This window comes from Nonomuraea sp. KM90, assembly GCF_052246675.1.
In the GTDB taxonomy this organism is placed as follows: domain Bacteria; phylum Actinomycetota; class Actinomycetes; order Streptosporangiales; family Streptosporangiaceae; genus Nonomuraea.
In genome coordinates this window covers 1-47900 of the sequence record NZ_JBQQCB010000086.1, presented here as the reverse complement: position 1 = coordinate 47900, position 47900 = coordinate 1, and the positions used below count along the sequence as shown (strand labels likewise).

Genomic DNA, 47900 nt, shown 5'->3' with positions numbered 1-47900 from the left:
TCATGGCCTTACTTCTTCTTCTCGTCCATGTCGAAGACCTCCGCGGGCGAGGAGGTGAGTTGCTTGGCGGCGGCCTCGTCGATGCCGAGGTCGATCTGCGCCTCCGGCGGCAACGGCTCGCTGTAGAGGGCGGCGACCGGCAGCTCGAACACGGCCTGCGCGCCCGGCAGCGCCGAGGCCGGCACCTCGAACACGAACCTGCCGGTGGTCCACCACCCCGGCTGGATCCACGGATACGCGAGCGTCTTCTCGCTGTCGACCTTGTCGGTCGCGGTGAACTTCTTGCCGTCGGCGGTCAGCAGGGTCGGCTTGCCCAGGTGCAGCGGCTTCTTCGGCACCGTGGCCGCGGCCTCGACCACCAGGAAGAGCTGCTCCGTCGGTATGGTGTCGTCGCCCGCCTTGATCGTCTTCGCCGTGGAGACGTTCTGGACCCGTACGGAGAAGCGGCCCGCGTCGACGTTCTCCCCCTTGGCCCCGGTGTACGTGAGCGGCATGCCCCGATCGTCACCGGAGAGATAGATCGACTGGACGGCGACGGCTCCGGCGGCCAGCACCAGTCCCGCGATGACGTGCAGCGCCCTCGCCCCGCCCCCGCCGCGGGTCGCCTGCCTGCGGGACCGGGCGCCGCGTGGCGCGACGGAGCGTTGCTCGGTAGCGGTCATCACGCCCCCTGCGTCCGGACCGGCAGGGTGATCTTGGCGACCACCTTGTCCCCTTCCTTGTCCTCGAGCACGTCGGTGGGCTCGCTCTCCAGGAACCACGCGGACGTGTCGGTGAGGCCGTTGCGCAGCAGCTCGAACTTGCCGATGTCATAGCTGACCTGCTTGGGCGGCGGTGTCGTGCCCGGCAGCTCGTAGCGCGCCACCACGGTGGCCGCGATCCCCGGGTGCAGCTGGGAGGACTCGACGCCCTTGGAGAGCACGAAGAGCTGGCCCCCCCACTTCGACTTGATCTCCGGGTTCATCCTCAGCAGCGTGCTGCCGAAGCTGAAGCCGCCGCTCTTGTCCCTGGGCAGGCCGCCCACGTGGATGGTTTCGTCGGTCTTGTTCGTCACTTTGAACACCACGTCGAGGTAGCGCTTGTCCTCGGCGAACTCGTTCTCGGCAGGCTGTAACGTGATCTTCGACTCGATGACCTGCGTGTCGAACTGCCCCTGGTCCAGGACCTGCCCGGGCTTCAGTTGCGGCGGCGCCGGGTCGGGCCGCTCCTCCAGACCGCCCAGCAGGGCGGTGATACCGATGGCTGTGACCGCCACCAATGCCACGGCGGGCACCACTACCGGGCGTCTGGGCTTGTCAGTGCTCCCGCCGGAGGGTTCCGTCATGGGTAAGGATGGTAATAGGTCTCGCTTGTCCCATCTGCCGCAATGCTCCCATCGGACTGGTCGAATTGCCGAGAAACCCTGCCGCTACCGGGCTTGTAGCTCATACGCTGTCACGGAGCGGAAAGGGCTGACCCCTACTCCTAATGACATATCGGCGGCCGGAGGGTCACGTGACGGACGTGCATCCCGAGCATGCCCAGCTCCAGGCGGACCGCATCTACCTGGGCTGGCAGTACATCCTGCTGCATCCCGACCCCGGTCCCCCGCCCAGACGCCCCTCTCCCGCCGAGGAGCCGTCCGCGGCGGCCGAGCAGGACCCCGCGCAGCTGGAGATGTTGCGCCGCGAGCGGCTCCAGGAGGACATGCTCAACCGGCCGGTGCGGCTCGTCCGCCTGTTCATGCTGGTCCTGACCGTCCTGATCCTCGCGGCCGCCCTGTCCGGCTACCTCGCCTGGTCCTTCGCGCTGGTCGGGCTCGTGGCCGCCGGCGGCGTGGCGGGCATCTGCAGCTACGCGCTGCTGCAGGGGGACCGGGCGGTCAAATACCGGGTGCTGGAGCAGCAGGCCAGGAATGAGCGGCAGCGCCAGGAACGTGACAAGGAGCTGTTCCGGGCCCAGGAGGAGCACGCCCAGCGCTACCGGGAGTGGCAGGAGTCGAAGGAGCGGCACGACCGGCAGCTCACCTGGTACGCCGTCGCGGTGCCCGACGAGATCGACCGCATCGACGTGGCGGGCGGCACCTTACCCGGATGGTCCGCACTGGTCACGCTGCTCGGGGCGACGCGGCTCTACAGCGGTGGCCACCTGACCGTGCTGGACCTGTCCGAGGGCGCGATCGCCAAGGACCTCATCGAGCTGGCCCGCAAGGGCGGCGACGACCCGCTGGTCTGGGTGCTGCCCGTCGACCTGCCCAAGCTCGACCTGGGCGCCACGCTGAAGCCCGAGGCGTTCGCGGACGTGCTGGCGCACGTGGTGAGCGTGAGCGAGGAGCACCGCACCACCCGCGACCTCAGCTTCGACAACGCGATCCTGGAGCGGGTGCTGGAGGTGCTCGGGGAGAACGCCACGATCAGCCAGGTCACCGCGGCGCTGCGGGCGCTGGCGCAGGTGGGCGACCCGCGCGACGACCTGAGGTTCGGGCTGATCACCGCGACCCAGCTGGAGCGCATCGGCACGCTGTTCGGGCGGGGGGTCAGCGACCGCGTGGTGATCGAGCGGGCCTGGGCGCTGGAGTCGCAGCTGCGCAAGCTGGAGACGCTCGGCACCGAGGCCGTACGCCTGCCGCCGGCCCGGCTCCGGGTGGTGAGCATGGACCGGCAGGCGGGCGTGTTCGGCAACCGGGTGCTCGGCACGTACGTGGCCACCGCCCTGACCCACATCCTGCGCCAGTCCGCCGCCTCCGACCGGCCCTGGTACCACACGATCATCGTGGCCGGGGCGGACAAGCTCAGGGGCGACGTGCTCGACCGGCTGATGGACGCCTGCGAGACCTCCCGTACCGGCCTTGTGCTGACTTATCGGTCTTTGACGCCGACCGTGCGCGAGCGGCTCGGCAGAGGGCACGCCGCGGTCGCGTTCATGCGCCTCGGCAACGCCGAGGACGCCCGCGTCGCCAGCGAGCACGTCGGCACCGAGCACCGCCTGGAGCTGGCCCAGCTCACCGAGACGATCAGCGACTCGCTGCCGGGCCTCGACGGCGGCTACACCTCCACGATCGCCCAGTTCGACGACGAGCGGGAGGATCGCGACGAGAACCACGCGGACCTGGCGGGGGACATCACCGAGTCCACCGAGTGGGGCAGGACCGCCGACAAGATCTCGGAGAAGGAGCGGGTGCTGCAGCGCTCGCGCGAGTTCCTCGTCGAGCCGCACCAGCTCCAGCAGCTCCCCACGACGTCCGTGATCGTCACGGACGCCACCGCCCAGGGCCGCCGCGTACGCCTCGCCGACGCGAACCCGGCCATCCTCACCTTCCCCAAGACCACCCTCGGCGAACTGGAGGACGTGCGCGAGGCCGTGCTGGCCCTCGATCCCAGGGACGGCGACGGCGACGCGGAGCCGCCACCGAACCTCGGGCCACCACCGCCACGCCTGGACTGGCGCAAGGGCAGGCAATGACATGGTCAATGTCAAGGTGACGAGCTGACGGTTGGCGGAATTTAACAAAGAACCGTCTGTGGGGGATTGAAATGCAGCCGAGTGTCTCGCTGAGCGGGCCCTGGTATCGAATTCAGTCGATCGCAGCACCCTCGCGAAGCTCGTCGGCGGAATGGGATTTCGTCACTGTGCTTCCCGCGGTGCTGTCGGCGGCGCAGCGCGATCGTCCGTTCGTCATCGGCTGGCTGTCGCGCGGCTCCGGGGCGCCGCTGGAGCTCATCACCAACGCCGGGCCGCTGTCGCCGCCGCGCCAGCCGCGCCGGTCGACCGACATGCCCGACCATCCGAGCGGGCCGCAGCCGTTGCTGTTCCCCGGTGGCGCCCGGGGGGTGCAGCTCGACGAGGAGTATCTGGCCGACCTGGCCGACCTGGTGTGGACGCCGTGCCCGGGCCGGCAGGCGCCGCCGCTGGGGAGCAAGGGGCGCGAGTTCGACCCGGACGAGCTGCGGCGGCCGACGTTGTTCGAGTCGACGCTGATGACGCTCATGTCGCGGCCGTTCGCGTGGCTCGTCGTCGCCGAGCCGACGGACCTGCTGGACGCCGAGGTGGCGCACCTGCGTACGCAGCTCAACGTGCTGCGGCAGTACGGCGACGCCTCCGAGCGCTCCCGCTTCGACGCCGAGCGCGCCGAGCGCCGCATGCAGGAGCTGGACGCCTTCCGCGAGGCGGGGCTCTGGAACGTGCGTGTGCTGGCCGGAGGCGCCACGGCCGAGGAGCTGCGGCAGATCGCACCCGTGCTCGTCGGGTCCGTCGAGATGAGCCACCACCCGTACCGGCTGCGCAGCTCGCACGGCGCCGTCTACGCCCTGTCGGAGGCCCTGGCCATCACCATGCAGGACCCGGCCGACGGCGCCGCCGCGCCGTTCGCCGCCACCGCGGGGGCGCTGGCCGCGCTGGCCGGGCTGCCCCGGCGGGAGGTGCCCGGCGTGCGCGTGCTCGACTCGGGCTTCTTCGACGTGACCGCGGAGTCCGACGAGGTGGCCGACGGGGGCGAGCTGGAGCTCGGCGAGATCCTCGACGGGCAGGACCGGGGCGTCGGCACCTTCCGGGTGCCGCTGGCCACGCTCAACCGGCACGCGTTCGTCACGGGGGCGACCGGCTCGGGCAAGTCCCAGACGGTACGCCACCTGCTGGAGCAGCTCAGCCGGGCGCGCATCCCGTGGCTGGCCATCGAGCCGGCCAAGTCCGAGTACGCCGCCATGGCCGGCCGCATCGAGGACCCCGTCACCGTGATCAACCCGTCGGCGCCCGACGGCGTGCCGTTCAGCGTCAACCCCCTCGAACCCGAGCCCGGCTACCCCGTCCAGGCCCACATCGACATGGTGCGGGCGCTGTTCATGGCCGCGTTCGACGCCGAGGAGCCGTTCCCGCAGATCATGTCGCTGGCCCTGCAGCGCGTCTACGAGGCCACCGGCTGGGACGTGGTCACCGGCGGCGCCGTGCCCGGCTCGAACGTCCCGCCCAGCATCCCCACCCTCGAACAGCTCCAGCAGCACGCCATGGACGTCATCCAGGAGATCGGCTACGGCCGCGAGGTCCAGGCGGACGTCGAGGGCTTCATCTCGCTGCGGCTGCGCTCGCTGCGCGTCGGCTCGGCGGGCCGCTTCTTCGAGGGCGGCCACCCCGCCGACATCGGCGGCCTGCTGGAGCGCGACGTGGTGCTGGCCATCGAGGACGTGGCCAACGACGAGGACAAGGCGTTCCTCATGGGCACGCTGATCATCCGGATCGTCGAGCACCTGCGCATGCGCGCCAGGAAGGAGCGCTCCGCCGGGCTGCGCCACGTCATCGTGATCGAGGAGGCGCACCGGCTGCTGCGCGACCGGGGGCACGGCCGGGCCTCCACCCACGCGGTGGAGCTGCTGGCCGGGCTGCTCGCCGAGATCAGGGCGTACGGCGAGGGCATCGTGGTGGCCGAGCAGATCCCGACCAAGCTCGTCTCCGACGTGGTGAAGAACACGGCGCTGAAGGTCGTGCACCGGCTGCCCGCCGAGGACGACAGGAAGCTCGTCGGCGCCGCCATGAACCTGAGCGACGAGCAGTCCCGCCACGTGGTCTCGCTCCAGCCGGGCTCGGCCGCCGTGTTCGCGGACGGCATGGACCGGCCGCTGCGGGTCCGCGTACCGCTGGGGGAGTCCAGGGAGAAGGTGCTGCCCGGCCCGCCGCCGCCCATCCGCGGGCGCCGGTCGGCGGCGTGCGGCAAGCAGTGCCGCACCGGGCAGGCGTGCACGCTGGTGGAGCTGCGCGAGGCGGACGTGCTGGCCGGCGCGCCGGACTGGGCGTGGCTGCGCATCTGGTGCGACACGGTGGTGCTGGCCTTCGTCAGCAACCGGCCGCTGCCCGGCGTGCCGCGCGCCCTGTCGGCCGCCTGGGCCGACTTGCCGGCGCGGCGCAGGGAGTGCCTGCTCGCCACGCTCGTCGAGCGCTCGGTGCAGCGGCGCGCCTGGTCGCTGCGCAGCTGGTTCGACCCGGCGCTGCTGACGGAGAAGGCGGCGGAGACCGCCACGCGGCTGCTCTCGGCGGTCGACAGCGGCGGCGAGCGGCCGGGGGCGTCGTGGGTCATCCCGCAGGTGCGCTGGCTGCACGAGGTGGACCGGCTCTTCCCGTACGGGCAGCCGGCCCCGAACCTGCGCAGCCCCGCGCCGCCCATGGAGTACGCCCTGTTCCGCCAGCCGAACGGCAACGGCGCGGGCGACCTCGTACACACCGAGCTGCTCGGCCACCGGGCCAAGGCGCTGCGCCACCACCCGCTGTCGATGGAGGTCGACCACAACCGGGCGCTGGCCTGGCGGGTGATCCTCGGGGACGACGAGAACGAGAGCGTGCAGCGGGACATCGTGACGGTGGCGATCGGCGTCGAGTCGTCGGCCCGGATCAGGCACGTGGGTCAGACGATGGGGGCCGGGTGGCTGGAGGGCGTGCTGTCGTGGCCGCGCCGCTTCGTGCTCCCCTTCGAGCACGGCGGCGCTCCGGAGATCGCCTTCGCCGAGCCGGCGGCCGCTCCGTGACGGGCCGCGTTTTCGCGAGCGTCACCTGAGTATGGGCCAATGCCGACTAGGATCCATGCACATGACCCAGCTTCCTCTGCGGGCCCAACTCGCCAGCGCTCTGGGACGCAGTGCCGCAACGCTGTCCAGGATGACCGGGCGGGGTGACGGCTCGGTGATCGGCGGGCGGGTCGGCCTGCTGCTAGAGCCGGACCTCCTGCGCAAGCTGGCCCGCGATCGCAAGCTGGCGCTCGTCAGTGCGACCAACGGCAAGACCACCACGACCAGGCTGATCACCTCGGCGCTGCTGGAGCTCGGCGAGGTGGCCACCAACGCCTTCGGCGCCAACATGCCCGCCGGCCACGTCTCGGCGCTCTCCCAGCACAAGGCCGCCCCCTACGGCGTGCTGGAGGTGGACGAGAAATACCTGCCGGAGGTGCTCGACACGACCGGCGCGGGCGTCGTCTGCCTGATGAACCTCAGCCGCGACCAGATGGACCGCGCGGCCGAGATCTGGCTGCTGGCCCAGAAGTGGCGCAGGGCCCTGTCCGGCAAGCCCACGCATGTCATCGCCAACTGCGACGACCCCCTCGTCACCTGGGGCGCCTCCACGGCCGCCAAGGTCACCTGGGTCGCCGGCGGGCAGCGGTGGAAGGAAGACTCCTGGTGCTGCCCCGAGTGCGGCGGCCCGCTCGACCGCAAGGACGCCGACTGGGCGTGCCGGGAGTGCACGTTCCACCGGCCCGAGCCGCAGTGGGCGGTCGACGACGACGCGGCCGTCGACCCGCGCGGGCAGCGGTGGCTGCTCGACATCCAGCTTCCCGGCCAGGCCAACCGCTCCAACGCGGTGATGGCGCTGGCGGTGGCGGAGGCGTTCGGGGTGCCGGTGGAGCGGGCGCTGCCCCGGCTGCGCGAGGTCACCTCGGTGGCGGGCCGCTACACCACCGTCGAGCGTGACGGCCGGCACGCCCGGCTGCTGCTGGCGAAGAACCCGGCGGGCTGGCTGGAGGCGTTCGACGTCGCCGACCCGCAGTTCCCGATCATCCTCTCGGTCAACGCGCAGGGCCCCGACGGCCGCGACACCTCGTGGTTGTGGGACGTCGACTACCGCATCCTGCGCGGGCGCCCCGTCTTCGTCACGGGTGAGCGCCGCCTCGACCTGGCGCTCCGGCTCGACGTGGCCGACGTGCCGTTCAGCCTGTGCGGCACGTTCACGGAGGCGCTGGCCATGCAGCCCCCCGGCCGGGTCGACGTGATCGCCAACTACACCGCCTTCCAGCAGATCCGATCGGAGTTCGGTCGTGCCGTCTGACAGCGCCCTGCGCATCGTCTGGATCTACCCTGACCTGCTGAGCACCTACGGTGACCAGGGCAACGTCCTCGTCCTGGAGCAGCGCGCGCAGCGCCGGGGGATCGAGACGGAGACCATCCACGTACGCTCGGCCGACCCGGTCCCCGAGACCGGCGACATCTACCTGATCGGCGGCGGCGAGGACCGGCCGCAGATCCTGGCCGCCGAGCGCCTGCGCAGGGACGGCGGCCTGCACCGCGCCATCGCCCGCGGGGCGGCCATGCTCGCGGTGTGCGCCGGATACCAGATCATGGGCAGCACGTTCGGCGGCGAGGAGGGCCAGCCGGTCGACGGCATCGGCCTGCTCGACATCGCCAGCTCGCGCGGGCCCGCGCGAGCGGTCGGCGAGCTGGTGGCCGAGGTGGACGCCGCGCTCAACCTGCCCACGCTGACCGGCTTCGAGAACCACATGGGCGTCACCCACCTCGGGCCGGGCGTCAGACCGCTGTCGAAGACGATCACGGGCGTGGGCAACGGCGACGGCTTCGAGGGCTGCTACGCCGGCCACGTGGTGGGCACCTATCTCCACGGGCCCGCCCTGGCGCGCAACCCGGCGCTGGCCGACCTGCTGCTGTCCTGGCGCGCCGGGGAGCTGGCGCCGCTCGACGACTCCCGCTACGAGGCCCTGCGCCAGGAACGCCTGGCGACCGTCCTGCAACACTGACCGCCACCTCCGGTCGGCTGCGACGAGACACTCCACCGCTGCGGCGGGTTTGACATGCAGCCGTCTGGCTGCCTAATGTACCAACAGGCAGCCAACAGGCTGCGTATTGGGATGGCGGTACATGGACGAGGTGTTCAAGGCGCTGGCGGACCCCAGTCGCCGCAGGCTGCTCGACAGCCTCAACGCCCGCAACGGGCAGACCCTGCGCGAGCTGTGCGCCGGGCTGGACATGGCCCGGCAGTCGGTCAGCAAGCACCTGGCCGTGCTGGAGGAGGCCAACCTGGTGACCACCGTGCGGAGCGGGCGCGAGAAGCTGCACTACCTCAACGCCGTCCCGATCAACGCCATCGCCGAGCGCTGGATCAACCAGTACGACCGCCACCGCACCGGCGCCCTGGCCGACCTGAAGACGGCATTGGAGGAGCACCTCATGGACCAGCCGAACAACGACTTCGTCTACACCACCTACATCCGCACCACCCCCGAGCGCCTCTGGCAGGCGCTGACCGATCCCGCCTGGACCAAGCGCTACTGGGGGGTCGAGCTGGAGTCCGACTGGAAGGTGGGCTCCGCGGTGACCTGGAAGCAGCTGGGAGTCACGATGGCGGACCCCGAGCAGGTGGTGCTCGAGTCCGAGCCGCACCGCCGCCTGGCCTACTCCTGGCACACCTTCACGCCGGAGTTCGGCGAGTCCGTCGGCTGGGGCGCCGAGCAGCTCGCCGAGGCGGCGGCGGAGCCCAGGTCCACCGTGACCTTCGAGATCGAGCAGGCCGGGCAGATGGTCAAACTGACCGTCGTGCACAGCGGGTTCGAGCCGGGCAGCGCCGTGCGCAAGGCGGTCAGCGAGGGCTGGCCCGAGCTCCTGTCCAGCCTGAAGACGCTGCTGGAGACCGGCGAGGCGCCGGTCACCGCGGCGTAGGACGACAAAGGCGCGTGACCCGCCGGGCCGGGGTCAGTAGACCAGGGCCTGGGCGCCTTCGGCGACCGCTTCCTCGACGAACGCCGGCGCGCCCGCGATGCGGACGCCGTCGATGAGATCGTCCACGGTGATGTTCCTGCGGGCCGCGCACTGGGTGCAGAGCGTCACCCGGCCCGCGGCCAGCACGGCGTCGAGCAGGTCGGTGAGCGGCGCGGCGTGCGGCAGGCTGAACTCCTTGGCCCGCCCCGGGAGCGCGAACCACGAGGACTCGCCGGTCAGCCAGAGGGAGACGGATACGCCGCTCGCGAGCGCGGCGGCCGCGACCGTGAATGCCTGGTTGCAGCGCTCGGGGGCGTCGGCCCCGGCCGTAACCTTGATCACCAGTGATCGTGCCATGCTCGCCACCCTAACGCTCCCGGCGCCACTACTCTTGAGGACCATGGAAGAACCTGAGGTGCACCCCGACCTGGAGCCGATCGCGTTCCTGCTGGGGCGGTGGGAAGGCGCCGGCGTGGGCGGCTACCCGACGATCGAGAGCTTCAACTTCGGCCAGGAGATCGAGTTCGGGCACAACGGCAAGCCGTTCCTGACCTACGTGAGCCGCACGTGGCTGCTCGACGAGGCCGGCAACCGGGTCAGGCCGCTGGCGACGGAGTCGGGCTACTGGCGCCCGCAGCCCGACCGGCAGGTCGAGGTCGTGCTCTCCCACCCCACGGGGATCGTGGAGATCTACATCGGCGAGGTCGTCTTCCACAAGATCGAGCTGCGTACGGACGTGGTGGCGCGCACCGCCTCGGCCAAGGAGTACACCGCGGGCCACCGCCTCTACGGCCTGGTCAACGGCAACCTCATGTGGGCCTACGAGATGGCGGCCGTCGGGCACCCGCTGACCGACCACATGTCGGCGGAGCTGAAGAAGGTAGCTTGAGCCGTTATGAGCACGCCTTTCACCGCTGACGCCGTCGAGGCGATCAAGCGCCACATGAACGACGACCACTCCGACGACGCGCTGATCATCGTGCGCGGGCTCGGCGGGCGGCCGGAGGCGAAGACCGCCGTGACGACCGACGTCGACGCCGAGGCGATCACGTTCACGATCGACGGCGGGGAGCGGGTGCGGGTGCCCTGGGGCGAGACGATCACCGAGCGGGCGCAGGTGCGCAAGGCCGTGGTGATGCTCTATCGCGAGGCGTGCGGGAAGCTCGGCCTGCCGATCCGCGGCGAGCACTGAGAGGCGCGGACACCGGAAATTGAAGAGGGCCCCGGGCATCACTCCGCCCGCGGCGCGGGCGGGCCGGATGGACCATGGTCGGGATGCACATCCCGCCCTCCGGCTGCCAGGGGCCCCGGTGGTTGCCTCGTTTTCGCTCAACGGCACGAGACAACAGTCCGCGACGTCAGCGGACAACCACCTCGCTAGCCCGACTATGACTAACCATTATTCGGACCACCTCCTTTCCGCGTACCCAAGAAGCTATGCGCTTCTCCGCGAAACGGGCAAGTGAATATCAGCGAGCGGTCCTCCGGCCGCGTTCCGCGGTCCGCCCCAGGCCCGGGGACACCTCGCCTAGACTCAGGGCATGACGGAGACGCAGTGGCATGAGGAACTCCGCGCCAAGGGCTACCGGGTCACCCCGCAGCGCCAGCTCGTCCTGGAGGCGGTCAAGGCGCTGGAGCACGCCACCCCCGAGGAGATCTGCGTCAAGGTCCGCGAGACGGCCCGAGGGGTGAACATCTCGACCGTCTACCGGACGCTGGAGCTGCTCGAAGAGCTCGGCATGGTCACCCACACCCACCTCGGGCACGGGGCGCCGACCTACCACCTGGCCGCCGAGGCCGACCACGTGCACCTGGTGTGCCGGGGTTGCGACGAGGTGTTCGAGGTGCGGCCGGAGCTGGCCGAAGGGCTGGTGCGAGGGCTCGACGAGGAGCTGGGGTTCGTCGCCGACGTCCACCACCTGACCGTCTTCGGCCGGTGCCGCGACTGCCGCTAGTCCCGCCCCCCGCACATGCGGCTTGAGCGCGGGCTCACTCCGCGGACCGCGGGGCCAGCGACCGCGTCCTTCGCGGGGCGGGAGCGGGTGCGGAGAGCCGGGCGGGTGCGGATAGCCTGGATGGCATGCGTAGCCCTCTGCTCGACCTCCCCGGCGCGGTCCAGGCGGACGCCCCGGACTCCGACGTAGCCGCGCACTATGGCGACCTGTTCGCCGAGCAGCGCGCGCTGGCCAAGGGAGAGGCGGTCGTCGACCGAAGCAACCGCGAGGTGGTCCGCATCTCCGGCGCGGACCGGCTGAAATGGCTCAACGACCTCACCTCGCAGAAGCTCGACACGCTGCAACCGGGCGGGTGGACCCAGACCCTCGACCTCGACCTCCAGGGCCGCGTGCAGCACCACCTGACGCTGGTCGACGACGGTGAGAGCGTGCTGGCCCACGTCGAGCCGGGCACCGCGCAGAGCTTGATCGACTATCTCGACCGCATGCGGTTCATGATGCGCGTGGAGGTGTCCCGCATCGACGAGCTGGCCGTGCTCTCCACGGCCACGGAGGACTTCCTGGTGCCGCGCGCCGAGCTGGCCGAGCACCTGGGCAGGCCTCTGGCGGGGCTGTGGGCCTACGAAGCGCTGCGGATCGAGGCGCACCACCCCCGGCTCGGCTTCGAGACCGACCACAAGACGATCCCCCACGAGGTGGGCTGGATCGGCGCGGCCGTGCACCTCAGCAAGGGGTGCTACCGCGGGCAGGAGACGGTGGCCCGGGTGCACAACCTGGGGCATCCGCCGCGCCGCCTGGTGTTCCTGCACCTCGACGGCAGCGTGGACACGCTTCCCGTGCACGGCGATCCGGTGATCTTCGAGAGCCAGGAGGTCGGGGTGGTCGGCTCGGCGGCCCGGCACCACGAGCTCGGGCCGATCGCGCTGGCCGTGATCAAGCGTACGGTGCCGGTGGACGCGCCGCTGCTGGCCGGCGGGGTGGCCGCCGCGCAGGAGGTCGTCGTGCCCCCGGACGCCGGCCGCAACGTCAGCATCGACCCGTCGCTGCGCCGCCGCATCCGCTAGCGAAGCCACCCGCGTCCGTCAGGTGACACCGCGGTGACCGGTCACGCCGTCACACGTCCAGGACGAGCGTGATCGGGCCGTCGTTGACCAGCGACACCTTCATGTCGGCGCCGAAGACGCCCGTCTCGACGTGCGCCCCAAGGGCCCGCAGCTCCGCCACCACGGCCTCCACCAGCGGCTCGGCGACCGGGCCGGGGGCCGCCGCCTGCCAGGTGGGCCGGCGGCCCTTGCGCGCGTCGCCGTACAGGGTGAACTGGCTGATCACCAGGAGCGGCGCCGACACGTCGGAGCAGGACTTCTCGCCGTGCAGGATCCGCAGCCCCCACAGCTTCGCGGCCAGCTTGGCGGCCTCGGCGCGCGTGTCGGTGTGCGTGACCCCCACCAGGACCAGCAGGCCGGGCTCGGTGACGGCCCCGACCGTGCGCCCCTCGACCTCGACCGACGCGGAACTGACTCTCTGTACGACTGCTCGCATGGGATCCCATTCTGGACCAGGTGAAACCGTCCATACACTCGTGTCGAAAGGGGATGTGAAATGTCGATGATTGTGGAAGTTGTCCGATCCGGGTTCGTGGAGTCCACGCATCAGGCTCGCCTGCTGACCGTGGACGCGGAGGGACGCCCGGTGGAGGCCAGGGGGGCGGTGCACGTCCCGGCCTCGCCACGGTCGTCGATGAAGCCGCTGCAGGCGCTCGGCATGCTGCGGGCCGGTCTGCGGCTGGAGGACGAGCTGCTCGCGCTGGCCTGCGCCTCGCACTCCGGCGAGCCCTTCCACGTGGACGGTGTGCGGAAGATCCTGGCGGGCGCGGGGCTGGAGGAGTCGGCGCTGCTGTGCCCCGAGGACTACCCGTTCGACCGCTCGGTGACCGAGCGCGGGCGCGTGTACATGAACTGCTCCGGCAAGCACGCCGCCATGCTGGCCACCTGTGTGCTGAACGACTGGCCGCTGACCACGTACCTGGAGCCGGCGCACCCGCTCCAGCGCGCGATCCGCGAGACGGTGGAGGAGCTGACCGGGGAGCGGGTCGCCGCCTCCGGCGTGGACGGGTGCGGGGCGCCGCTGTTCTTCGTGTCGATGCTGGGGGTGACCAGGGCGTTCCGGGCGTTCCCGATGTCGTCGGAGGACTCGTACGAGCGCAAGATCTTCGACGCCATGCGCGCCTATCCCGAGTGGACCTCCGGCACCGACCGGCCCGAGGCCAAGCTCATGCGGGCGCTGCCCGGCCTGATGCTGAAGGCCGGGGCGGACGGGTTCGACGCGTTCGTGTTCGAGGACGGCCGCGCGGGCACCGTCAAGGTCGAGGACGGCTCCCCGCGCGCCCGCGTGCCCGTCACCGTGGCCGGGCTGCGCTCGCTGGGCCTGGACGCGCCCGAGCTGGCCGAGCTGGGCGCCCCCGCGGTGCTGGGCGGCGGGCGGCCCGTCGGCGAGCTGAGGATCCGCTAGAGGGTACGGAACTGGCGGGTGGCGGAGATGGCGCCGGAGGTCGTCGTGGTGAACGTGCGCATCGACCCGGCGAACTTGGACAGGTCCCACTCCGCCGGCCCGTGATACCAGTACAGGTTGTCGGACTGGTGGCCGTTGCCCGTGACCGAGGCCACCACCCGCGACCAGTGCTCGACCCCGTCGAAGATCACGGCGTAGGGCAGGTAGCGGGAGAACAGCTCCACCCGGTGCTGCTCGGGCACGTCGCCCAGCTCCCCGGAGAACAGGTACTGGCGGAAGCCCATGGTGTGCGCCATCGCCGCCGAGCCCTTGGCGGTCTTGGCCGGCATGTACTGGCCGCCGACGGCCAGCGCGCCGCCCGCGATGACCACGGCCAGGCCGAGCAGCCCGTACGTGGTGAACCAGGCCAGCGCCACCGTGGCCAGCAGCCCCACGCCGATGAGCACCACGCCGATCGTGGTCCACCTGGTGCGCTCGGTGTCGGGCCGGCGGGCGAACCAGCCCTGCCTGACCACGTCGGCGTACAGCGCGTCGCGCACCTTGCCCAGGTGGGCCGCGAACGAGCCGGAGAGCTGGGACAGCAGCACCGCGTCCCGGCCGTCGAAGATGGCGTCGTAGAGGGCGTGCTCGTACGGCAGGAGCGCGTTGACGGGGGCGTTCGGCAGCCGGACGAGCATCCAGTCGGGGGCGTCGTACGTCTGCCGCGACTGCTCGTCGATCCGCAGGTAGCCGCGGACCGCCAGGTCCACGATGGTGGCGGTCACGTCGACCACGTCGGCCTGCTCGTCCACCAGCGTGCCGATCTGCCCCGGCCGCACCCCGTCGGGCGGGGCGAAGTGCCCGTTCTGCACCGGGTCCACCGCGCCGCTCTCGTGGCCGACGACCCTGGCGTCGCGGCCGCGCGTCCAGTAGAGCAGGGCGACCCCGCCGAGCAGCAGCACCAGCAGGCCGGCCAGGGCGCCGCCGGTGACGGTGTCGAGGGTGAACGCGGCGGCCAGGGAGAAGCGCTTCTCCAGGATGGGCTTGCCGCCGCTGGAGCCCTTCGGATATCCGACGACCACGGTCAGGGCCTGGCCGGGGGCGATGTTCTCCTGCTCGAAGTCGGCCTGCGTGGCCGAGTGGTCCATGGAGGCCGAGGTGCAGCCGATGGCCGAGGTGAGCTCGCCGGCGAAGCAGGAGAGGTTCTGCACCTGCCCCGGGCCCTCCACCTTGACCGTGGCCTTGGCCACCTGCTGGTTCCAGCCGTTCACCGCGAACCAGCGCAGCTCCTCGACGCCGCCCGAGGTCGTCACCGCGCCCTTGACGTCGTACTCGACGGTCTGGCCCGTCACGGTGAGCACGTCGCCCGCGAGCGTGCCGCCCTTGACGTTCGCGATCTGGTAGACGCGGTCGGTGGTGTCGTCGTAGCGCGTCCGGGTGATGAACGTCCGCTTGAGCTCTCCCGATGCCCCGCTGATCTTCTCGACCACGTGCAGGGTGCCGTCCTTGCCGAGGGTCATCGTCACCTCGTCGGTGATCCCGGCCTCCGCTGCCAGGGCGGCGGGGGCGGCGGTCAACGTCAGAGCGGTGGCCCCCAGGGCGGCCATCGTGAGCCTGATACCCGTCATGGCGGCAAATCGTAGCGGTTCGTACCTGTCAGTCCAGCGTGATGCTGTTCGCCGCCCGCTCCACGCTCTCCGGGGAGGCGCCCTGGCCCGGGTTCTCGTGGGCGAGCGCCTGGTTCGCGGCGACGAACGGGCGCATGCGCTCCTCGTACCGCTCGAAGGCCGCCGCCGGGTCCCTGTCGAGCTCCTCCGCCAGCACGTACGCCCCCACCATGGCCAGGCTCGTGCCCTGGCCCGACATCGGCGAGGCGCAGTAGCCCGCGTCGCCCACCAGCGCGACCCGCCCCTTCGTCCAGCGCTCCATCCTGACCTGGGCCATGGCGTCGAAGTAGAAGTCGTCGGACTTCCACATCGCCTCCAGCAGCCGCGGCGCCTCGTAGACCGCGGAGCAGTGCTCCTGGACGAGCCGCTTCTGCTGGTCGATGTCGCGATGGTCGTAGTCGATCACGCCGGACCTGAAGCCCAGGTTGACCCGCATCTCGCCGGCGTCGCGGTCGCTGAACAGCGCCCCGCCCGCCTCGCCCTCGTTGAACCAGGTCTGCCAGTGGTCCAGGCCGAGGAAGTTGCCGGCGGTGAAGATGGAGACGTACGTGCCGAGGTGGTGCAGGAACCGCGACTCCGGGTCGAAGGCGAGCCTGCGCACGTTGGAGTGCAGGCCGTCGGCGCCGATGACGTAGTCGTAGCGGCCCTGCCGCCCGCTCTCGAACGTCACCTCCCCGTCCTCGTCCAGGGTGGCGATCGAGTCGCCGTAGAGGTAGCGGGCGCCGCCGGAGACGCGGACGAGGATGGCGTTCAGGTCGTCGCGCATGATCTCGACGTCCGGGCTGTCGAACCGCCCGCCGCTGATCGTCGCCTCCTCGTCGCGCATGAGCTCGTTGCCCGCGCTGTCCACCATGGACATGCCCCGCATGGTCGTCCGCAGCGCCCTGACCTCCTCCAGGATCCCCATCCGCGCCGCCACGGTCAGCGCGACGCCCCTGATGTCGACGGCCTGACCGCCCCTGCGGGGAGCCGGCGCCCGCTCGACCACCGTGACGTCGTGCCCGTTCCGCCCCAGCCAGTACGCCAGCACGGGACCGCCGACGCTCGCTCCGGAGACGAGAACCTTCATGATGTGCTCCTTGCTTGTTGACGTTGTACGCAAAGTGAATGTACGTAGTACATACAGCAGGTCGCAAGGGTATAGTGGAAGTATCTGTACTAGTACAGGAGGTTCGGATCCGGATGGACGGCACCCCGCCCCACGCCCGCATCGTCGCCGACATCAAGCGGCGCGTCGCCGACGGCAAGCTCCGGCCCGGCGAACGGGTGCCCTCGACGCGGCAGCTCGCCAGGGACTGGAACGTCGCCCTGGCCACCGCCGCCAAGGCCCTCACGCTGCTGGCGCGGGAGGGCGTCGTGGTCGCCGAGCCCCGGGTGGGCACCGTCGTGGCCGAGGTCCGCGGCGCGAAGCCCAGGCCCGCGACCTCGGACCATGACCTGACCCGCGCGCGCGTCGTCCGCGCGGCCATCGAGATCGCCGACGCGGAAGGGCTGGCGGAGCTGACCATGCGCGGGCTGGCGGGCCGGCTCGGCGTGGCCACCATGTCCCTCTACCGGCACGTGGGCGGCAAGGACGACCTGGTCATGCTGATGGTGGAGGCGGTGATCGACGAGTTCGCGCTGCCGCCGGAGCCGCCGGAGGGCTGGCGCGCCGGGCTGGAGACCTCCGCCCGCCTGCAGTGGGCCGCCTACCGCGCCCACCCGTGGATGGCGCGGCTCGCCTCGATCACCCGGCCGCTGCCCTCGCCGTCACTGCTCAAGCACACCGAGTGGGTCATGCGGGCCCTGGAGGGCACCGGGCTCGACCCCGTGACGAAGATGCACGTGCACACCCTGCTCTACAGCTACGTGCAGGGCATCGCCGCCAACATCGAGCTGGAGCAGCGGGCCCAGGCCGCCACCGGGATCACCGCCGACGAATGGATGAAGGGGCAGGAGGACGTCATGCGCCAGATCGCCGGGTCCCGCGACTATCCCGCCTTCGCCACGCTCATCGGGGAACTGGGCGACGACTTCGACCTCGACCTGGACCGCCTCTTCGAGTTCGGCCTGAGCCCCCTCCTCGACGGCCTCACCACCCTCATCGACCCCCGCTGAGGCCCCAAGCGGCACGCCCCGCCCCTCCCGGACGCGGGCCGCCCGCGCGGGCTCGCCGCGCTCCCCCTCAAGGGACGCCCACCGCCCTCAGCGCCGCTCCTGGGGTGCGCTGAGACCCGGAAGGACTCCGCCCCCTCCACGCGGACGCGGGCCCCCGCCACAAGCCCTCCTCCGCCCTCGCCGGGAGCGCGGCAGGGACCCCGCCCCCGATCTCCCCCAAAGGGACCTCAGCCGATCTCCTCCCTAAGGCCTCAGCCGGGAGCGCGGCGCGGACTCCCGTGCCGGCCACCCCAAAGGGACCTCAGCCCGGGGGCGCGGGCGGGGACTCCCGTCTCGGCCTCCCCAAAGGACCTCAGCCGGGAGCGCGGCGGGGCCTGTCCCCTCTTCTCTTCCCCAAAGGACCTCAGCCGAAGTGCGGGGGAAAGACCCGGTCGGGCTAGTCGGAGATCTGGATGCGCAGGCGCCGGAAACCGCGCCCCTTGCTCTCGATCTTGGCCACCTTGATGTGCCCGATCTGCTTCGTGGAGGCCACGTGCGTGCCCCCGTCCGCCTGGGTGTCCAGGCCGACGATGTCGACGATCCGCACGTCCTGCACGGTCTCCGGCACCAGGTTCGTGGCCGTACGGATGATGTCGGGGATCGCGAACGCATCGGCCCGGGGCAGCACCCGCACGTCGATGCGCCGGTCGGCGACGATCTCGGCGTTGCAGGCGTCCTCCACGGCCTCCTTGAACCCGGCCGGCACCTCGGGCAGGTTGAAGTCCATGCGCGCGCTGAGCTCGTCCATGTTGCCGCCGGTGACCAGGCAGCCGTAGTCCCTGAACACCACGCCGCACAACACGTGCAGGCCGGAGTGCGTACGCATGAGAGCCGAGCGCCGCTCGTCGGCCACCGCGCCCGTCACCACGGTGCCCACCGGCGGGATCGGGTCGCCCTCGGCCGGGATCAGGTAGAGATCGTCGCCTTTGCGTACCCCCGCGATGCGGGTCTCCACACCCTGCCAGATCAGAACCCCGTGATCCGCCGGCTGGCCGCCCCCGCCCGGATAGAATGCCGACCTGCTCAGCACGATCCCCTCAGGCGTGGCATCGAGGACGACGGCCTCGAAGTCGCGTAGATTCTGGTCCGACAGTTCCAGTCGCTCCGTGCGCCCGTGGAGGTCGTAGGTCATATCGGCAGCCTAGTGCCCGAGGTGGTCATGCGTGATCTGACGCGAGTCGCCCTGGTCATGACGATGCTGGTCGTGCCGGCGTGCAGCGGTGCGGAGGTTCCGCCCGCCCCGCCGCGCCAGGCCGCGAAGCCGAAGCCGGCGGCGCCGGTGATGATGTTCCTGGGTGACAGCTTCACCGTCGGCTCCGGGCCGGTGCCGCGGTGGCAGTCGTACGCGTCCCAGGCGGCCCGTCTCCTGGGCCGGCAGCCGATCATCGCGGGCGCGGGTGGCACGGGTTTCTGCAACGCCGGCCGGGCGGGGCGTACGTTCGAGCGCTCCTTCGAGGTGGAGCTGGCCTGGCGGCCGGCCCCCGACCTGCTGGTCATCTCTGGCGGCCACAACGACCGGCGCTGGAGGCCCGCCCACGTGCGCCGCGCCGCCGCGAACCTGCTGGCCGAGGTGCGCTCGCGCTGGCCGGGCACGAGGACCGTCATGGTCGGCCCGATCTGGCTGGAGGACGCGCCGCGGAAGGCGTACGCGGTGCGCGACGCCCTGGCGCGGGCGGCCAAGGCCGGCGGCGTGCCGTTCCTCGACCCCATGCGCAGGCGCTGGCCGCCGGAGGCGATCCTGCCCGACGGCGTGCATCCCACGCTCGCCGGGCACGAGAGCATCGCCGCCTGGCTGGCGGCCGAGCTGGTGTGATCTACCAGGGGCCGTAAGGCCCGCTGTTGCCCCGGCCGCCCATGCCCTTGACGGCGGGCTTGACGTCGACGATGTAGATGGTGGCCGCGATGACCGCCGCGATCGAGAACAGGCCGAGGCCGATGCCGATGAACTGGACGCCGCCGACCAGCATGAAGGCGTTGAGATAGCTCCACGCCCCGGCGCCGGAGAACAGCGTGGCCAGCCCCAGGATCAGCAGCCACAGGTTCTTCTGCAGCTTGCCCGCCGAGATGAACGCGTTGGCCGGCACCCGGAGCGCGTGCACGAGCGCGTAGATCGACATGCCCAAGATGGCTACGGCGAGCACCAGGAAGAGGAGGTTGAAGACCCCGTTGATCATACTCATGTTGTCGTCTCCGCCCAACGCCGCGATCCAAACGGCTTCAGCCTAATAGGCACCCCCGACATGCGGGCACCCCTGAACGGAAAGGCCCGCCTCCCGATGGGAGACGGGCCTCTGTCGAAGATCAGGCCTTGGCCCGGGGCGTGCGGGTCTTCTTGACGGGCTGGACGGGCTCGGCGACGGGCGGCTCGGCGGCCTCCGACACCTCTTCGAGCTCGAGCGCGGCCTCGCCGCTGGCCTTGCTGACGACCTTGCGGCCGCGCGTGGCGAAGTCCTCGTAGACCTCGGTGGCCTTGTGGGTGAGCTGGTCGGCGTACTCGCGGGCCTTCTCCGGGAAGTCCCTGGCGATGCCCTCGGCCTTGTCGGCGTATTCGCGGGCCTTCACCGGCAGGTCCTTGGCCAGGTCGTAGCGGCGCGACTGCAGCCTCTGCAGCTGCTCGGGCAACTCGCGCAGCTTCTCGACCGCGTAGTCGCCGGCGCCGGCCACGGCGTAGAACGGCTTGGACTCGGTGAGCTTCTTGACCTCGGTGGCGAGCGTCATGGGTTAACCTTCCTTGGTTTCCTGGGTGACGTTGCCGTTGCGTGAGGTCGCCGCAAAGGGCTCAAGAGCGGCGAGAAACTCCTCGGGCAGCGGCTCGTCGTCCGAATCGGAGTCGTGCCGGGGACGAGCGTTCTGGGAGGTCTGCTCGTCTTCGGCACGCTTCTCCTTGCGGAACGACTCATAAATGTCGATCAGCACTTGGCGTTGCCGTTCGCTGAGATGCGTGTCGGCCCTGATCGTGGTGATCACGTCGCTGGGCGGGTCGCGGTCCTCGATGAGGCCCGCCTGCACGTAGAGCGCCTGTGAGGAGATGCGCAGACCTTTGGCGATCTGGTTGAGAATCTCCGCGCTCGGCTTGCGCAGCCCGCGCTCGATCTGGCTCAGGTAGGGGTTGGAGACCCCGGCCGCCGCGGCGAGCTGGCGCAGCGAGATCTTCGCCTGCTGCCGCTGGTCGCGGATGTATTCACCGATCGAGCCGACTTTGGGTAGTGCCATATCTGTAGTCTGCCCCGTGGTGCTTGCAATTGCAAACGGGGTGGTTAACTGCAGCAAGCGTTAGAGCTGGAAAACCCACAGACATGGGGCGGCGGTGACCAACGTCACAGACAGTGCGATGAAGCCGTAACGCACCGACGCGGCCAGCTCGGGACCCGGCTTGATCAGGCGATCGACCCTGGCCATGACGTTGTGGGCGTGCACGCCGAGCATGCCGTGCGGGGTCGGCATGGCGCCCGCCGTACCGAACCTGAGCAGCGCCGTGGCCAGCCTGCGCGGCGAGCAGTAGCGGCGGGCCCGGTCGTCGGCGGCCATCTCGATCAGCAGCTCCACCTGGGCCTGCGCGTCGGCCGCCACCTTGGACCAGGGCAGCGCCCGGCGCAGCGCGGCGAAGGGCAGCAGCACCAGGTCGTGGCGCTCGCGTACGTGGGCGGCCTCGTGCGCCAGCACGGCCGCCAGCTCGTCCTCCGACAGCAGCTTGAGCGCGCCCTCGCTGACCACGACCTGCGAGCGCAGCCCCGGCACGCAGTAGGCCGCGGCGCTGGGGTGGGCCAGCACCCGCACGCCCGGCACGCCCGGGTCGTCGTGGGAGATCAGCGCCAGCAGCATGCGGTGCCGGCGGCGGGCCCGCAGCGCCTGCACGCCCGCGGTGAGCAGCACCGCGATCAGCACGGCCAGCGCGGTGAGACCCGCGATCAGGGCCAGCACGTGCAGCGGGTCCCACGCCTGCGCCGGGGTCTCGCCGTGCGCGAACGCGATCAGCCCGGGCAGCACCCCCACGCCGTACGGCTGCACGGCGTAGGCGAGCATCGCGCCCGTGGTGGCCAGGCCCCAGGACACACCGAGGGACTGCCAGAGAATGATGGCCAGCCGGGGGGCGCGTGAGGTCCACCCGGCTGTGGTGAAACGCCAGGAGCCAACCGCGCACGCCGTGGCGAGCGCTGCCAGCGCCGCTGCCGTGATCACTCTTCCTCCAGCTCCGTAAGGGCTCTGCGCAGGATCTCCGCCTCCGTGCCCGACACGGCCTGGGCGAAGCGGGTCAGGGCGGCCGAGCGGTCGCCCGTCAGGTCCAAGGCTTCCAGCATAAGCTCGGCGATGTATGCGTCGCGGCTTTCCGCCGGCTGATACCTCCACGCGCGACCGTCGCGGGTGCGCTCGAGGAAGCCCTTACGGGTGAGGCGGTCGAGAACGGTCATGACCGTGGTGGGGGCGAGGTCGCGGTCGGCTATCAGCCTGCCGACCTCGCGGGCGGTCAGCGCGCTGCTCTCCGCCCAGAGGATGTCCATGATGCTGCGCTCAAGCTCGCCAAGACCCTTCACGCCCTTCAGGGTAGCTCTACAACGTGTCGAGCTGGCATCCGGGATCGCCGATTTCGTGTCCGCGGGCGTCGCGGGCCGGGTCGGACAAGGGCCGTGGCAGGCTCGGTGAGATGAAGCTCACGCTGGTCCGAGATGACATCACCGAGCAGCGGGTGGACGCCGTCGTCAACGCCGCCAACTCCTCCCTCATGGGTGGCGGCGGCGTCGACGGCGCCATCCACCGCCGCGGTGGCCCCGAGATCCTGGAGGAGTGCCGGAAACTGCGCGCCTCCCGCTACGGCAAGGGCCTGCCGACCGGTCAGGCCGTGGCCACCACGGCCGGGCGGCTGCCCGCCCGGTGGGTCATCCACACGGTGGGGCCGGTCCACTCCAGGTCGGAGGACCGCTCCGCGCTGCTGGCCTCCTGCTATCGGGAGTCGTTGCGGGTGGCCGACTCGCTGGGCGCCACGTCGGTGGCCTTTCCCGCGATCTCGACCGGCATCTTCGGCTGGCCCATGGACGACGCCGCCATGATCGCCCTGGAGACGGTGCGGCAGGCCGACACGACGGTGGAGGACGTCCGGTTCGTGCTGTTCGACGAGGACGCTTACGCCGTCTTCGAGGCGCGCCTCTGACGAGGCACGCCGTCGATGACGGGGTCCGTGGCGCGCCTCTGAGCGGGAGGCGCGCCTCGGGGCGGGTCAGGGGGTCCAGGGCGGCGCGACGGCCCAGGTCACGTCCTGGTCATAGCTCGCGGAGGCGTCGAAGGCGTGCGAGCCGCCCGGCACCGCGATGTAGACCGCCTCGGCGTAGTGGCGGACGGCGTGGTTCGAGATGTTGTACGAGGCCAGCGTGACCCCGGTGCCCCCGGCCCTGGGCGGCTGGGCGCAGAACGTGGCGTCCTGGTCGAACAGGGCGGTCCCGTCGCGGGCGTCCTTGCGTACCCGGAAGTCCGCGTGCCGCAGGTAGTGGCCGGGGAAGTTGCGCGACTCGAAGGAGTAGCAGCTCCCGTCGGCCAGCCCCCGCCGCACGTGGAACGTGGCGTCCGCCTTGAGCGTGGCCGGACCGGCCGCCGTCACCACGTCGGTACGCGCCAGCGAGTCCTGGTGCCGCAGGTACCGGTCGGTGAAGCCCGGCGTGGTCACGCGGAGCGACTGGGCCGCCCCCACGGTCAGGTTCGCACCGCTGCGCCACCACGGGGCGGAGGGCAGCCAGGTGACGTCGGCGGCGAACGAGGTGGCGGTGTCCCAGGCGTTCGGGCCGCCGCTGCGCGCCACGTAGACGGCGTCGGAGTGGTGGCGCAGGAAGTGGCCCGGCAGGTTGAGCGACTCCAGCGACACGCCGGTCCCCGCCTGCGCCGCGCGGGCGCAGAACGTGGCGTCCTGGTCGTACAGGGCGGTCCCGTCGCGGGCGTCCTTGCGTACCCGGAAGTCGGCGTGCCGCAGGTAGTGGCCGGGGAAGTTGCGCGACTCGAAGGAGAAGCACGTGCCGTCGGCCAGCCCCGGGCGCACCCAGAACGTGGCGTCCTGCCGGAGCCCGTCCGCGCTCGCGGCGTTCACCACGTCCGTGCGGGCCAGGCCGTCCTGGTGGCGCAGGAAGCGGTCGGTGTGGCCGGCGGTGGTGACGCGGAGCGAGACGAGGCCGCCCGCCGCGAGCCCGGTGGCGGACTGGATCACGGAGCGGTTCACGGCCCGTACGCGGTCGGCGTTCATCTTGAGCACCCGCCGGTCGTACGTCCACAGGCCGTTGACCTCGTTCTCGACGTCCGTGGGCTGGGTGTAGATGGAGGCCGACAGGCCGTTGTTCACGATGAGGGGCTTGAGCTGCTCGTTGACCGAGACGTACCGGTTGGTCAGGGCCGTGGCGTCGGCGGTCATCTCGTACGCGAAGCCGGTGCCCGGCCACTGGTGCCCGGGGCTGAGCAGGCCGAGGCCGCCGAACTCGCCGAGCACGGCCACCCTGGTCGCGCTGGGCCGCTGCGGCGAGCCGGGGCCGACGTAGATGTGGTCGTCCACCACGTCGCCGTTGCCGCCGTCGAAGCCGCAGCAGTTGGAGCCGGAGTTGTTGTTCACCAGGCGGCTGGGGTCCCAGCTCTTGACCAGGTCGGCGATGCGGGCCGGATCGTACTCGCCCCAGCCCTCGTTGAACGGCACCCACTGCACGATCGAGGTGATCCCGCGCAGGTGGTCCACCATGCGGCGCAGCTCGCTCTCGAAGTTGGCGCGGTCGGCGGTCGAGGGGGTGGCGCCGGTGCGCATCGAGGGCATGTCCTGCCAGACCAGCAGGCCCAGCCGGTCGGCCCAGTAGTACCAGCGGGCGGGCTCGACCTTGACGTGCTTGCGCACGGTGTTGAAGCCGAGCGCCTTCTGCTGCTCCAGGTCGAAGCGCAGGGCGGCGTCGGTGGGGGCGGTGGAGATGCCGTCGGGCCAGTAGCCCTGGTCGAGCGTGCCCATCTGGAAGACGAACCGGTCGTTGAGCGTCGAGCGCAGGACGCCGCCGACGACGGCCTTGCCCACCGACCTCATCCCGAAATATCCGGTCACGACGTCGCCGCCGCCGGTGCCGGTCAGCGTGACCCTGAGGTCGTACAGGAAGGGGTCGTCGGGCGTCCACAGCCGGGCGTTCGGCACCGGCACCCGCAGGTGCGCCCCGATCGCGCCGGTCGCCGTGCCGACGACGCTCCCGCCCGTCATGACCTCGGCCCGCACCTGCTGGCCGGACGCCCCGGCCGCCTGCACGACGAGGTCGAGCTGCCCGGCGGCCACGTCGGGCGTGGTGTCCAGGCGGGTGATGCTCGCGGCGTTGACAGGCTCCATCCACACGGTCTGCCAGATGCCGGAGTGGGCGGTGTAGAAGATCCCGCCGGGAGCGCGGCGCTGCTTGCCGATGGGCGCGCCGGTGGCGTCCACGGGGGCGTACACGCCGACGATGAGCTCGTTCGAGCCGGAGCGCAGGGCTCCGGTGATGTCGAGGCTGAACGGGTCGTACCCGCCGGTGTGGGTGCCGACCGAGGTGCCGTTCACCCACACCCGGGTCTCCCAGCTCACCGCGCCGAAGTTGAGCCGCACCCGGCGGCCCGACCAGCTGCTCGGCACGGTGAACGTCCTGCGGTACCACATGCGGTCCTCGTGCCGCTGGATGCGCGACAGGCCCGACTCGATCGGGTACGGCACCAGCACCTGCTCGGCGAGGTTCTGGCCGACGGGCGGGGTGGTGATGGAGCCGGTCCCGGCGAACTGCCACAGGCCGTTGAGGTTCTGCCATTCGGAGCGTACGAGCTGGGGCCGCGGATACTCCGGCAACGCGTTGTCCGGGGTCACCTCGGCGGTCCATGGGGTGGTGAGCGGGGGCGCGGCCAGCGCCTCCTGCACGGGTAAGGCGACGACTGCTCCTGAGAGGACCAGCACCGCGGTGAGGCGGCGGGCCCAGCCTGAGAATCTGCTCATCTCGGCTCCTTGACGAGGACCGGTGCTGACTCCCCCCGACAGGTTGCGACCGAACTTGAACGAGTTAGACCGCACTGTGACCATATACCGGAGATCACGTGTGCGAAATAGACCATTTGCCGGAGATTTGCGGCCTTCTTACCGGGGAGCCACGGCCGACCACGGGAGCGTCAGCTCGCCCAGCCGCCACCTGGCGTCGCCGCCCAGAGGTGGGCCGGACGGCACGGGCCAGGTCCCGGACAGGACGTCGATCGCGGCCAGCCACCGCTGCCGCCGCCCATGGGCCCCGTAAGGGGCGCTGACCGCCCAGGCCCGGTCGAAGTCACTCAGGAACGCATGAATCCGCTCACCCGGCACGTTCCGGTGGATGAGCGTCTTCGGCAGCCGGTCGGCCAGGTCCGAAGGCCGCTCGAAGGCATCGAACCGGGCGGAGAACGTGACCGTCCGGGGCCCGTCGGGCGAGAGCCCCACCCAGACCGCCCGCCGCCCGTTCTCGGACGACGTGCCCTCGACCAGGACACCGCCCGGGGCCAGCCGGCCCCTGAGCGCGTCCCAGTAGCGCCACGCCTCGTCCTCCCCGTACTGCCGCAGCACGTTGAAGGCCCGCACCAGCGTCGGCGCGCGCGGGACGGGCAACTCGAAGCCGCCCAGCCGGAAGCTCAACCCCTCCCGCTCGTACGGCTTCGCCACCGCCACCCTGGCCGGGTCGATCTCGATCCCCACCACCTCGACGCCCGGGGCCACCCGGCGCAACCGGGTGAACAGCTCCAGCGTCGTGGTGTGCGAGGCGCCGTACCCGAGATCCACCACGAGGGGCCGGCCGGCCGAGCGCAGCAGCGGGCCGTGCACGGCCGCGATCCAGCGATCGCAGCGCCGCAGCCGGTTGTGCCCGGTCGTGCCCCGCGTGATCGTCCCGACCGGCTTAGCCACTTACGCGGTGCACCTTGTGCTGCGCGGCCTGGGCACGGGGGCGGATGACCAGGCGGTCGACGTTCACGTGGGCCGGGCGGGTCACGCACCAGGCGATCGCGTCGGCCACGTCGTCGGCGGTCAGGGGACCCGGCACGCCGTCGTACACGCGGGCCGCGGCCGCCTCGTCGCCCCGGAACCGATTGACCGCGAACCCCTCGGTCTGCACCATCCCGGGCGCGATCTCGACGATCCGCACCGGCTGGCCGACCAGCTCCAGGCGGAGCGTCTCGGCCATCGTGCGCTGGGCGTGCTTGGCCGCGACGTAGCCGCCCCCGCCCTCGTACGCGCCCAGCGCCGCCGTCGAGGTGAGCATCACCAGCACCCCGTCGCCCGACTCGACGAGTTTGGGGACCAGTGCCTGGGTCATGCGAAGGGACCCGAGCACATTCGTGTCGTACATCCGCTGCCAGTCATCCAGCCGTCCCTCCGCCACCGAATCCAGGCCGAGCGCGCCTCCCGCGTTGTTCACCAGCACGTCGCAGCGCTCCAGCGCGGCGGCCAGCGCGTCCACCGACTCCTGAGAGGTCACATCCAACGTCACCGGCCTGATCGAGGGCACCTCCGCGGCCAGCTTCTCCAGGCGGTCGCGGCGCCGGGCGCCCGCCACCACGTCATAACCCTCGGCGGCGAGCCGACGCGCGGTCGCCTCCCCGATCCCGCTGCTCGCACCGGTCACCACAGCCGTTTTCCGCATGCCCTCATCCTGCCAGGAGGTGATTGGGGCGGCCCTGTACCCCCTCTTGTGACTGTCTGTCGGGAATGTCGAAAAAATCTGCATGGTTATAACCCGCTTGGAGGTGGTGTCGAGTGAGGCGACGACGGGTCAGCCGGGTCGCGACCATCAGCATGCACACATCGCCGCTGGACCAGCCCGGAACGGGCGACGCCGGCGGCATGAACGTGTACATCGTCGAGTCCGCCAAGCGGCTGGCTCAGCTCGGTGTGGAGGTGGAGATCTTCACCCGGGCCACCGCCCGCGACCTGCCACCCGTGGCCGAACTGGCCCCAGGGGTCCTCGTACGCCATCTCACCGCGGGCCCGTACGAGGAGATGGACCGCGGGGACCTCCCCGGCCAGCTGTGCGCGTTCCTGTCGGAGGTGCTGCGCACGGAGGCGATGTACGACCCGGGCCGTTACGACGTCATCCACTCCCACTACTGGCTGTCCGGCCAGGTCGGCTGGCTGGCCAAGGAGCGCTGGGGCGTGCCCCTCGTCCACACCATGCACACCATGGCGAAGGTGAAGAACCTGCTGCTCGCCGAGGGCGACAAGCCGGAGCCCCAGGCCCGCGTGGTCGGCGAGGAACAGGTCGTCAACATCGCCGACCGCCTCGTCGCCAACACCGCCGACGAGGCCCGCGAACTCATCGACCTGTACGGCGCCCCCGAGCAACGCGTCGCGGTCGTGAACCCCGGCGTCAACCTCAACCTCTTCCAGCCGGCTTCACAGGGCGCCGCCCGGCACCGCCTCGGTCTCCCGCAGGACGCGCACGTCCTGCTCTTCGTCGGCCGCATCCAGCCGCTCAAGGCCCCGGACGTGCTGCTCCGCGCCGCCTCCAGGATGCTCATCGACGAGCCCTCCCTGCGCGAGCGCCTGGTGGTCGCGTGCGTGGGCGGACCCTCGGGCAACGGCCTGGCCAGGCCCTCCCTCCTCACCGACCTGGCCGGCGAGCTGGGCATCTCCGACGTCGTCCGGCTCGTCCCCCCGGCTCCCCAGGAGGAACTGGCCGACTGGTACCGGGCCGCCTCGATCACGGTCGTCCCCTCGTACAGCGAGTCGTTCGGCCTGGTGGCGCTGGAGTCGCAGGCCTGCGGCACGCCGGTGGCGGCCGCGGCGGTCGGCGGGCTGCGCACGGCCGTCCGCGACGGGGTCTCGGGCCTGCTCGTCAACAGCCACGACCCGGCCGAGTGGGCGCAGGAGCTGTGCCGCTTCATCAAGGCGCCGCTCTGGCGCGACCAGCTCTCGGAGGGCGCCCGCGCGCACGCGGCCGCGTTCGGCTGGCAGGCCACGGCCTCGCGACTGGTGGAGGTGTACGCCGGCGCCGTCGCGAACCTGCACAAGGTCCCCGTGGCCGTACCGACCTTCTGACCGTACTTTGTTCTGGGGGCTTCTATTGTGGACGGCATGCGCGATGTCGTCGAAGCCGCGCTCAAGGCCGCGGACGTCACCTACGACGAGCCGCGGCCCGGAGCGTTCCTGGCCAAACTCCCCGGACAGCACAAGCTCGCCACCATGACCTGGCTGATCGTGGGGGAGCGGGTGCTGCACGTCGAGGCGTTCTTCTGCCGCCAGCCGGACGAGAACCACGCCGAGTTCTACCGCTGGCTGCTGGGCAAGAACGGCTCGATGTACGGGGTGCACTTCTCGCTCGACCCGGTGGGCGACGTCTACCTGGTCGGCCGGATACCGCTCACGGCCGTCACGGGGGAAGAGGTGGACCGGCTGCTCGGGTGCGTGCTGACGTACTCGGACGACTGGTTCGACCGGGCGCTGGAGCTGGGCTTCGCCTCCTCGATCAGGCGTGAATGGGAGTGGCGGGCCAAGCGCGGCGAGTCCCTGGCGAACCTCCAGGCCTTCGCCCGCTTCGCCGACCCGGACAGGTGAGGCCCCGCGTGGCCCGGCCATAGGATTGGCCGCATGGCGACTTTGGTGCTGCTTAGGCACGGCGAGAGTGACTGGAACGCGAAGGGCCTGTTCACCGGTTGGGTGGACGTGAGCCTCTCCGCCAAGGGCGAGCACGAGGCCCGCCGCGGTGGCAAGCTCCTCCAGGAAGCCGGACTGCGCCCGGACGTCCTCCACACCAGCCTCCTGACCAGGGCCATCCAGACGGCCCAGCTGGCGCTGGCGGAGGCCGACCTGCTCTGGCTCCCGGTGAAGCGCAGCTGGCGTCTCAACGAGCGCCACTATGGCGCGCTGCAGGGCAAGAACAAGGCGCAGACCAGGGAGGAGTTCGGCGAGGAGCAGTTCATGCTGTGGCGCCGCTCCTACGACGTGCCCCCGCCCCCCATCGCGGACGACGACGAATACAGCCAGGCCGGCGACCGCCGCTACGCCCTCCTCCCCTCGGAGCTCATGCCCCGCACGGAGTGCCTGAAGGACGTGGTCGACCGCATGCTCCCCTACTGGTACGACGAGATCGTCCCCGACCTGGCAGCCGGCCGCACGGTCCTGGTGGCGGCCCACGGCAACTCCCTGCGGGCCCTGGTGAAGCACCTGGACGGGATCAGCGACGAGGAGATCGCGGGGCTGAACATCCCCACGGGGATTCCGCTGGTGTACGAGCTCGACGCGGACTACCGGCCCACGGTCCGCGGCGGCCGGTACCTGGACCCGGAGGCCGCCAAGTCCGCCATCGAGGCCGTCGCCAACCAGGGCCGCTGACCCGCCCGCCTCCCGACCGCGACGAGCGATCGCGGGGCCGATCATCGCGCAGCCGCTTGAGCTGGGCGAAGGCTTCCCTTCGCCCAGCCCGGTAACCGGTCTGTCCGCAGACGATGCTAGGCCCGCCACGAAGGGCTTCTCGCAAGTTCCGCGATTGCGGGGCCGCTATGCACCGGTTAATTCTTGGTTGGCGGCCAGATTTCCCATTGCGGAGGCGGGTCGCTCTCCGCGGTGAACCGCTTGGCTCTGTCCACGCAATCGGGGCAGACCGGCTCATCGGCGGATCTGGCCACGGATTCGGGCGTGGCCGGACGTAGGGTGCCGAAGAACGTGATCCCCGGCGGGAGGCCGGTCTCGCGATCGATCAGGAAGGTCATGACCTCCTTGGGGTCGTAGCTGAAGGTGCGCTTGCACGCGTAGCACCGGCCCGTCGTCCTCGCGTCGTCGTCCGCCATCAGCCCTCCCGGCAGTCACCGTACGACTCCAGCATCGCCCATCCCCGGTCGATGCCCAAGACGCCGGACATCGTCGCCCGCCAGTCGCCCGTCAGCCCGCCCGCCGCCAGGATCACCGCGCGACGCGGAAGAACTCGCGCAGGTCGCCGACGAGCAGGTCGGGTGCCTCCATCGCCGGGAAGTGGCCACCCCGGTCGAACTCCGACCAGTGGTCGACGGTGTTCGCCGGATCGGCGAGGGCACGGATCGTCAGGTCCGCCGCGAACACCGCGATCCCCTGCGGCGGTGCCGGCGCGGACGGCCACCCGGCCTGCTCGTCGCCGGACCGGCCGGAGGCGATCTCACGGTAGGCGCGCATTCCCTCGTAGACGATGTTGGCCGAGGACGCGCCGGAGCCGGTGAACCAGTACAGGCTCACGTTGGTGAGCAACCGGTCGCGGCCCACCGCGTCCTCGGGCAGTTCGGCGGCGGGATCGGTCCACTCCTTGAACTTCTCCGCGATCCACGCCAACTGTCCGATCGGCGAGTCGGTCAGCGAGTAGGCCAGGGTCTGCGGGCGGGTGGACTGCAGGTGCAGGTAGCCAAGGCCGTCCTGGCGGGCGGCGTTGAACCGCTCGGCGCGCGTCCGGTCCGCGGCGGACAGCCCGTCCAGTTCGACGGGCGGGCCCAACGGGTACGGCGACGGACCGTTGATGTGGGTGGCGACCACGCGGCCGGGGGCGGCCATGGGCAGCAGCATGGTCACGCCACCCCCGACGTCGCCGCCCTGCGCGGCGAATCGCTGGTAGCCGAGCCGGCTCATCAGCTCCCCGAACGCGGCGGCCACCCGGAACAGGTTGCCCCAGCCCGGTTCCCGCACCGGGTTGGAGAACCCGAAGCCGGGCAGCGACGGGATCACGACGTGGAACGCGTCCGCCGGGTCACCGCCGTGCGCGCGGGGGTCGGTCAGCGGCCCGATCACGTCCAGGAAGTCCACGAACGAGCCCGGCCAGCCGTGGCAGAGGATCAGCGGCAGCGCATCCGGCTCGGGTGAGCGGACGTGCAGGAAGTGGATGTCCTGGCCGTCGATCGTGGTCACGAACTGCGGGTGCTCGTTCAGCGCCTTCTCCTGCGCGCGCCAGTCGAAGCCGTTCGCCCAGTAGGACACCAACTCCTTGAGGTAGTCCACGGGAACGCCGCGCTCCCATCCAGTTCCGCGGATCTGCCGGGGCCAGCGGGTGCGGGTGAGGCGATCGCGCAGATCGTCCAGTTCGGCCTGCGGGATGTCGACGCGGAACGGGCGGATGTCGGTGTTGTTGTCCATACCGGCAAACATAGGAGCGATAGAGGAACCTTCCGTTCCTGTATCCGGGCAGACTTGCAGCATGTCGGACACAGCACAACGACTGCTGCGGCTGCTCTCCTTGCTGCAGACGCCGCGGGACTGGAGCGGGCCAGAGCTGGCCGAGCGTCTCGGCGTCACCGCGCGCACCGTCCGCAACGATGTGGAACGCCTGCGCGGTCTCGGCTATCCCGTGCACGGGATCAGGGGCGTCACCGGCGGTTACCGGCTCGGGGCGGGTGCCGAGTTGCCGCCGCTGCTGCTCGACGACGATGAAGCGGTCGCCGTCGCGGTCGGGCTGCGGGTGGGCGCCACACAGGGCGCGGTCACGGGCATCGAGGAGGCAGCGCTGCGTGCCCTGGCCAAGCTGGAACAGATGCTGCCCTCGCGGCTTCGCCGTCGTGTCAACGGCCTGCGCGCCTACCTCGTCCCGCTTCCGCACGCGGGCCCCAGCGTGGACGCCGACACGCTCACCGCGATCGCGGCGGCCTCGCGCGACCACGAGCGGCTCCGGTTCGACTACGTCGGCCATGACGGGTCGGCCGGCCGCCGCGAGGTCGAGCCGCACCGGCTGGCCCACAATCGAGGCCGCTGGTACCTGGTCGGATGGGACGTCGCGAGGTCCGATTGGCGCACGTTCCGGGTGGACCGGATGCGGTTGCGGACGCCGAACGGCCCGCGGTTCACCCCGCGCGAGGACCCTGGCGGTGACCTCGCCGGCCATGTCGCCGCCGGCCTGGCCACCGCGACCTGGCAGTGCCGGGCCCGGGTGACGGTGCGCGCCCCGGCCGAACACGTGCGCGAGCGGCTGCCGTCCGGCATTCCGGTGGAACCCTTGGGCGATGACGCCTGCGTGGCCGAGGTCGGTTCGGACACACCGCGGATGCTGGCCTGCTATCTGGGCATGCTCGATGCCGACTTCGAGGTCACCGAGCCGCCCGAACTCGTCGCGGCGATCCGCACGTTGGCCGACCGCTACCGGCAGGCGGTTCCGGAGGGTGCCTGACGGACACGAGCGATCATCGCCTCGGGAGGGGCCGGTAAGCCCCTCGCGGAGCGCTCCATTCGCGAAGACCGTGCGGTCGGCCCTCGGCCGGCGCGTGTCTCAGGGCGGAGTCCGGGTATTCGGCCCGGTCCCGCACCGTGGGCTGTTAGCTTGGGCGAGCCCCGGTGACCAGGTAAACGACGTCCTGGGCGACCCGCACCGCATGATCCGCGTACCGCTCGTAATACCGCCCGACCAACGTGATGTCGATCGCCGGCTCCACCCCGTGCTGCCAGTCCTTGGCCAAGATGCTCCTGAACAGCCTCCGATGCAACCGGTCCATCGCGTCGTCGTCCTGCTCCAGCTCCAGCGCCGAGTCAACGTCCCGCGACGCCACGCAGCTCCCGGCCTTCGTGACCAGGTTCTCCGCGATCTGGCCCATCTCCAGGATGGTGGAGCGCACCTCCGGCGGGATCGCCGAGTCGGGGTGGCGCAGCCGGGCCACCTTGGCCACGTGCACGGCCAGGTCGCCCATACGCTCGAGGTCGGTGCCCATGCGCAGCGCCGTGATGACCATTCTCAGGTCCACCGCGACCGGCTGCTGCCTGGCCATCAGCTCGAAGATCGAGGTCTCGACCTCCGCGAACGTCGCGTTCACTTCCTCGTCGCGGGAAATGACGCTCTCGGCGAGCTGGAGGTCGGCGTCGAGGAGGGCCGTGGTGGCACGAGAAATGGCCGAGCGGACAAGCCTGGTCATCTCGACCAGCTTGTCGGTCAGCGAATCAAGTTCTTCATGGTACGCGTCGCGCATGTCGTCACCGTACGGCCCGGTCGATGAACGAACCCCTACAGCGAGATGAACTTTCCAGGAAAGGGTCGTTCATCCCCTGATGAGAGGGTCTGTCCCTGCGGAAACGCCACCTACCATCGGAGGCATGAGTGAGATGGCCATGAGCTTCGCGGCCCTGGCCGGGTTCGTGGTGGGCGCCCTGGCGGTCCTGTTCTACCGCAATCAGATCGAGGCCCCCAGCCGTACCGCCGCGACCGACGGCGTGGAGACCGGCGCCGCGCTGCCGCAAGGCGTCGCGTCCGTGCTGGCCGTGCTGCCCTCGTCCGCGGTGGTGCTGGACGCCCACGACCGCGTCCTGCGCGCCAGCTCGGCCGCACGGGCGTTCGGGCTGGTCAAGGGCGACCGCCTGATGGCCGCGGAGCTGCTCGCCCTGGCGAGACAAGTACGCCGCGACGGCGAGATCCGCGAGAGCGAGATCGACGTCGCCGGGCACAAGTTCGGCCAGGAGACCACCAACTTCGCCGTCCGCGTGGCACCCCTCGGCTCCTACGGCCAGGTGCTGGTGCTGGCCGAGGACCAGACCGAGCGGCGCCGGGTCGAGGCCGTGCGCCGCGACTTCGTCGCCAACGTCAGCCACGAGCTGAAGACCCCGGTGGGCGCCATGAGCCTGCTGGCCGAGACCATCCAGGACGCCGCCGACGACCCCGAGGCGGTCAGCCGCTTCGCCGGGCGCATGCAGCACGAGGCGGCCCGGCTCAACTACCTCATCCAGGACCTGATCACGCTCAGCAGGATCCAGGGCGCCGAGCCCATCCCCACCCCGGGCCAGGTCTCGATCGACGAGGCCGTCAACGACGCCATCGACCACTGCAACACCAGGGCCGTCGCCAAGGACATCGCGCTCGTCACCGGCGGCACCGAGGGCCTGCGCATCTGGGGTGACGACGAACTGCTCGTCACCGCCCTGCGCAACCTGATCGACAACGCGGTCGCCTACAGCCCCGAGCACACGAGGGTCGTCGTCAGCGTGCGGCCCGCGGGCGACTCCGTCGAGATCAGCGTCAGCGACCAGGGCATCGGCATTCCCGAGGAGGCGCTGGAGCGCATCTTCGAGCGATTCTTCCGCGTCGACGCGGCCCGGTCGCGCGCCACCGGCGGCACCGGGCTCGGCCTCGCCATCGTCAAGCACGTCGCCGCCGCGCACGCCGGCGAGGTGTCCGTATGGAGCAAGGAAGGGTCCGGCTCCACCTTCACGCTCCGCCTGCCCGCCTTCGGCGGGACGGCGGTGGCCGTACCACCCTCGATTCCCCTGGAGGCAGCCTCGTGACCGAGCGAAGCGAAGGAACCATTGGACGCAGCACCCTCAGGGGCATGAGGCCGACGAAGGAGAGCTCATGACCCGCGTACTCGTGGTGGAGGACGAGGAGTCCTTCTCCGACGCCCTGTCCTACATGCTGCGCAAGGAGGGCTTCGAGGTGTCGGTCGCGGCGACCGGGCCCGAGGCGCTCGACACGTTCGACCGCAACGGCGCCGATCTGGTGCTGCTCGACCTGATGCTGCCCGGTCTGCCCGGTACGGAGGTGTGCCGCTCCCTCAGGCAGCGCTCCAAGGTGCCGGTCATCATGCTGACGGCCAAGGACAGCGAGATCGACAAGGTCGTGGGCCTCGAACTGGGCGCCGACGACTACGTCACCAAGCCGTTCTCCTCGCGCGAGCTGGTGGCCCGCATCCGCGCCGTGCTGCGCCGCCAGGGTGACATGCCGGAGGAGCTGGAGACGGCCGTGCTGGCCGTCGGCCCCGTGCGCATGGACGTCGACAGGCACGTCGTCGCCGTGCGGGGTGAGGCGGTGCAGCTGCCGCTGAAGGAGTTCGAGCTGCTGGAGGTGCTGCTCCGCAACGCGGGGCGGGTGCTGACCCGGGGCCAGCTCATCGACCGCGTCTGGGGCGCCGACTACGTGGGCGACACCAAGACGCTGGACGTCCACGTCAAGCGCCTGCGCGCCAAGATCGAGGCCGACCCGTCCAACCCGCGCTGCATCCTGACCGTGCGCGGCCTGGGCTACAAGTTCGACGCCGTGGAGGAGTGAGGAACCCCGGTACCGCGAACGGCGGTGCCGGGGTTTCGCATGCCCTCAGCGCGTCAGTGGGCCTCTTCCGCGGGGGCGGACGGCGTCGGGGTCGGCGTGGGGGCCGGGGTGGCGCCGGGGGCCGGGGGGTAGTCCTTGAACTCGCGGCTGCGCGTGACCACAGGCACGTTCAGGGACACGACTCCGGCGTTGGCGAACTGGAGGTCCAGCTTGATGGTCTCGCCGCCCCTGAGGCTCTTGGGGATCGCCTCGAGCATGATCTGCGGGGTGGGCTTGCCGGTGTTGACGAGCTGGTTGCTCGGGAGCTGGATCGGCGCCGTGACCTTCACCGTGCCCATGTTGCCCGCGGAGACCGCCTGAAGCGTGTCCGGGGCGCCGGCGGTGTTGAGGATGTTCAGGTAGATCGGGGCGGAGCCGCGCCAGGCCAGCTGCGCTCCGGAGTCGGGGCCGAGGATGAACGCCTGCGGGATGTGAATGCCGCTCTGGTTGCCGTACGAACCCTTCTCGATCAACGCTTGCGCCTCGTTCGGGGCGTACGGCTTGTTGGTGGTGGCGTCGATTCCAGCCCCGCAGCCCGCGAGCACGGGGGCTGCCAAGAACGCGGCGGCTACGACAATCCAGCGACGGCTGGTCACGGGCGGGTTCTCCTTGGTCTTGCGCAGGTGTCGCGCGTGCGTGATGTGCAGCGCCCACCATATCCACCCCAATGCAAGGTCATATCCACACCCCCGCAGGTCATTCGCTATGTCCGGAAATGCGATTCATACAGTTGAGAGCTTGTCAAGCCCCAATATGCGGCCTTGACCTGCAGTTATGAGGATTTCACTGTTCCGGGAGGCTGTGGACGCGTGGTACCCTGGAGTACAGCGGAAGGGGTACTTGTCACATGACTTTCCAGGTCGGCGACACTGTCGTCTACCCCCACCATGGGGCTGCTCGGATCGAAGCAATCACGACGCGATCCATCAAGGGTGAGGAAAAGACCTACCTGGTGCTCAAGGTCGACAAGGGCGACCTTACCGTCCAGGTGCCAGCCGAAAACGCAGAACTCGTCGGTGTGCGCGATGTTGTCGGTCAGGAAGGCCTTGAGCGGGTTTTCGATGTCCTTCGGATGCCGCACACGGAAGAGCCGACCAACTGGTCTCGTCGCTACAAGGCCAATCTGGAGAAGCTCGCATCCGGCGATGTGAACAAGGTCGCCGAGGTGGTTCGGGACCTGTGGCGGAGGGACCGCGAGCGCGGTCTGTCCGCAGGCGAGAAGCGCATGCTCGCCAAGGCACGCCAGATCCTGGTCAGCGAGTTGGCCCTGGCCGAGAAGACCAATGAGGACAAGGCTGAGGCCCTTCTCGACGAGGTTCTCAACTCCTGAACACGAATCTTCCACGGGTGGGCGTCGGAGTCGACGTCCACCCGTTCGCTTCGGCTGACTCAGGGCGTGAGCTCAACCTCGCGGGCCTGCACTGGCCGGGCGAGACAGGACTCGAAGGCCACTCCGACGGCGACGCTGCCGCGCACGCGGCCTGCGACGCGTTGCTGTCGGCGGCCGGCCTGGGCGATCTGGGCGGGCTGTTCGGCACCGCCGACCCGCGCTTGGCGGGCGCCTCCGGCGCCTCCCTGCTCGAGGAGACCGCGCGCCAGGTGCGCGCCGCCGGCTACGAGATCGGCAACGTGGCCATCCAGGTGGTCGGCAACCGGCCCAAGCTGGCGCCACGCCGTGCAGAGGCCGAGCTGGCGCTCGCCGCCGCCGTGGGCGCGCCCGTGAGCATCTCCGCCACCACCACCGACGGGCTGGGGCTGACCGGCCGCGGCGAGGGTGTCGCGGCCATCGCGACCGCTCTGGTCGTCAACCTTTCCTGAACCGCGGGCGTCATACGTAGGGATGCGTGAGGGTGTCCCGGCGGGCCGCCGAGCCCGTCGAGTTCGGAGGCGGCGGTTCGTCACTGGCGCGGTACGGACCGCCGCCTTCCCATGGGTAGTTTGCCTGCTCAGGGGGTAGGTCTCCCCAAGACATGTGAACGTCTCGGGGGGAGCTACACATGATCGGCGCGATTGTTTCCGCAGTAGTCATCGGCGCCATCGTCGGTGCGCTTGCCCGGCTGCTGGTGCCCGGCAGGCAGAACATGTCCATCGGTCTGACCCTCATCGTCGGCATCGTCGCCGCCCTGATCGGCACGCTGATCGCACAGGCGGCCGGCTGGGCGGACACGCGAGGGATCGACTGGATCGAACACATACTCCAGCTCGTACTGGCTGTCGCCGGTGTGCTCCTTGTGACGCGAATGGGCATGGGGCGCGGCGGTCGCAGCGGCAGAACAATGACCTGACCTGCCCCTTCACCAAGACGGCGCATAATCGCCGTAGATCGGGTAGCCACCTCTCCGTGAGAGTGAACCGCTCACCCTCACGGGGAGGTTTCATGTCATGACCATCGAATCCATCCTTGGCGCCATAGTGATTGGCGCCGTGATTGGCGCAATCGGTCGCCTGCTGCTCCCAGGCAGGCAGGCCATCGGGTGGATCCTCACCATCGTCGTCGGCATCGTGGCGGCTCTGCTGGGCACGCTGCTCGCACAGGTGCTCGGTGTGCAGACGACACCCGGCATCGACTGGATCGAGCTGGTGATGCAGGTGGTGCTTGCCATTGTCGGAGTCGGCCTGGTGGCCGGGCTCCGTCGCGGCACCAGCGTCTGACGGCAGCGGCCTCCAGGCGGGATAGATGGGCCCGCCCGGGATTCGTCCCGGGCGGGCCCCTTCTCAGCTCTCAGGCGGGCGTGCTCAGTCCTCAGGCGGGCGTGGCGTGCTGCGCAGACGCCCTGAGGGGGCCGGGGTGTCGTCGTGGATCACCGGGTGAGGGGCGGTGTCCTCCAGCTCCTCACGCGTCTCCTCACGGCGCTCTCCGGAGTCGGCGGCCTCGGGGCCGTGCTCGGGATCCGGGACCTCGTCGTCCCCGACGACGGGGTGGGGCTGGGTGTCGGCGTCCTCCTCCTCGTCCCTGCGGTCGGAGCGGGGGTGGACGAGGACGTCGGTGGGCTTGACCCGGTCACCCCAGCGGACGGGGCGCGTCAACGACTCAGGCTCGGGCGCGGACTCGGGCTCAGGGCGGGGCTCGGGTTCCGGCTCGGGCTCAGGCTCTCGTTCGGGCTCAGGGCGGGGCTCGGGCTCGGGCTCAGGCTGGGGTTCTAATTCGGGGTCTTTCTCCTCCTGCACCGGCCACTCGGACACCCGCGTCGAGACCGGGGGCGTCTCGGGGGCGGCGGTGGGACCGACCACCGGCGTGGGCTCCAGCACGGGCACCGGCGCCTGCGTGGCGAGCGGGGGCGGTGTCTCGGCCTGGGACGGGGAGCGGTGGAACGGCACGATGTCCTGCTCGGCCGTACGGTCGTCGCCCTCGCCCGAGCCCTGGGCGCGATGGGCCTGCACGTGCTTGATCAGCAGTAACCACAGCCACAGCGCCAGGGCCAGCATGACCCAGGGCGCCAGGGCCACGCCCACGGCCGTCGGCCGCACGTCGAACGTGAACCGCACCGCCGTGGCCACGTTCGCCGCCGCGGCCGCCACGATGAGCAGGACCAGTACGAACGCCGCCTGGACGCGTACGAGCATCCTGGCCGGGCGCAGCAGCAGCACGCCGATCAGCGCCACCACCAGGAGCGCGTCGAAGGCGGCCGGGTAGAGGAAGGCGAGGTCGGGGCGGGCCTCGCCGGTGAGCGCCAGCGCGCGCAGGTCGTCGAAGGAGAGCGCGCACGCGGCCCCGGTGAGGGCGGCGACGGCGAGCCCGGCCAGGGCGATGCCCAGGCGGCGGAGCAAAGAGGGGGGAGTCACGTCCATGGCGGTTCGAGCCTACAGAAGAATGGGGTCGCAGACCGATCAAGGGAGACCCCGCATGGCCGAGCTCACGGAAGATGTCCGCAAACTTCTGGACGCGCCCAATTACGCGACGGTGACCAGCATCAACCCCGACGGCGGGCCGCAGTCGTCGGTCGTGTGGGTGCGTACGGACGGCGACGACGTGATCTTCTCGACCGTGAAGGGGCGCAGGAAGCCGCGGAACTTCGAGCGCGACCCCCGGGCGAGCCTGCTGGTGATCGACCCGGCCGATCCGTACCGCTACGTGGAAGTACGCGGGCGCGTCACCGTGACGCCCGACCCCGAGGGCGCGCTCATCGACGAGCTGTCGCAGAAGTACCGAGGGCTCCCATGGGAGGACAAGCCGGGCGTCGAGCGGCTCATCGTACGGATCTCGCCGGACAGGGTCTTCTTGCGAGGCTGATTAATCGACGTGATGGCGGCCGCGAGGCGTTAGCCTTTCCTCGTGAGCCTGCACATCTACGACACCAGTACGCGCGCCATCCGTGAATTCGTTCCGGTCGAAGCCGGCCGGGCGTCGATTTACCTGTGTGGGGCAACCGTGCAGGCTCCCCCGCACATCGGGCACATCCGCTCGGGCGTGAATTTCGACGTGCTCAGGCGCTGGATGGCGCGTTCCGGATATGACGTGACGTTCTGCCGCAACGTCACGGACATCGACGACAAGATCATCAGGGTGTCGGCCGCCGAGAGCGTGCCCTGGTTCGTCGTGGCCGAGCGCAACCAGCGGGCCTTCACCTGGGCCTACGACACGCTGGGCTGCCTGCCGCCGACCGTCGAGCCGCGCGCCACGGGCCATGTGCCCGAGATGATCACGCTGATGGAGCGGCTGATCGAGCGCGGGCACGCGTACGCATCCGGTGGAGACGTCTACTTCGACGTGCAGTCCTACGCCGACCGCTACGGCACGCTCTCCAACCAGAAGGTGGAGAACATGCGGCCCGCGGCCGACACCGACGACGAGTCCTGCAAGCGCGATCCGCGCGACTTCGCCCTGTGGAAGGGCGAGAAGCCGGGCGAGCCGACGTGGCCGACGCCGTGGGGGCCCGGGCGCCCCGGCTGGCACCTGGAGTGCTCGGCCATGGCGACGAAATACCTGGGCCCGACGTTCGACATCCACGGCGGCGGGCTCGACCTGATCTTCCCGCACCACGAGAACGAGATCGCCCAGTCCCAGGCCGCGGGCGACGGCTTCGCGCGTTTCTGGATGCACAACGGGATGCTCAAGATCGGCGCGGAGAAGATGAGCAAGTCGCTCGGCAACTCGCTGCTGATTCCCGAGATGGTGCAGAAGGTCCGGCCGGTGGAGCTGCGCTACTACCTGGCGGCGCCGCACTACCGCTCCTCGATCGAATACTCGGAGGAGGCGCTGCTGGAGGCCGCAGCGGCCTACCAGCGGATCGAGGGCTTCGTGACGCGGGCCGCGGAGGTCATCCACGACGTGGACGCCGACGCGCCGCTGCCCCAGGCGTTCGCCGACGCGCTCGACGACGACCTGGGCACGCCCCAGGCGCTGGCGGTCGTGCACGAGGTGGTGCGCGAGGGCAACGTGGCGCTGTCCAAGGGCGACAAGGAAGCCGTGGCGCGGCTGCTGGCCGAGACCCAGAACATGCTCGACGTTCTGGGCCTCGACCCGCGCTCGCCGCAGTGGCGCGGTGCCGGGTCGGACCTGACCCCGGTGGTGGACGCGCTGGTGGCGGTGGCGCTGGAGCAGCGCAAGGCGGCCAGGGAGCGCAAGGACTACGCGGCCGCCGACGCGATCAGGAACCAGCTGGCGGCCGCCGGCATCACGGTGGAGGACACGCCGCACGGGGCTCGCTGGGAGCTGACCCACTAGATCCGCAAGAGGTCGATGATCACGTACTGGTCTCCCAGCGGGTAGGAGACCAGGCGGTTCCCGGTCAGGCCCGGCTGGACGCTGACCGACCCGCCCTTGGCGTCGGGGCGCAGGCCCAGGTCGCCGGACTTGCCGGTGGTCAGGTCGAGCAGCGCCTGGCCGCCGGTGGGCATGGGCAGGTGGATGGCCATGAAGCGGTCGTAGGCCAGCCCGAGCGCCGCCCACTGCGGCAGCTCCCGCTGCTGCGAGCCGTCGCGCAGGCGGTGGAAATACTTCTCGTCGGCGCCCGTGCCGACGCACGTGGTGACGCCGCACCTGACGAACTTCTCGCCCGGCCGGACGAGCGCCTTGCTGGTCTCCCCGGTCTCGACGTTGAGCAGCTCCTCGAAGCTGGGCTCGTTGTCCGGCGTGTAGTCGCCCGGGGTCCCCACCCACGGCCAGCGCAGGATGTGGTGGCGGTCGGCACCCGCGACGGGGGTCACCTGCCCGCCGTCGAGGGGCAGGGTGAAGACGCCTCCTTTGACGAGGGAGAAGGCGAGCTTGCCGGCGACCACGGCGGAGGCGTCGGTGCCGCCCTCGACCGGGGCGTCCGTCGCGATGGCGGTGGGCTCTCCGCCCGTGATGGGGACGGACCAGAATTCGGTACGCCTGTTCCGGACCGTCTGCCAGACGACTCGGCCTTCGCCGACCGCGTACCCCGAGGCGAACACGCCCTTCGGCGTCCGGATGTCGGCGATCTTGCGGACATCGCCGGTGCCGAGGTCGTAGGCGTAGATCGCGTCGGCCTTCTCGAAGCTCGACCACGTCGACAGCAGGATCGTCCGGTCGTCGATGAACAGCAGCGGCTGGAACTTGCGGCCGTCCGAAAGCTTCGCCGGGATCTTCCACACGGCGTTCGGCCACACCTCCTCGACGGGGGCAGGACGGCCTTCCTGAGCGGCCTGGCTCTCTTGAGGTGATGGGACGGGATTCACCGCCAGGTGGGCGCTGTCGTCGCCGAGGTCGCGTACCGTCACGGACACGCCGCCCGCGACGACCGCCACGGCGAGCGCCGTCACGGCGGCCAGCGTACGCGCCCGGCGCCGCCGCGAGCGGCCCACGATCGCCGTGGACAGGCCGCTCGGTGCCTGCGGCGCGGTCTCGGCGGCGCGGCCGATGACCCGGCGGAGGTCGTCTTCCAGCTCCTTGGTCACGGGGTGCTCCTCTTGGCGGGGATACGGTGGGCGATCGCGGAACGGAGCTTGGCCAGCCCGAGCGAGGCGTGGCTGCGTACGGTTCCCTGGGAGATGCCGAGGAGCTCGGCGATCTCCGCGTCGGCGAGTTGCTCGTAGAAGCGGAGGACGAGCACGGCGCGCTGCTTACGTGGCAGCCCGTCGAGGGCCTGCCACAGCTCCTGGTCGTCGTCGGAGGGCAGCGCGTCGTGCAGGGGCGTCTCCGGCAGCGCCCAGGCCAGGTGCTCGCGGCGGCGCAGTCTCCAGGCGCTGATGTGGAGCCGGGTCATGATGACCTTGGTGTAGCGTTCCGGATCCTCCTTCCGGCGCACCCTCGACCAGGCCCTGTGCAGCCTGATCAGCGCCTCCTGCGTCAGGTCGGCCGCGTCATGCGGGTTGCCGCTGAGCGCGTAGCCGTAACGCAGTAACGCATTGGCTCGCTCCGCGACGAACTCCGTGAAGCGGGAGTCGTCTTCCACTTGTCATCGCCTTTCCCTGGTCCGTCTCCACAGAGACGGACTTGGCGGGGGATTTGTTGAACGGCCGGTGGACTTCTGCCGTGGGCGATGCGGGGCCCGCCCGGGAAGTGCGGATCGACCACTCGACTCTGCCCCTGCCTCGGACGACTGTGCACGGTGCCCTTCGACCTCCTCTTTCCTCGACCCTCTCCGCGAGCACCGCCCATCCGCTGCGAAAGACCTCCCTCGCCGCCGCGGGCTGAGGTGGCTGGCGGCCCGAGTACCCTTGATGGCATGGCAGCAGGGGGTAGGGCATCGGGCAGGCCCGCGAAGAAAAAGGGCCCGTCCAAAGGCGCCGGAGGGCAGCGCCGCCGGTCGCTCGAGGGCCGGGGCGCGACACCGCCTGCCGAAATGCGTCACTGGTACAAGGACAAGGCCCGCACCGAGCGCATCGCGCGCGAGGAGCAGGGAGGCGCCCGGCGCGCCGCGCCTGCCAGGCAGCGGCGCTCGGAAGACGCCCCCGAATACATCGGCGGCCGCAACCCGGTGCTGGAAGCGCTGCAGGCGGGGGTGCCGAGCAACGCCCTCTACGTGGCCCAGCGCATCGACAACGACGACCGCGTACGCGACTCCATCAAGATCGCGGCAGAGCGCGGCATCGCCCTGCTCGAGGTCTCCCGCGACAAGCTCGACCGTCTGACGGAGGGTGCCGTCCACCAGGGCATCGCCCTCCAGATCCCGGCATACGACTACGCGCACCCGTCCGAGCTGGTGGACCTCGCGGAGGAAGCCGGCGAGGTGCCGCTGATCGTCGCCCTCGACTCGGTCACCGACCCCCGCAACCTGGGCGCCATCGCCCGCTCCGCCACCGCCTTCGGCGCCCACGGCCTGCTCGTCCCGTCCCGCCGCTCGGCCGGCGTCACGGGCGGCGCCTGGAAGACCTCCGCCGGCACGCTCGCCACCCTCCGCGTGGCCCGCGCGTCGAACCTGACGGCGGCACTGCGGGAATACCGGGAGGCCGGGCTGTTCGTGATCGGCCTCGACGGTGCCGGCGAGACCGACATCGGCGACGTCGACCTGCTGACCGAACCGCTGGTGGTGGTCGTGGGCTCGGAGGGCAAGGGGCTCTCACGGCTGGTGCGGGAGCACTGCGACGTGGTGACGCGCATCCCGATGCAGGCGGCGGCCGAGTCGCTCAACGCGGGGGTGGCGGCTGGGGTGGCGCTGTATGAGGTCGCTCGTCACAGGCGTCTCTAGCGTCTACACTGGTAGACCGTGCCGACGTAGCTCAATCGGCAGAGCATCTGTCTTGTAAACAGAAGGTCAGGGGTTCGATTCCCCTCGTCGGCTCTCCCAGAATGCCTGGGTCATCTTAGGGGTGACCTGGGCCTTCTGCTATTGCGGACCAGGTATGGGTGTCCGGCTGTGTGCGGCTAACAGCGGTGCACAGCGGGAGGTCGTACCCAATGCTTGCCCACGCACTACCGTCAGACCGCAGGCAGCCAAAGACCCGAGTAGCCCGCCTGAGGGCGAGAACTCCTGGAAGCTACAAACACATCAAGTGGGGCGGCGCGGCCTCAGGGGTCCTGTCGGGAACGCACCTCTTGTTGGGATAACCGTCTAGCATCGTGCCGACGCAGGGAGCCAGATGACTGACAGCAGCCTATGGGACCGAGTCTCGTCGGCGCCGAGGAGGCGAGCTGCAAAGCAGCAGTCAGGCAAGCAGGTTGAAACTCCGGGAGTGCGGTCTCCGTCCCCGCGGAAGCTTCGTGGTGCCCAAGTAATTGCACTTCTTCTTTGGCTGTACATCTTTGTGAAGATGTTTTTCCTTGACATAGATTATGTCCTTATAACTGAGCTCTTCCCCGATGCACCTTGGGTGCTGGACCTAAGAATCATCCTGATAGCTGGGCTGCTAGTGGCTCTAGTGCACAGCTTTAGGCGGTATGTGTGGTGGATCCTGTATATCGTCTTCTTTCCTGTTATTCTGGCAGCTTGGCACGTTCCGCTGAGGCTTTATAAATTTTGGAGTTGGGATCTGGCGATCGCCTTAACTCAGATCGCCTATTCTGTGGGGCGTAATTACAAGGCGAACATCTCGGTCCGTGTTGCCGAGATATGCTGTATATTTCTTGTAGCGGGAGTCAAGCCGCCTATCCTGATGCTGCCTCTCGGTAGCGTGCTACTTCTATGCTTGATCTGGACGTTCGCGCGAACCTTCATCTCGGTTTTCGCGTCTCGCCATTTTCTTCGCGCGCACGCCGAGGTGGCGAAGAGGATCCTACGCTCAGGGCAAGTTATGAAGTGGTCATCGCTCCCACAGTCGCTGAGCAAGAGTCGAGCCAAGCGCTTCAATACTAGGCAGACCGAGGAGCTCGCGAAGAGTCTTTCAAGTGCTCTTCTCGTTATAAAGGCTAGCGACTTCTATGCATATAGGCTCGACCGTTATCGAAAAAGTCCTGCACCTTACATTCTCAGCTTGCTCTCGTATGTGGTGCTGTTTGCGTATACGACCGTGAACTTGGCGATTGTCAATGTGGTCGTTTATAAGTTCTCGACGTCTCAGTTCAAACTCGACCAGGAGTTCTCATTCTTGGGATTCTTGCACTATGCGCTTTCTTCGCTCGCTCTCAATGGAGTTGATGGGATAGTGCCAGTTGGCGATATTGCTATCGCTTTAAAAGTGTTCTCGGGATTCTTTGGTGCGGTCGTTGGGTTAACGCTGCTAGTTGACGTCTTTTTCAGTTTTAAGAAGCAGCGCGATGACGAGATTGCCAGGGAGACTATCGATGCGATAAAGACGGAGGCTGGGCGCGTAGTTACTCGTGTCGAGAGCGAGTATCAGATAACTCATCGAGAAGCTCTGCAGCGACTACAGGATCTTGGTTTGGCGACGACGCTTGGAATGGTTTTGTGGTTTTCTGCGCAGATCCCGGAGGATGATGACGGCGAGAAGATGGAATAGAGGAGCAGTGGCAATAGGTTCAGTGATCTAGCAAACTGGTGTCTCGTTGCTTCCGGGTTCCAGGTTGCACGTTCTGATCAGAGAGGGCGGATCTCGTGACAGATGCGATCGCCTTCGCAGGGGTCGTCGTTGGCGTGTTGGCTATTATCGCGTCCTTGCTCATCTATCGATGGCAGCGTCAGCGTAGGGAGCTGGGCTACGTAATACTGACAAATCGTCCGCTTCTTGCGGCCAAGACCCCGTTTTCGGTTCGTGTGCATTATAATAGAAAGGTTGTAGCGGAGCCGAGATTGGTAGCAATGCGCATTGCGAACATTGGCACTGCCTCGATTGAGCCTTCGCACTTTGAGCGCCCATTATCTATCAGTTTTTCCAGATCTCGGGTGCTCACGGCCGAGGTAACAGGAGTGCATCCGGCGGGACTGCGGCCAAGTTTGCAAGTCGATGAGGAGGCGATTCATTTAGCACCCTGCCTGCTAAACCCGGCTGACGTCATCGAGGTTCAATTCCTTCTAGATGGAACCTTTGATGCAATACAAGTCGATTGCCGTGTTACTGGCGTTAGGGCGATGCGCTCTGTGCGGCTAGCGCGGGACTCTTGGGGAGCGGTTTGGCGAGTCTCGATCGTCGATATTGTGTTGCTGACCATTGGGCCTGCTCTCGGCGTTGGTGGTGCCATCGCTCTCTTCGCTGAAGGAGGTGTAGCTCAGGTATCGTTAGGAGGTGCTTTCTTGTTGATTGGAGTCATCGGCGGCTGGGTAGGGGTCAGAATTGCGCGTAGAAGCAGGCTCTGGCTTTCGCTACCGCCCCCTAAATGGGACTAGCATCTCATGGCCTGAGACGGCCAATAGACTAAGTGTGATGACCCCGGACTTGCTGTGCTAGTGCGTCCGGATATCAAATTGGAGCTGGACCCTTGCCAGAGTCCAGCCCGATGTCTTCGATCTACTTGAGTCTTAGTGCATCGCCTATGCGCTTCAAGGCGGCCTCTTCTTGGCCGACGAGGCATTTTGAGTAGGTGCTGAGGAGAACCTTTACGCTGTTCCCCGCCCACTCGGCGACTTGCTTAGCCGGCACCCCGGCGTTCAGCCACGTCGATAGGCAGGCGTGGCGTAGGTCGTAAGGTCGTTTGGCTAGTGGTGAGGCATAATCTGTTACGCTCAAGGCGCTCCTCCTCGCAGCATCCCATGCTCGACGGATAGTGGTCGGCGAGAGTTCGCCTCCTGCGATACCGCGGAAAACGCGGCCGCCCGTTTGGCTGCCTGAAACCCTCAAGTGCGTGCGGAGGATTGTGACTAGTTCGGGAGCGCAGGGTACAGGCCGCGTTTCACCCTGCGCGCGATGCTTGAGACCCCTGTAATCTCGACTACGGCCGGAATCTGTCCATTCCTTTCCCGCGACGGGCGTTGCGTGTGAAAGGTGGATTAGACCCCATGCGCCATCGCTGGCTGGCAAGCTTAGGTCGCTCTCGTGAAGGCTCGCCGCTTCCTCTGGGCGTAGTCCCGCAAAGTAGATGACCGCGAAGAAGGGCATCAGGAGAGGACCACTAGGTTGCTGCTGCCGCACGGCTTCGAGCAGCGCGTGGGCTTGTGTGGGATTGATGACTGAGCGTCGGTCTACTTCGAGGGATGATCTCGGGGTCTGCCACCGCAGACTCTTGATCGGATTCGCCTCTAGGAGTCCCATCTCCAAGGCGAACTCCATTGCGTTGGAGAGAATCACGCGATGATTTCGTGAGGTGGTTGCGGCTGCTGGCCTGCCGTCGAGCCGAGAGGTGGCAGCGGTAAGGAGAGCGCGAGTCAAACCCGAGTTTCGCAGTTAGTGGGCAGACGAGAGCGCTGAATTGGGTGTTTGACCTGGGACAACGGGCGTGGGAGAGCCTGCGAGTCGTGTGTCCACGCCTGTGTGCTGGGTTCTTGCTGGTCGGAG

The 47900-nt window shown here is 69.6% G+C and carries 49 protein-coding genes and 1 tRNA gene; 28 read left to right on the top strand and 22 right to left on the bottom strand.

Annotation, left to right across the window (positions count from 1 at the left end):
* Nucleotides 1-8 precede the first annotated feature (8 nt).
* Nucleotides 9-662 (bottom strand): hypothetical protein, encoded by a 654-nt coding sequence (locus ACTWPW_RS45940; protein ID WP_375116954.1) that lies wholly within the window; start codon nucleotides 660-662, stop codon nucleotides 9-11.
* Nucleotides 662-1324, bottom strand: coding sequence for a hypothetical protein (locus tag ACTWPW_RS45935; RefSeq protein WP_443172451.1), 663 nt, complete (start codon nucleotides 1322-1324; stop codon nucleotides 662-664). The genes ACTWPW_RS45940 and ACTWPW_RS45935 overlap by 1 nt, the downstream gene beginning before the upstream one ends.
* 170 nt (nucleotides 1325-1494) lie before the next feature.
* Between ACTWPW_RS45935 and ACTWPW_RS45930 the strand changes: the two genes are divergently transcribed.
* The 5 genes from ACTWPW_RS45930 (at nucleotide 1495) to ACTWPW_RS45910 (ending at nucleotide 9401) form a co-directional block, all read left to right on the top strand.
* On the top strand, nucleotides 1495-3441 hold the full coding sequence (locus tag ACTWPW_RS45930; RefSeq protein WP_375116956.1) for a hypothetical protein: 1947 nt from the start codon (nucleotides 1495-1497) through the stop codon (nucleotides 3439-3441).
* A gap of 167 nt (nucleotides 3442-3608) precedes the next feature.
* Nucleotides 3609-6488 (top strand): ATP-binding protein, encoded by a 2880-nt coding sequence (locus ACTWPW_RS45925; protein WP_375116957.1) that lies wholly within the window; start codon nucleotides 3609-3611, stop codon nucleotides 6486-6488.
* 61 nt (nucleotides 6489-6549) lie between these two features.
* A complete protein-coding gene (locus ACTWPW_RS45920) occupies nucleotides 6550-7779 on the top strand; it encodes a MurT ligase domain-containing protein (protein WP_375116958.1) in 1230 nt (409 codons plus the stop codon).
* Nucleotides 7769-8482, top strand: coding sequence for a type 1 glutamine amidotransferase (locus tag ACTWPW_RS45915; RefSeq protein WP_375116959.1), 714 nt, complete (start codon nucleotides 7769-7771; stop codon nucleotides 8480-8482). The genes ACTWPW_RS45920 and ACTWPW_RS45915 overlap by 11 nt, the downstream gene beginning before the upstream one ends.
* 121 nt (nucleotides 8483-8603) lie before the next feature.
* Nucleotides 8604-9401: an ArsR/SmtB family transcription factor gene (locus tag ACTWPW_RS45910; protein WP_375116960.1), complete on the top strand. Its 798-nt coding sequence runs from the start codon at nucleotides 8604-8606 to the stop codon at nucleotides 9399-9401.
* A 33-nt stretch (nucleotides 9402-9434) separates the two neighbouring features.
* Here ACTWPW_RS45910 and ACTWPW_RS45905 read toward each other — a convergent pair whose 3' ends face one another.
* Nucleotides 9435-9797: a DsrE family protein gene (locus ACTWPW_RS45905; RefSeq protein WP_375116961.1), complete on the bottom strand. Its 363-nt coding sequence runs from the start codon at nucleotides 9795-9797 to the stop codon at nucleotides 9435-9437.
* A gap of 43 nt (nucleotides 9798-9840) precedes the next feature.
* On the opposite strand from ACTWPW_RS45905, the gene ACTWPW_RS45900 reads away from it, so the two are divergent.
* From ACTWPW_RS45900 to ygfZ, 4 genes are all read left to right on the top strand, one after another.
* Nucleotides 9841-10329, top strand: a complete 489-nt coding sequence (locus ACTWPW_RS45900; protein ID WP_347701491.1) for an FABP family protein — start codon at nucleotides 9841-9843, stop codon at nucleotides 10327-10329.
* Nucleotides 10330-10335: 6 nt separating this feature from the next.
* Complete coding sequence (locus tag ACTWPW_RS45895; protein ID WP_443172450.1) at nucleotides 10336-10632, top strand: DUF2470 domain-containing protein; 297 nt, start codon at nucleotides 10336-10338, stop codon at nucleotides 10630-10632.
* A 349-nt stretch (nucleotides 10633-10981) separates the two neighbouring features.
* Nucleotides 10982-11395 (top strand): Fur family transcriptional regulator, encoded by a 414-nt coding sequence (locus tag ACTWPW_RS45890; RefSeq protein WP_364119802.1) that lies wholly within the window; start codon nucleotides 10982-10984, stop codon nucleotides 11393-11395.
* Between the two features lie 125 nt (nucleotides 11396-11520).
* On the top strand, nucleotides 11521-12459 hold the full coding sequence (gene ygfZ, locus ACTWPW_RS45885) for a CAF17-like 4Fe-4S cluster assembly/insertion protein YgfZ (RefSeq protein ID WP_443172449.1): 939 nt from the start codon (nucleotides 11521-11523) through the stop codon (nucleotides 12457-12459).
* A gap of 49 nt (nucleotides 12460-12508) precedes the next feature.
* Here the strand turns inward: ygfZ and dtd are convergent, their stop codons facing one another.
* Nucleotides 12509-12934, bottom strand: coding sequence for a D-aminoacyl-tRNA deacylase (gene dtd / locus ACTWPW_RS45880; RefSeq protein ID WP_364119797.1), 426 nt, complete (start codon nucleotides 12932-12934; stop codon nucleotides 12509-12511).
* A gap of 60 nt (nucleotides 12935-12994) precedes the next feature.
* On the opposite strand from dtd, the gene ACTWPW_RS45875 reads away from it, so the two are divergent.
* Complete coding sequence (locus ACTWPW_RS45875; protein ID WP_443172448.1) at nucleotides 12995-13903, top strand: asparaginase; 909 nt, start codon at nucleotides 12995-12997, stop codon at nucleotides 13901-13903.
* On the opposite strand, the gene ACTWPW_RS45870 is transcribed toward ACTWPW_RS45875, so the two are convergent.
* Together ACTWPW_RS45870 and ACTWPW_RS45865 are read right to left on the bottom strand one after the other, a co-directional pair.
* Complete coding sequence (locus tag ACTWPW_RS45870) at nucleotides 13900-15510, bottom strand: DUF2207 domain-containing protein (RefSeq protein ID WP_375116965.1); 1611 nt, start codon at nucleotides 15508-15510, stop codon at nucleotides 13900-13902. The genes ACTWPW_RS45875 and ACTWPW_RS45870 overlap by 4 nt on opposite strands.
* A 28-nt stretch (nucleotides 15511-15538) precedes the next feature.
* Complete coding sequence (locus ACTWPW_RS45865) at nucleotides 15539-16618, bottom strand: FAD-dependent monooxygenase (protein ID WP_443172447.1); 1080 nt, start codon at nucleotides 16616-16618, stop codon at nucleotides 15539-15541.
* A 113-nt stretch (nucleotides 16619-16731) separates the two neighbouring features.
* Between ACTWPW_RS45865 and ACTWPW_RS45860 the strand changes: the two genes are divergently transcribed.
* Nucleotides 16732-17646, top strand: coding sequence for a TetR/AcrR family transcriptional regulator C-terminal domain-containing protein (locus tag ACTWPW_RS45860; RefSeq protein WP_375116967.1), 915 nt, complete (start codon nucleotides 16732-16734; stop codon nucleotides 17644-17646).
* 436 nt (nucleotides 17647-18082) lie between these two features.
* Here ACTWPW_RS45860 and ACTWPW_RS45855 read toward each other — a convergent pair whose 3' ends face one another.
* On the bottom strand, nucleotides 18083-18817 hold the full coding sequence (locus ACTWPW_RS45855) for an alanyl-tRNA editing protein (RefSeq protein WP_443172446.1): 735 nt from the start codon (nucleotides 18815-18817) through the stop codon (nucleotides 18083-18085).
* Between the two features lie 27 nt (nucleotides 18818-18844).
* On the opposite strand from ACTWPW_RS45855, the gene ACTWPW_RS45850 reads away from it, so the two are divergent.
* Nucleotides 18845-19498 (top strand): SGNH/GDSL hydrolase family protein, encoded by a 654-nt coding sequence (locus ACTWPW_RS45850; protein WP_375116969.1) that lies wholly within the window; start codon nucleotides 18845-18847, stop codon nucleotides 19496-19498.
* 1 nt (nucleotide 19499) lies between these two features.
* On the opposite strand, the gene ACTWPW_RS45845 is transcribed toward ACTWPW_RS45850, so the two are convergent.
* From ACTWPW_RS45845 to ACTWPW_RS45825, 5 genes are all read right to left on the bottom strand, one after another.
* The gene (locus ACTWPW_RS45845) at nucleotides 19500-19865 is read right to left on the bottom strand and encodes a DUF2516 family protein (protein WP_364119777.1); all 366 of its coding nucleotides are present in this window, start codon (nucleotides 19863-19865) and stop codon (nucleotides 19500-19502) included.
* A gap of 121 nt (nucleotides 19866-19986) precedes the next feature.
* Nucleotides 19987-20403 (bottom strand): hypothetical protein, encoded by a 417-nt coding sequence (locus tag ACTWPW_RS45840; protein ID WP_443172445.1) that lies wholly within the window; start codon nucleotides 20401-20403, stop codon nucleotides 19987-19989.
* A gap of 3 nt (nucleotides 20404-20406) precedes the next feature.
* Complete coding sequence (locus tag ACTWPW_RS45835) at nucleotides 20407-20898, bottom strand: helix-turn-helix domain-containing protein (protein WP_364119771.1); 492 nt, start codon at nucleotides 20896-20898, stop codon at nucleotides 20407-20409.
* Between the two features lie 60 nt (nucleotides 20899-20958).
* On the bottom strand, nucleotides 20959-21864 hold the full coding sequence (locus tag ACTWPW_RS45830; RefSeq protein WP_375116970.1) for a M56 family metallopeptidase: 906 nt from the start codon (nucleotides 21862-21864) through the stop codon (nucleotides 20959-20961).
* Entirely contained in the window at nucleotides 21861-22217 is a 357-nt protein-coding gene (locus ACTWPW_RS45825) for a BlaI/MecI/CopY family transcriptional regulator (protein ID WP_364119766.1), read from the bottom strand. Before ACTWPW_RS45825 ends, ACTWPW_RS45830 begins: the two co-directional genes overlap by 4 nt.
* A gap of 110 nt (nucleotides 22218-22327) precedes the next feature.
* On the opposite strand from ACTWPW_RS45825, the gene ACTWPW_RS45820 reads away from it, so the two are divergent.
* Complete coding sequence (locus ACTWPW_RS45820) at nucleotides 22328-22831, top strand: O-acetyl-ADP-ribose deacetylase (RefSeq protein ID WP_443172444.1); 504 nt, start codon at nucleotides 22328-22330, stop codon at nucleotides 22829-22831.
* 66 nt (nucleotides 22832-22897) lie between these two features.
* On the opposite strand, the gene ACTWPW_RS45815 is transcribed toward ACTWPW_RS45820, so the two are convergent.
* From ACTWPW_RS45815 to ACTWPW_RS45805, 3 genes are all read right to left on the bottom strand, one after another.
* Nucleotides 22898-25642, bottom strand: a complete 2745-nt coding sequence (locus ACTWPW_RS45815; RefSeq protein ID WP_443172443.1) for an AbfB domain-containing protein — start codon at nucleotides 25640-25642, stop codon at nucleotides 22898-22900.
* 138 nt (nucleotides 25643-25780) lie between these two features.
* Nucleotides 25781-26572 carry a class I SAM-dependent methyltransferase gene (locus ACTWPW_RS45810; RefSeq protein ID WP_375116973.1) on the bottom strand — a complete coding sequence of 264 codons (792 nt, stop codon included), beginning with the start codon at nucleotides 26570-26572 and terminating at the stop codon, nucleotides 25781-25783.
* A complete protein-coding gene (locus tag ACTWPW_RS45805; RefSeq protein ID WP_364119754.1) occupies nucleotides 26565-27308 on the bottom strand; it encodes an SDR family NAD(P)-dependent oxidoreductase in 744 nt (247 codons plus the stop codon). Before ACTWPW_RS45805 ends, ACTWPW_RS45810 begins: the two co-directional genes overlap by 8 nt.
* Nucleotides 27309-27421: 113 nt before the next feature.
* Here ACTWPW_RS45805 and mshA point away from each other — a divergent pair, with 113 nt between their 5' ends.
* The 3 genes from mshA to ACTWPW_RS45790 are packed head-to-tail and all read left to right on the top strand — an operon-like array spanning nucleotide 27422 to nucleotide 29995.
* Nucleotides 27422-28702, top strand: a complete 1281-nt coding sequence (gene mshA / locus ACTWPW_RS45800) for a D-inositol-3-phosphate glycosyltransferase (RefSeq protein WP_443172442.1) — start codon at nucleotides 27422-27424, stop codon at nucleotides 28700-28702.
* Nucleotides 28703-28738: 36 nt separating this feature from the next.
* Nucleotides 28739-29218: a YbjN domain-containing protein gene (locus tag ACTWPW_RS45795; RefSeq protein WP_364119751.1), complete on the top strand. Its 480-nt coding sequence runs from the start codon at nucleotides 28739-28741 to the stop codon at nucleotides 29216-29218.
* 33 nt (nucleotides 29219-29251) lie between these two features.
* Nucleotides 29252-29995, top strand: a complete 744-nt coding sequence (locus ACTWPW_RS45790) for a phosphoglyceromutase (protein WP_375116976.1) — start codon at nucleotides 29252-29254, stop codon at nucleotides 29993-29995.
* 176 nt (nucleotides 29996-30171) lie between these two features.
* Here the strand turns inward: ACTWPW_RS45790 and ACTWPW_RS45785 are convergent, their stop codons facing one another.
* A complete protein-coding gene (locus ACTWPW_RS45785) occupies nucleotides 30172-30450 on the bottom strand; it encodes a hypothetical protein (protein WP_364119747.1) in 279 nt (92 codons plus the stop codon).
* A gap of 112 nt (nucleotides 30451-30562) precedes the next feature.
* Nucleotides 30563-31753: an epoxide hydrolase family protein gene (locus tag ACTWPW_RS45780; RefSeq protein ID WP_443172441.1), complete on the bottom strand. Its 1191-nt coding sequence runs from the start codon at nucleotides 31751-31753 to the stop codon at nucleotides 30563-30565.
* Nucleotides 31754-31814: 61 nt separating this feature from the next.
* On the opposite strand from ACTWPW_RS45780, the gene ACTWPW_RS45775 reads away from it, so the two are divergent.
* On the top strand, nucleotides 31815-32777 hold the full coding sequence (locus ACTWPW_RS45775) for a helix-turn-helix transcriptional regulator (protein ID WP_375116978.1): 963 nt from the start codon (nucleotides 31815-31817) through the stop codon (nucleotides 32775-32777).
* A 145-nt stretch (nucleotides 32778-32922) separates the two neighbouring features.
* On the opposite strand, the gene phoU is transcribed toward ACTWPW_RS45775, so the two are convergent.
* Nucleotides 32923-33567, bottom strand: a complete 645-nt coding sequence (phoU, locus tag ACTWPW_RS45770) for a phosphate signaling complex protein PhoU (protein ID WP_364119742.1) — start codon at nucleotides 33565-33567, stop codon at nucleotides 32923-32925.
* 133 nt (nucleotides 33568-33700) lie between these two features.
* On the opposite strand from phoU, the gene ACTWPW_RS45765 reads away from it, so the two are divergent.
* Nucleotides 33701-34873 (top strand): sensor histidine kinase, encoded by a 1173-nt coding sequence (locus ACTWPW_RS45765; RefSeq protein WP_364120005.1) that lies wholly within the window; start codon nucleotides 33701-33703, stop codon nucleotides 34871-34873.
* A 67-nt stretch (nucleotides 34874-34940) separates the two neighbouring features.
* Complete coding sequence (locus ACTWPW_RS45760; RefSeq protein ID WP_364119739.1) at nucleotides 34941-35633, top strand: response regulator transcription factor; 693 nt, start codon at nucleotides 34941-34943, stop codon at nucleotides 35631-35633.
* A 53-nt stretch (nucleotides 35634-35686) separates the two neighbouring features.
* Here ACTWPW_RS45760 and ACTWPW_RS45755 read toward each other — a convergent pair whose 3' ends face one another.
* Nucleotides 35687-36340, bottom strand: coding sequence for a copper chaperone PCu(A)C (locus ACTWPW_RS45755; RefSeq protein ID WP_364119736.1), 654 nt, complete (start codon nucleotides 36338-36340; stop codon nucleotides 35687-35689).
* 179 nt (nucleotides 36341-36519) lie between these two features.
* Here ACTWPW_RS45755 and ACTWPW_RS45750 point away from each other — a divergent pair, with 179 nt between their 5' ends.
* The 4 genes from ACTWPW_RS45750 to ACTWPW_RS45735 all read left to right on the top strand — a co-directional run bounded on the left by ACTWPW_RS45750 (nucleotide 36520) and on the right by ACTWPW_RS45735 (nucleotide 38324).
* The gene (locus ACTWPW_RS45750; protein WP_020544658.1) at nucleotides 36520-37002 is read left to right on the top strand and encodes a CarD family transcriptional regulator; all 483 of its coding nucleotides are present in this window, start codon (nucleotides 36520-36522) and stop codon (nucleotides 37000-37002) included.
* A gap of 17 nt (nucleotides 37003-37019) precedes the next feature.
* Nucleotides 37020-37490, top strand: coding sequence for a 2-C-methyl-D-erythritol 2,4-cyclodiphosphate synthase (gene ispF / locus ACTWPW_RS45745; RefSeq protein WP_443172440.1), 471 nt, complete (start codon nucleotides 37020-37022; stop codon nucleotides 37488-37490).
* A gap of 179 nt (nucleotides 37491-37669) precedes the next feature.
* Complete coding sequence (locus tag ACTWPW_RS45740; RefSeq protein ID WP_375116980.1) at nucleotides 37670-37957, top strand: GlsB/YeaQ/YmgE family stress response membrane protein; 288 nt, start codon at nucleotides 37670-37672, stop codon at nucleotides 37955-37957.
* A gap of 97 nt (nucleotides 37958-38054) precedes the next feature.
* The gene (locus ACTWPW_RS45735) at nucleotides 38055-38324 is read left to right on the top strand and encodes a GlsB/YeaQ/YmgE family stress response membrane protein (RefSeq protein ID WP_364119728.1); all 270 of its coding nucleotides are present in this window, start codon (nucleotides 38055-38057) and stop codon (nucleotides 38322-38324) included.
* Between the two features lie 84 nt (nucleotides 38325-38408).
* Here the strand turns inward: ACTWPW_RS45735 and ACTWPW_RS45730 are convergent, their stop codons facing one another.
* Nucleotides 38409-39461, bottom strand: coding sequence for a DUF2637 domain-containing protein (locus ACTWPW_RS45730; RefSeq protein WP_443172439.1), 1053 nt, complete (start codon nucleotides 39459-39461; stop codon nucleotides 38409-38411).
* A gap of 55 nt (nucleotides 39462-39516) precedes the next feature.
* Here ACTWPW_RS45730 and ACTWPW_RS45725 point away from each other — a divergent pair, with 55 nt between their 5' ends.
* Both ACTWPW_RS45725 and cysS read left to right on the top strand, forming a co-directional pair.
* Entirely contained in the window at nucleotides 39517-39903 is a 387-nt protein-coding gene (locus ACTWPW_RS45725) for a PPOX class F420-dependent oxidoreductase (protein WP_375116982.1), read from the top strand.
* A 42-nt stretch (nucleotides 39904-39945) separates the two neighbouring features.
* Nucleotides 39946-41337, top strand: a complete 1392-nt coding sequence (cysS, locus tag ACTWPW_RS45720; protein ID WP_443172438.1) for a cysteine--tRNA ligase — start codon at nucleotides 39946-39948, stop codon at nucleotides 41335-41337.
* Here the strand turns inward: cysS and ACTWPW_RS45715 are convergent.
* Nucleotides 41334-42530 (bottom strand): hypothetical protein, encoded by a 1197-nt coding sequence (locus ACTWPW_RS45715; protein WP_443172437.1) that lies wholly within the window; start codon nucleotides 42528-42530, stop codon nucleotides 41334-41336. The genes cysS and ACTWPW_RS45715 overlap by 4 nt on opposite strands.
* Complete coding sequence (locus tag ACTWPW_RS45710) at nucleotides 42527-43027, bottom strand: SigE family RNA polymerase sigma factor (protein WP_375116985.1); 501 nt, start codon at nucleotides 43025-43027, stop codon at nucleotides 42527-42529. Before ACTWPW_RS45710 ends, ACTWPW_RS45715 begins: the two co-directional genes overlap by 4 nt.
* 273 nt (nucleotides 43028-43300) lie before the next feature.
* Here ACTWPW_RS45710 and rlmB point away from each other — a divergent pair, with 273 nt between their 5' ends.
* From rlmB to ACTWPW_RS45695, 3 genes are all read left to right on the top strand, one after another.
* The gene (rlmB, locus tag ACTWPW_RS45705; protein ID WP_364119714.1) at nucleotides 43301-44263 is read left to right on the top strand and encodes a 23S rRNA (guanosine(2251)-2'-O)-methyltransferase RlmB; all 963 of its coding nucleotides are present in this window, start codon (nucleotides 43301-43303) and stop codon (nucleotides 44261-44263) included.
* A gap of 20 nt (nucleotides 44264-44283) precedes the next feature.
* Nucleotides 44284-44356: transfer RNA gene (locus ACTWPW_RS45700), tRNA-Thr, on the top strand.
* A gap of 298 nt (nucleotides 44357-44654) precedes the next feature.
* Nucleotides 44655-45971, top strand: a complete 1317-nt coding sequence (locus ACTWPW_RS45695; protein ID WP_443172436.1) for a hypothetical protein — start codon at nucleotides 44655-44657, stop codon at nucleotides 45969-45971.
* The last annotated feature ends 1929 nt before the right edge of the window (nucleotides 45972-47900 follow it).

What these genes read in the sequence shown, in the direction of transcription:
- ACTWPW_RS45940 (WP_375116954.1), bottom strand. Translation starts at nt 662, where the DNA reads ATGACCGCTACCGAGCAACGCTCCGTCGCGCCACGCGGCGCCCGGTCC.
- ACTWPW_RS45935 (WP_443172451.1), bottom strand. Translation starts at nt 1,324, where the DNA reads ATGACGGAACCCTCCGGCGGGAGCACTGACAAGCCCAGACGCCCGGTA.
- ACTWPW_RS45920 (WP_375116958.1), top strand. Translation starts at nt 6,550, where the DNA reads ATGACCCAGCTTCCTCTGCGGGCCCAACTCGCCAGCGCTCTGGGACGC.
- ACTWPW_RS45910 (WP_375116960.1), top strand. Translation starts at nt 8,604, where the DNA reads ATGGACGAGGTGTTCAAGGCGCTGGCGGACCCCAGTCGCCGCAGGCTG.
- ACTWPW_RS45905 (WP_375116961.1), bottom strand. Translation starts at nt 9,797, where the DNA reads ATGGCACGATCACTGGTGATCAAGGTTACGGCCGGGGCCGACGCCCCC.
- ACTWPW_RS45900 (WP_347701491.1), top strand. Translation starts at nt 9,841, where the DNA reads ATGGAAGAACCTGAGGTGCACCCCGACCTGGAGCCGATCGCGTTCCTG.
- ACTWPW_RS45895 (WP_443172450.1), top strand. Translation starts at nt 10,336, where the DNA reads ATGAGCACGCCTTTCACCGCTGACGCCGTCGAGGCGATCAAGCGCCAC.
- ACTWPW_RS45890 (WP_364119802.1), top strand. Translation starts at nt 10,982, where the DNA reads ATGACGGAGACGCAGTGGCATGAGGAACTCCGCGCCAAGGGCTACCGG.
- ygfZ (WP_443172449.1), top strand. Translation starts at nt 11,521, where the DNA reads ATGCGTAGCCCTCTGCTCGACCTCCCCGGCGCGGTCCAGGCGGACGCC.
- dtd (WP_364119797.1), bottom strand. Translation starts at nt 12,934, where the DNA reads ATGCGAGCAGTCGTACAGAGAGTCAGTTCCGCGTCGGTCGAGGTCGAG.
- ACTWPW_RS45875 (WP_443172448.1), top strand. Translation starts at nt 12,995, where the DNA reads ATGTCGATGATTGTGGAAGTTGTCCGATCCGGGTTCGTGGAGTCCACG.
- ACTWPW_RS45870 (WP_375116965.1), bottom strand. Translation starts at nt 15,510, where the DNA reads ATGACGGGTATCAGGCTCACGATGGCCGCCCTGGGGGCCACCGCTCTG.
- ACTWPW_RS45865 (WP_443172447.1), bottom strand. Translation starts at nt 16,618, where the DNA reads ATGAAGGTTCTCGTCTCCGGAGCGAGCGTCGGCGGTCCCGTGCTGGCG.
- ACTWPW_RS45860 (WP_375116967.1), top strand. Translation starts at nt 16,732, where the DNA reads ATGGACGGCACCCCGCCCCACGCCCGCATCGTCGCCGACATCAAGCGG.
- ACTWPW_RS45855 (WP_443172446.1), bottom strand. Translation starts at nt 18,817, where the DNA reads ATGACCTACGACCTCCACGGGCGCACGGAGCGACTGGAACTGTCGGAC.
- ACTWPW_RS45850 (WP_375116969.1), top strand. Translation starts at nt 18,845, where the DNA reads ATGCGTGATCTGACGCGAGTCGCCCTGGTCATGACGATGCTGGTCGTG.
- ACTWPW_RS45845 (WP_364119777.1), bottom strand. Translation starts at nt 19,865, where the DNA reads ATGAGTATGATCAACGGGGTCTTCAACCTCCTCTTCCTGGTGCTCGCC.
- ACTWPW_RS45840 (WP_443172445.1), bottom strand. Translation starts at nt 20,403, where the DNA reads ATGACGCTCGCCACCGAGGTCAAGAAGCTCACCGAGTCCAAGCCGTTC.
- ACTWPW_RS45835 (WP_364119771.1), bottom strand. Translation starts at nt 20,898, where the DNA reads ATGGCACTACCCAAAGTCGGCTCGATCGGTGAATACATCCGCGACCAG.
- ACTWPW_RS45820 (WP_443172444.1), top strand. Translation starts at nt 22,328, where the DNA reads ATGAAGCTCACGCTGGTCCGAGATGACATCACCGAGCAGCGGGTGGAC.
- ACTWPW_RS45815 (WP_443172443.1), bottom strand. Translation starts at nt 25,642, where the DNA reads ATGAGCAGATTCTCAGGCTGGGCCCGCCGCCTCACCGCGGTGCTGGTC.
- ACTWPW_RS45805 (WP_364119754.1), bottom strand. Translation starts at nt 27,308, where the DNA reads ATGCGGAAAACGGCTGTGGTGACCGGTGCGAGCAGCGGGATCGGGGAG.
- ACTWPW_RS45795 (WP_364119751.1), top strand. Translation starts at nt 28,739, where the DNA reads ATGCGCGATGTCGTCGAAGCCGCGCTCAAGGCCGCGGACGTCACCTAC.
- ACTWPW_RS45790 (WP_375116976.1), top strand. Translation starts at nt 29,252, where the DNA reads ATGGCGACTTTGGTGCTGCTTAGGCACGGCGAGAGTGACTGGAACGCG.
- ACTWPW_RS45785 (WP_364119747.1), bottom strand. Translation starts at nt 30,450, where the DNA reads ATGGCGGACGACGACGCGAGGACGACGGGCCGGTGCTACGCGTGCAAG.
- ACTWPW_RS45780 (WP_443172441.1), bottom strand. Translation starts at nt 31,753, where the DNA reads ATGGACAACAACACCGACATCCGCCCGTTCCGCGTCGACATCCCGCAG.
- ACTWPW_RS45775 (WP_375116978.1), top strand. Translation starts at nt 31,815, where the DNA reads ATGTCGGACACAGCACAACGACTGCTGCGGCTGCTCTCCTTGCTGCAG.
- phoU (WP_364119742.1), bottom strand. Translation starts at nt 33,567, where the DNA reads ATGCGCGACGCGTACCATGAAGAACTTGATTCGCTGACCGACAAGCTG.
- ACTWPW_RS45765 (WP_364120005.1), top strand. Translation starts at nt 33,701, where the DNA reads ATGGCCATGAGCTTCGCGGCCCTGGCCGGGTTCGTGGTGGGCGCCCTG.
- ACTWPW_RS45760 (WP_364119739.1), top strand. Translation starts at nt 34,941, where the DNA reads ATGACCCGCGTACTCGTGGTGGAGGACGAGGAGTCCTTCTCCGACGCC.
- ACTWPW_RS45750 (WP_020544658.1), top strand. Translation starts at nt 36,520, where the DNA reads ATGACTTTCCAGGTCGGCGACACTGTCGTCTACCCCCACCATGGGGCT.
- ACTWPW_RS45740 (WP_375116980.1), top strand. Translation starts at nt 37,670, where the DNA reads ATGATCGGCGCGATTGTTTCCGCAGTAGTCATCGGCGCCATCGTCGGT.
- ACTWPW_RS45735 (WP_364119728.1), top strand. Translation starts at nt 38,055, where the DNA reads ATGACCATCGAATCCATCCTTGGCGCCATAGTGATTGGCGCCGTGATT.
- ACTWPW_RS45730 (WP_443172439.1), bottom strand. Translation starts at nt 39,461, where the DNA reads ATGGACGTGACTCCCCCCTCTTTGCTCCGCCGCCTGGGCATCGCCCTG.
- ACTWPW_RS45725 (WP_375116982.1), top strand. Translation starts at nt 39,517, where the DNA reads ATGGCCGAGCTCACGGAAGATGTCCGCAAACTTCTGGACGCGCCCAAT.
- rlmB (WP_364119714.1), top strand. Translation starts at nt 43,301, where the DNA reads ATGGCAGCAGGGGGTAGGGCATCGGGCAGGCCCGCGAAGAAAAAGGGC.
- ACTWPW_RS45695 (WP_443172436.1), top strand. Translation starts at nt 44,655, where the DNA reads ATGACTGACAGCAGCCTATGGGACCGAGTCTCGTCGGCGCCGAGGAGG.